This is a genomic window from Duganella sp. AC237, assembly GCF_979254035.1.
The window spans coordinates 6,839,643-6,896,556 of the sequence record NZ_CEEDEW010000003.1; the positions used below are offsets into that span (position 1 = coordinate 6,839,643).

Below are 56,914 nucleotides of genomic sequence, written 5' to 3' on the forward strand. Positions count from 1 at the left end.
GAGGAACAGCGACGTGGAAAGTCCAACGAGGGACCCACCGACAACGAGAATGGGAGTATGCATAAGAAACGTCCTTTTTGCCAAATGGCTCATCAAAGGACGTGTGTCGATCGCGCGGGAACGCTGGCGCGGCTGGGGGAGCAGCGGTGCCAAGTCAAAAAAGTCCACGAGAAATCGGCGCACGTCCGCTCTCGTCGTGGTCCCCGGCCTCGGTGGCCGGGAAAATTTTGCTCCATGGTTGGAGTTGGCCGGGGCTCACCACGCCGGCCCACCTTTTTCGACCCCGGAAGTGTAGCACGCTCGCGCACGCCGTTCATCCTTTAGGCGGCCATCCCGGCGTTGTGAGCTTATGAGGGATAATGTGCGCCGCCAGATCTATCTTCTATCGAAAATTATGACTTTCCTCCAGAAAATTGAAGTTTTTTCGAAAAACTCCAACTCAATATGGCGAGAGGGAAAATTGTTAGCCTATTTCCCGCCATCGAATCCTACACCGGCCCTACCCAGACTATAAAAGGTTTGGCCAGCAGGAACCCGCGCTGTTTGAGCGCAACTCTATGATATTGTTGATTTTTTTGGTGCGGCTGGCGGGGATCGAACCCACGACCCTTGGCTTCGGAGGCCAATACTCTATCCACTGAGCTACAGCCGCGTAGGGGGATTTCTTGAAGTGAGCCGTAGGATACCGTTTTTATCGCTTCCCGTCCACGGAAAGTGTCGTTTTGAGCACCTTTGCGTTTCCATACCGGGATTTTTGAGTCTATAATCGCCCGTTTGGTGAAGGTTTTGCAAGGCAGCTGCTTGATCAGTTTTTCGCACGCCACCCCGGCTCGACATTAGTCTGTTAAGGAAATCATGAGCGACGCACATAACGAACACGAATCCGCAATCAGAACACCCAAACAGCTTGCTGCTGCTGTGATCGGCTTTTTCTTAGTCACCGTCTTAGGCATTGTCCTGCTGGTCAAGTACGTCACGGAAGATAAATTGACCGGCGCCGGCTCCAACAGCCAGGCCCCGGAGCAAATCGCCGCCCGCCTCTCCCCCGTCGCCGACGCGGGCTTCACCTTCAAGGACGTGAACGCGCCGAAGGTGCTGCAATCGGGCGAAGCCATCTACACCTCCACCTGCGCGGCCTGCCACGGCGCGGGCGTCGCCGGTGCACCGAAAGTCGGCGACGCCGGCGGTTGGGCGGCCCGCATCGCGCAAGGCTACGACACCATCGTCAAACACGCGATCGAAGGTTTGCGCGCAATGCCCGCTAAAGGCGGCAACCCGGACCTGGACGACGTGGAAGTGGCACGCGCAGTGGTCTTCATGGCCAACCAGGCGGGCGCCAAGTTCAAGGAGCCTGAAGTGCCGGCCGCTCCGGCTGCGGCGCCAGGACCGGAAAAAACCGTCGATCCCGCCAATCCTAAGTAATCGGCAAGCGGCAATGAACAAAACCGGTCTGCATGACCGGTTTTTTTTCGTCCAAACATTCGCGAACTTATTTGCGGCCGGTGCCGATCTGGTACTTCTTGAGCTTGTCGTACAGCGTCTTGCGCGGCACCAGCAGGTTGTCGGCCGCCAAGCCGACGTTGCCGTCGACGGCCGCCAGCGCCTGGACGATCAATTCGCGCTCGTGATGGTCAACCTGCTGCGGCAGCGACATGGCGTCGCCGACCACGACCGACGGCGCATTTCCCGGCGCGGTGACGATACCCAGCACCAGCCGCTCGGCGAAATTGCGCAGTTCGCGGACGTTGCCCGGCCAGTCCCCGGCCTGCCATTGCGCCATCTGCTGCGCGGTCCAGGCCGGCACAGGACGACGGTAGCGCGCGGCGGCATCGGCGGCGAAGTGGGCCAGCAGCAGTGGAATGTCCTCGCGCCGGTCGCGCAGGCGCGGCAGCTCGATGCTGACAACGCCAATGCGGTAGTACAAGTCTTCGCGGAAGTGGCCCTGCGCGCTCAGCTGCAGCAGATCGACCTTGGTGGCGGCGACGATCGAGCATTCGAGCGCGACCGAGTCATTGCCGCCCAGGCGTTCGAGCTTGCGCTCCTGCAGCACACGCAGCAGCTTGACCTGCAACGCCATCGGCATGCTTTCGATTTCGTCGAGAAAGACGGTGCCGCCTTGCGCAAACTCGAGCTTGCCGACGCGGCGCTTTTGCGCGCCCGTGAAGGCGCCCGCCTCGTGGCCGAAAATTTCGCTTTCAAACACCGACTCGGGCAACGCGCCGCAGTTGATGGCGACGAAGTTACCCTTGCGTCCGCTGGCGGCGTGCAGCAGGCGGGCGACCACTTCCTTACCGGTGCCGGTCTGGCCGTTGATCAGCACATCCACGCCGGCCGGGGCGACGTTGCGCACCAGGATCTTCAATTGTTCGATGGCGGCCGAGCGCCCGATCAGGTCGGGCAAGTCCGGATGCTGGGCGCGGTCGGTGCGCAGCTGGCGGTTTTCCAGCACCAGCCGGCGCCGCTCCTGCGCGCGCCGCACGGCGTCCAGCAGGCGGCCGCTGGCGAAGGGCTTTTCGATGAAGTCGTAGGCGCCGCCGCGCATCGCGGCCACCGCCATCTCGACGTCGCCGTGGCCGGTGACAACGATCACCGGCAGTTCGGCGTCGAGCGCGGCGATCTGCGCCAGCAAGTCCAGGCCGGAGCGGCCCGGCAGGCGTACGTCGGTGACGATGACGCCGGCATAGTCGGCGCGCAGCAGCGCTTGCGCCTCCTCCGCGCTGGCGCACGCTTGCACGCTGAAGCCGCCCAGTTCCAAGGTCTGGCTGGTGGCCAGCCGCAGCGCGGCTTCGTCTTCGATCAGGATGGCCTGCACGTCATGCTCCTTGTTGTTGTAGCGGGAGGCGCAGCTCGAAGCGCGCGCCGCCGTCGGTCTGATTATGCGCCGTCAGCTGGCCGTTCATCGCCTGCACGATCGACGATGAGATCGCAAGCCCCAGACCAAGGCCCTTGCCGGAAGGCTTGGTGGTGAAGAACGGTTCGAACAGGTGGGCCACGACTTGCTCCGGGATGCCTTCGCCGCTGTCGCTGATGCTGACCAGCGCGCTGTCGCCGTCACGCGCCAGGCGAATGGCGACCAAGCGGCGCTCGGCGCTCTCGACCGCGTCCAGCGCGTTGCGCAGCAGGTTGATCAGCACTTGTTCGATGCGTACGCTGTCGCCGGTCACTTTCAGGTTCTCGACGCCGATGTCGATCTCGAGGGTGACGGCGTTGCGCCTGAATTCGCTGTCGAGCAGGAAGGCCGACGCCCGCACCGACGCGGCCAGCTCGACCGTGCCAAGGGTCTCGTCCTTGCGCGCGAAGCCCTTGAGCTGGCCGATGATGGCGCCCATGCGCGCGCTGGCCTCGCTGATATGAGCGAGGTTGCCAGCGACCTGCTCGCCCTGCCCGCGCTCGAGGAAGACGCGGGCGTTGTCGGCAAAGGCGCGAATTGCGGCAAGCGGCTGGTTCAGTTCATGGGTGATGCCTGTCGCCATCTGTCCCAGCATCGCCAGCTTGCCCGCCTGCACCAGTTCGTTTTGCGTCGAACGCAGCAGGTGTTCGGTTTCCTGCAGCTTGGCGTACTTGCTTTCCAGGTGCTGGTTGGTGGTGCGCAGCTGCCGCGTGCGTTCGACAATCTTGTCGTTCAGCTCCAGCTCGGCCTTTTGCAGCGCCGCGCGCGAGGCCAGCCGCTCCTCCAGCCGGCGCCGGCGCTGGTGCGAAGCCCAGCCCGCCAACGCGACGCACGCCAGCAGCAAGACCGCCGCCAGCGCCCATTGCAGGCCGGCGCGCAGCACCCGCGACTGTCCGGGAAACAGCATCAACTGCCAGCCCAGTTGGCCCACCGATTGCGTGACGAACAGGTCGGGCTGGCCGCTCAGCGGCGTCACGGTCTTGCCCATGTATTGCTGGGTATGCGCCAGTTGCCGCTCGGTGGCCGCGTCCAGCGGCGTCAGGCTGCGGTAGATCCAGTCGGGCCGGTTGCTGAGGAAAATGACGCCGCTGCGGTCGGCCAGCACGATGGCGTCGTCGCTGCTGCGCCAGGTGCGTTCGAAGTCCGCCAGGCTGATCTTGACGGCGACCACGCCGGTGACCGGCCCGCCGGCGCTGCCGTTGCCGTATACCGGCTGGGCGATGAAGTAGCCGGCCTCGGTGGTGCTGGTGCCGATGCCGTAGAAGCGCCCCGCCCTGCCCTTGAGCGCGGCGTCGAAATACGGACGGTAGGAAAAGTTTTTGCCGACAAAGCCCAGCGGCTGGTCCCAGTTGCTGGCGCCGATGGTCAGGCCGTCGCGGTCCATCACGTAGATGGCGCCGACGTTGGCCTGTTGCTGGATGGTTTTCAAGGTGCTGTTGAGGCGGCTGATCGCGTGCGTGTCGGACGGGTTCGCCAGCGCTTCGATCAGGTCCGGCTGGAAGCCGAGCACGAACGGCAGCGTCTCATATTTTTGCAGCAGCGATTGCAGATCGGGCGCCATCAGCTGCAATTGCCGCTGGCCTTGCAAGCGCAGGTCGGCACGGGCGCGCGAGGTGCCGGCCAGATACGAAGCGGCGATGACGCCCACCGCGCAGAGCAACGCGAACAGAAGGAGCAGGGGTTTTTTGGCGCGCATCGGCAGATTCTACTGTAACCCCGCAAACCAGGGTCGGACCCGGATGGGTCCGACCCTGCGGCGGCTAATCGACGGCGGCCATCCGCATCTCGTCGTTGTGGTGGCGTTGCTGCTCTTCCATCACCAGCTGTCCCAGTTCGCGCTTCAACGCGTTGAACTCGGCGGCTGCCGGGTCGCGCAAGCGCGGCAGGTCAACCAGCATGTCGCGCTTGACGGTGCCGGGACGGTAGGTCATCACCACGATGCGGTCGGCCAGGTAGATCGCCTCCTCGATGCTGTGGGTGACGAAAATGATCGTCTTCTTCAGCTCGGCCCATATGCGCAACAGTTCGTCTTGCAGATTGCGGCGCGTCAGTGCGTCCAAAGCACCGAACGGCTCGTCCATCAGCATGATCGGCGAATCCAGCGCCAGCACGCGGGCGATGGCGACGCGCTGGCGCATGCCGCCCGACAGGTCTTTCGGGAAACGGTGGCGGAAATCGCTCAGCGACAGCATCGCCAGCAACTCGTCGACCTTGGCCGTGATCGCGGACTGGTCCATGCCCTTGATCTCCAGGCCGAAGGCGATGTTCTTTTCCACCGTCATCCACGGGAACAGCGCGTATTCCTGGAACACCATGCCGCGCTCCGGTCCGGGACCCGTAACCAGCTTGCCGTCGGCGGTAATGGTGCCGGACGACGGCAACGAGAAGCCGGCGACCGCGTTCAGCAAGGTCGACTTGCCGCAGCCCGAAGGTCCCAGCAGGCAAACGAACTGGCCCTGTGGAATATCGAGGTTGATGTCCTTCAGCGCGACCACATCGCGGCTGTCGGTCTTGAAGACTTTGTTGACACCGCTGACTTGAATATGGGTAGGGTTCATCTCAATTCTCCAGACCACGGTGCCACCGCAGCAAATGATTGTTCAGTTTGTTCATGCCGACGTCGATGATCAGGCCCAGCAGGCCGATGCTGATCATGCCGGCGATAATCTTGTCCGACCAGAAGTACTCGCGCGCCTCGAGGATGCGGAAGCCGAGGCCGTTGTTCACGGCGATCATCTCCGAGACGATCACCACGATGAACGCGGTACCGATACCGATCCGCACGCCCGACAGGATGTACGGCACGGCCGCCGGCAGCATCACGCGGATAAACATCGTGCGCTGGTTGACGCCCAGGTTGCGGGCGGCACGGATATAGATGCCGTCGACCTGGCGCACGCCGGCGATGGTGTTGACCAGCACCGGGAAGAAGGCGCCGAGCGCGATCAGGAACACGGCCGGTGCGTTGCCCAGGCCGAACCACAGGATCGCCAGCGGGATGTACGCGATCGGCGGAATCGGCCGCAGCACCTGCATCAGCGGATTGAGCCAGGCATACATGCGCTGGCTCGCGCCCATCATCAGGCCCAGCGGCAAGGCCAGCCCGGCGCCGACGGCGAAGCCGACCACCACGCGATACAGGCTGCTCAAGGTGTCGCCCAGCAGCTCGCCGGAGAACGCCCAGCTGATCCACGAGCTGGCGGCCGGGTCGTAGACGGTCAGCGGCAACAGATACTCGATCCATTTGCTGACCACGGCCACCGGCGACGGCAGCACTTGCGGATTGACCCAGCCGAGCATGGCGCTGGCCTGCCACAGCACGACGATCAGAATCGGGACAACGGCCCCGGTGGCGCTCTGGCGCCAGTCTTGTTTGTTCATGGTGTCTCCTGCGTATTCTTGCTATTGGTGGGTTTATTTGATGCCCAGGCTTTTCTTCGAAGCGTCCAGCAGATCGGTCTTGACCCAATCCCTGGCCACCGGCGGCTTGCTCATGCGGCCAACGCCGGTCTTGAGCATGATGTCGGTGGTGATCTGGATGTGCTCGGCGGTGACGTCGTAGCTGTAAGGCGAATTGCTGATCGCGTCCTCGAAGTCGTCCTTGGTGATCTGGTTCTTGAACATCGACTCGCGCACGTATTTCTCGGCGACGGCCTGGTTGTCGATAAACGTCTTGGTGGCCTGGACGAAGCAGTTCATGAACTTCTGCGCCAGCGGTCGCTTCTCGTTGTAGAACTTCTCGCTCATCACCATCGTGCGCACCGGCTCGCCGATGGCGGTGTCGTACGGCTTCATCACCTCGACGCCGTAGCCCTTATTGATCGCTTGCGACGATTGCGGCTCGCTCTGCATGATGGCGTCGAGGTTCTTGCCCATCAGCGCCTGGTTCAGGTCGGCGAAGGCAAGGAACACCAGCTGCACATCCTTGCCCGGCTTGTCGGACGAGGTCAGGCCGGCTTGGGCAAGCTCGGCGATCAGCAACACCTCGTGGATGCCGCCGCGCGTGACGCCGACTTTCTTCCCCTTCAAATCCTTGATGGACTTGATGCCCTCGTTGGGACGGGCAACCAGGCGGGCGCCACCCTTGGCGAAGCCGGCCACCACGTAGATGGGCGCGCCGTTGGCGCGGCCGGAGATAGCCGCTTCTGAAGCGGTGGCGCCAACGTCGAGCTCGCCCGCCAAGATGGCTTGCATGACGTCCGGGCCTTTGGCGAAGATGTGCTCCTCGACCTTCAGGCCGCACTTGGGCGCGATTTCCTTGATGTACGAGACGGCGCCGTAGTGGGCGAATTTAAGGTTGCCGAGGCGGACGACTTCCTGCGCTTGCGCGGTTGAAGCGAAGGCGATGGCGGCGGTCAGGGCCAGCAGACGGAATTTGGGCAGGGATTTCGGCATTGCGTGTCTCCATTGTGTTTGTTGTGGTTGGAGACATTGCAGCTTCCGTGCCAAGCACCACGCTGAAGATAAGCCCTTGATTTTTAAGGCGTCAGCGAATTATCTGGTCCGCATCCAGCGCGGAAAACCGCACTTCCCCCCAAAAACAATGCGGATTACCGCACTCGCTAATTTGCGCAGGCAATACATCGGATATGGCACCTATAGGGACTAATATGACATACTTAATCCCATAATCAGCCCCTAAAGGCTGCCAGGAAACTGAAATGAATTGTCATTTCCAAATTTTTCGAGACGATGACTGGGTTGACTGCGCCGAAGTGACGCTCATCGAGCCGGCCGGCGGTAATCCGCGCAGGCCCGCGATCTTTGAATACGATCTCGACTACGCGTTCCAGACCGGGGTCGAACCGGTCTCGCTGTGCTTTCCTGTCAGCGCGGAAATGCACATGCTCAAGCAATGGCCCGCGTTCCTTTTCGATCTGATTCCCCAAGGCGGTGGCCGACAGTACTTGCTGGGCGAACTACAGCTTGCCGACAATGCCGCCGCCGACTTTCCATTGATGTGCGCGGGAGCGTTCAATCCCATCGGCCGGGTACGCGTGGCCGAGGCGGCGGCCTACTACAAGAACCACGTCATCAGACATGACACCGGAGCCCCACTCAAGGGGTTTTCAATGGAAGACATTATCGGCCGTGGCGAAGCGTTCAGCGAAGACATGCTGATCCACGCCATGCTCACGACCGGCAGCCTCGGGGTGCAGGGCGCGGCGCCAAAATATCTGCTCACCACCGACCAGCAAGGCTTGTGGCACGCCGATGCGGCCCTGCCGGACAGCCAGGCGGCCGAGCACTTCATTGTCAAACGCGCGCGCGGCAAAGCCGACGCGGACCACAAGGTGCTCAGGAACGAAGCGGCCTATATGAAGGTCGCCGCGGCCATGGGTCTGCGCACCATCGGTACGCCGCGCTACCTCGATGACACCCTGTTCATCCCGAGATTCGACCGGCTTGTCCGCCATGGCAAAGTGCAGCGCCTGCATCAGGAAAGCGCCGCCTCGCTGGCCGGCATCGTCGGCTTCGACAACACACCAAGCCAGTTCGAGCTTTTGTCGGCGATCCGGGCCGTCGTCACCGACCCGACCGGCGAAACCATCGAGTTTCTCAAACGCGACATTTTGAATCTGGCCATGCGCAACACCGACAATCACGCGCGCAACACCGCTGTGCAAGTGCTCGGCGACACGGTGCGCCTGACTCCGCTGTTCGACTTTGCGCCGATGTACCTGGACCCGGCCGGTATTGCCCGCGCCGCACGCTGGTACCAACCCGGGACCAGGCAGGAATTGCACGAGTGGCGCCCGATCCTGGACGCGCTCGAGATCGACGATGCGGAGCGCGACGTGATTGGATTGGCACTGCATGGCTTTAGCGTTCAATTAAGCGCGTTGGAGCGGCACATGAAAGCGGCCGGCGTCGACGACGATATCGTGGCGTTCCTCCAACCTCACATCGCGACGCAAATTCAGCAACTACAAACCTTGAAAGCATCATGACGCCAACCAGAAGAAAGGCCGGCAAAGAGCAACTCCGACAGCGGCGCGCTCAACTGTACGAGGCCATCGCACGCGGCGAGATCAACCTGCAGGACTCGGTCAAGGAGATGCGTGCCGTTTCCCGCTTGACCCAGGCCGGATTCGCAGCGCATCGCGGGGTCAGCACGAAGGTGATCAAGGCGATTGAAGGCGGGACCGGCAATCCGACCGTTGGCACCCTGAACCGCATTGGCGCCTTTTTCGGCCTGGAGGTGGCCTTCGTGCGTACCGAAACCCTGCGCACCGACGACGAGCCCAAGCCGCAGGGCGCGGACGCACGCGATGCCCGCCAGGTGATGGAAGAAATCAAAAAATTGTTGGCGTCGTACGATGCGACCGAGGGGTAAGCCGGCCTAGCTGCACAGGCCAAACGCTTTGCGCTCCGGGAAGTAGCGGTACGTGAACGTGCGCACGGGATATTCCTTCAACCCGATCTCGAACGCCGGCGAGACAATGTCGAAACGCTCCGGCAGCTTCTCCTTGACCCTTACCCGCACGCGCCACAACGTCTCTTCGCCGGACGCGCTGGCGACGAACATGTCCGGCACCTTGGGGATGGAGTCGACGATCTCCGGCCGCGAGTTGGTGGTGCGCTGGTACAACGTGACCAGCTCGGCCTTGTGCAGCACCGGCCCCTTCGGCGCGGTGACGTTGTAATCGCGCGTTAGAAAACGCGCGCGCTCGCCGCGCGGCAGGATGTACACGAACGTGAACTCGGCGCCGCCCTCCGGCAATGTCACAGGCGGCGTGGTGGCCACGCTCATGCCGCGCGGCAGTTCGAAGCGCGAGCCCTCCTGCCACGTCTTGCACTCGGGCGTGGTCGCCATGTAAAGATTGCCGGGCGTGTAGGAATCGCCGCAGCCGCTGAGCAACAGCGTAAAAAATATCGGTGCCAGATAACGCAGACGCATGAAGACGGCTTTCCTGTGGAATAGAGCGCCCAGTTTACCAGCACGCGGCCCTCCCGGGCGGCTCGCATGTGGCTGGCGATGCGTTGCAAAACCGGCCTTGTCACGCGACACACAAAGGATTAATGTGAACTACCAGTTTTTGTTGGGCAATTATTTGATTTCTGAACGCCGGCGGGCCGGCATACTATGGAAGCAATAATATGAAAAACAAATTGTTTACCGCTGCGCTGGGATTGCTGTTGTCATCGCTGGTGTCGACCGCCTCGGCCGAGACCGGCGTCACCGCCACCGAAATCAAGATCGGCATGGCCAACGCCCAATCGGGCCCGACCGCGGGCCTGGGATTGGGCATCAAGGCCGGCAGCGAAGCCTACTTCAAGAAGGTCAACGCCGCCGGCGGCGTCAACGGCCGCAAGATCACACTGATCAGCGAGGACGACGGCTACGATCCGCCGCGCACCGCCGCCGCCACCGACAAACTGATCAAGAAGGACGGCGTGTTCGCACTGTTCGGTTATGTCGGCACGCCCACCAGCAAGGCGGCGATGTCGCTGGTCAACGAGGCCAATATCCCGTTCTTCGCGCCGTTCACCGGCGCCGAATTCCTGCGCACGCCGTTGAACAAACATGTGTTCAACATCCGCTCCTCGTACTTCAATGAAATCGAATTGCAGGTCGAGCGCCTGGTTACCGATGCCGGCGTCACCAGGATCGGCCTGTTCTATCAGGAAGACACCTACGGCAAGGTCGGCAAGGAAGGCCTGCAGGTCTCGCTGCAAAAACGCAAAATGACCATGGCCGGCGAAGGCTTTTACCAGCGCAACACCGAGGACGTCGACGCCGGCCTGGCCGCGCTGATCGCCGCCAAGCCGGAGGCGGTGCTGATGGTCGGCACCTACAAGGCCTGCGCGGCGTTTGTGCAGAAGGCGGCGGCGGCCGGCTTCAAGCCGAAGTTCTTCAACCTGTCGTTCGTCGGCACCGCCAACTTCATCAAGGCTGCCGGCGACGCGGCCGAAGGCGTCTACATCACGCAGGTGGTGCCGTCGCCGTTCGACGAATCGATTCCCATCGTCAAGCAATACCGCGCCGACATGAAGGCGGCCGGCGTCAGCGATGGCGACTACACGTCGCTGGAGGGCTACATCAACGCCGTGGCGCTGGTCGAGGCGCTCAAGAAAACCGGCCCGGACCTGACGCGCGCCAGCTTCATGGCGGCGCTGGAAAAACTCAACGTCAACCTGGGCGGACTCGACATCGCCTTCAGCCCCACCGACCACCAGGGCTTGAGCACGGTGTACCTGACCAAGGTGCAAAAAGGCAAACCGGTCTCGGTCGGCAAGCTGTAATCCGAACGCGCCGACCCAAAAAAAACCCTCGCCGTGGCGAGGGTTTTTTCAGCTGCTTTTTACCACATGATGACGCGGTCTTTAGGCGGCAGGTACATCTTGTCGCCCGGTTTGACGCCGAACGCATCATAGAAGCCCGGCTGGTTGCGCATCGTGCCGTTGGCGCGGAACTGGCCCGGCGAGTGCGGATCGGTCTTGATCTGCTGGATCTGCGCCGCTTCGCGCATCTTCATGCGCCACACCTGCGCAAAGCCCATGTAGAAGCGCTGGTCGCCGGTCAGGCCGTCGATCACCGGCGCCGGCTTGCCGTTCAACGACAACTTGTAGGCCTTGTAGGCGATCGCCACGCCGCTGTTGTCGGCGATGTTCTCGCCCAGGGTCAGCTCGCCGTTGACGTTGTAGCCCGGCAGCGGGCTGAACTCGCTGTACTGCTTGACCAGCATCTTGGTCTTGGCCGCGAAGTTCTTGTGGTCGGCCTTGGTCCACCAGTCGCGCAGGTTGCCGTCGCCGTCGTACTGGGCGCCCTGGTCGTCGAAGCCGTGGCTGATTTCGTGGCCGATCACGCCGCCGATGGCGCCGTAGTTGACCGCGTCGTCGGCGTCGGCGTTAAAGAACGGCGCCTGCAGGATGGCCGCCGGGAACACGATCTCGTTCATCTCCGGGTTGTAGTAGGCGTTGACGGTTTGCGGCGTCATGCCCCACTCGTCGCGGTCGATCGGCTTGCCCAGCTTGTTCAATTCCTTGTTGTACTCGAACTGGGTCGAGCGGATCACGTTGCCCACCAGGTCGTCCTTGGCCACTTCCAGCTTGGAATAGTCGCGCCACTTGTTCGGGTAGCCGATCTTGGTGGTGAACTTGGCCAGCTTGATTTGCGCCTGCTTCTTGGTGACCGGGCTCATCCAGTCGAGCTTGTCGATGCTGGTCTTGTAGGACGCCAGCAGGTTCTTGACCAGCGCTTCCATGCGCGCCTTGCGGTCGGCCGGGAAGTGTTCTTCGACGTACAGCTTGCCGACCGCCTCGCCCAGCGCGCCCTCGGCCACCGAGACGCCACGCTTCCAGCGCGGACGCTGCTCGGTCACGCCGCTCAGCACGGTGCCGTAGAAGGAGAAGTTCTCGTCCACATAGGCCTTGCTCAGGTACGGCGCGAAGGCGCGCACCGTCTGCCAGTGGAAGTAGGCTTTCAAGGTGTCCAGCGGGGTCTTCTCCAGCAGGGCCGTCATGCCTTTCAGATAGCTCGGCTGGCTGACGATCACGTAGCTGGCCTTGCCGGCGATGCCGGCGCCGCTGAGGTAGGCGTTCCAGTCGTAGCCCGGCGCGGTCGCGCCCAGCTTGGCGACGTCGACCTTGTTGTAGGCCTTGATCGGATCGCGCAGCTCGACCTTGGTCCATTGCAGCTTGGCCAGTTCTTTTTCGAACTCGACGATGCCGTGGGCGGTGACGGCGCCGTGCGGGTCGCCCGCCAGGGTCAGCATCTTGCCGACGTGCAGCTCGTACTTGGCCAGCACGTCCGCCAGCTTGGCGTCGTCGGCTTTCAGGTAGTAGTCGCGGTCCGGCAGGCCCAGGCCGCTCTGGTACAGGTCGGCCACGTACTTGGTCGAATCCTTGTTGTCCTGATGGATGCCGAAGGTGTAGGGCGCGCTCACGCCGATCTGGTTCAGATGCGCGATCAGTGCCGGCAACTGCTTTTTGTCGCTGACGGCGGCGATGCCGTCGAGCTCGGTCTTGAGCGGTTTCACGCCCAGTTGCTCGAGCTTGGCCTCGTCCATGAAGCTGGCGTAGAAGTCGCCGATGCGCTGGGCGTCGGAACCGGCGGCCTTGTTCGGCTGGTTGGCGGCGCCTTCGATGATGGCGCGCAGCTGCGGCTGGATATCGTCGCGCAGTTTCGCGAAGCTGCCCCAGCTGGCCTTGTCGGCCGGAATTTCGGTCGTGGCCAGCCATTTGCCGTTCATATGGGTGAACAGGTCGTCCTGCACGCGCACGGCCGGGTCGATGTATTCGGTGGCGATGCCGGAACTCATGGTTCCAGGGGCGACCTTGGCGTTGGCCGGCGCGGCACTTTTGGTGTCGGCGGCGGCGCCGGCAAAGCCCGCGATCAGGCTCAGGGTCAATGCACTTAATAAATGACGTTTCACGAGATTTTCCTTATTGAGTAAAACCATAAAAGGCCCGTGCTCAACGGGCCGTGCAGCGATTTATATCACATCACCACATGATGACGCGGTCTTTGGGGGCCAGGTACAGCTTGTCGCCCGGCTTGACGCCGAAGGCGTCGTAAAAACCCGGCTGGTTGCGCACCGTGCCGTTGGCGCGGAACTGGTCGGGCGAATGCGGATCGGTCTTCAGATAAACAACTTGCTGGGCGTCGCGCGTTTTGGAGCGCCACACCTGGCCGAAGCCCATGTAGAAGCGCTGCTCGCCGGTCAGGCCGTCGATCACCGGCGCCGGCTTGCCGCCCAGCGAGATCAGGTAAGCCTTGTAGGCGATGGCCGCGCCGCTGTTGTCGGCGATGTTCTCGCCCAGGGTCAGCTCGCCGTTGACGCGGTAGCCGGGCAGCGGGCTGAATTCTCCGTACCGCTTGATCAGCATCTTGGTCTTGGCCGCGAAGTTCTTGTGGTCGGCCTTGGTCCACCAGTCGCGCAGGTTGCCGTCGCCGTCGTACTGGGCGCCCTGGTCGTCGAAGCCGTGGCTGATCTCGTGGCCGATGACGGCGCCGATGGCGCCGTAGTTGACCGCGTCGTCGGCGTCGGCGTCGAAGAACGGCGGCTGCAGGATGGCGGCCGGGAACACGATCTCGTTCATCTCCGGGTTGTAATAGGCGTTGACGGTTTGCGGCGTCATGCCCCACTCGTCGCGGTCGATCGGTTTGCCCAGCTTGTTCAATTCCTTGTCGTAGTCGAAGGCGCGCGAGCGGCGCACGTTGCCGACCAGGTCGTCCTTGGCCACTTCAAGCTTCGAATAGTCGCGCCACTTGTTCGGGTAGCCGATCTTGGTGGTGAACTTGGCCAGCTTGGCTTGCGCCTGCAGCTTGGTTTCCGGGCTCATCCAGTCGAGCGTATCGATGCTTTGGCGGAAGGCCGCCAGCAGGTTCTTGACCAGCGCCTCCATGCGCGCCTTGCGCTCGGCCGGGAAATGCTGCTCGACATACAGCTTGCCCAGGCTCTCGCCCAGCGCGCCGTCGGCGGCGTTGACCGCCCGCTTCCAGCGCGGCTCCTGCTCCTTGATATCGCTCAGCACCGTGCCGTAGAAGGCGAAGTTTTCCTGCGCGAAGTCCTTGGCCAGGTAGGGCGCGTAGGCGTGGATCACCTGCCACTGGAAGTAGGCCTTCCAGGTCGCCAGCGGCGTCTTGGCCAGCAAGCCGTTGAAGCCCTTGATGTAGCTCGGCTGGCCGACGATCACGTAGTCGGCCTTGCCGGCGATGCCGGTGTCGCGCAGCCAGGTCGACCAGTCGACACCCGGCGCCAGCGCCGGCAGTTTGTCCAGCGGCACCTTGTTGTAGGCCTTGACCGGATCGCGCAGCGCCACCTTGGTCCACTGCAGTTTGGCGATCTCGGTTTCCAGCGCGACGATGGCGCGGGCGTCGGCCGCCGCGTTGGCGTTGCCGGCCAAGGTCAGCATGGCGGCGACGTGGCGCTGGTATTTGGCCAACGTGTCGGCCATCTTGCGGTCGCTTTTTTTCAGGTAGTAGTCGCGGTCCGGCAGGCCCAGGCCGTCCTGCCCGAGGTCGGCGACGTATTTGGTCGAATCCTTGTTGTCCTGGTGGATGCCGAAGCCGTACGGCGCGGTCACGCCGTGGCGGTTGAAGTCGGCGATCAGCGCCGCGATCCCGCGCTTGTCGCGCAGCGCGGCAACGCGGTCGAGCTCGGCCTGTAGCGGTTTCAGCCGCAGCGCCTCCAGCCTGGCCTCGTCCATGTAGCTGGCGTAGAAGTCGCCGATTTGCCGGGCGTCGCCGCCCACCTGCCCGCCGGCGGCGGCCGCCTCGATGATGGCGCGCAGTTGCGGCCGGGTGTCGTCGGCCAGCTTGTCGAACGAGCCCCAGCTCGACTTGTCCGACGGGATCTCGGTCTTGGCCAGCCACTTGCCGTTGAGGTTGAGGAAAAAATCGTCCTGCGGACGCACCGACGCGTCGATACTGGCCAGATCCACGCCCGAGCTCTTTTGCTGGGCCAGGACGCCGGCCGGGGCCAGCAGCGCCAAAGTCAGCGCGCTTAACAACAGATGTGCTTTCAAATCGGCTCTCCGGTAAGGGGATGACGGCGAAGAGGCCACACGATGTGGCCTCTTCAACAACTCATTGTAATCGCTTACCAGATAATGACACGCTGATCCGGCGCCACATACATCTTGTCGCCGGGCTTGACGCCAAAGGCGTCGTAGAAGCCCGGCTGGTTGACCATGGTGCCGTTGGCGCGGAACTGGCCCGGCGAGTGCGGATCGGTTTTCACCTGCAAAATCTGCTGCTCGTCGCGCATGCGCACGCGCCACACCTGGCCGAAGCCCATGAAGAAGCGCTGGTCGCCGCTCAAACCGTCGATCACCGGCGCCGGCTTGTCGCCCAGCGACAGCTTGTAGGCCTTGTAGGCGATCGCCACGCCGCTGTTGTCGGCGATGTTTTCGCCAAGGGTCAGCTCGCCGTTGACGTTGTAGCCCTTGATCGGGCTGTAGGAACCGTACTGCTTGACCAGCGCGTCGGTCTTGGCCTTGAAGTTGGCGCGGTCTTCCTTGGTCCACCAGTCGCGCAGGTTGCCGTCGCCGTCGGCCTGGCTGCCGCCGTCGTCGAAGCCGTGGCTGATCTCATGGCCGATGACCGCGCCGATGGCGCCGTAGTTGACCGCGTCGTCGGCTTTGACGTCGAAGAACGGCGGCTGCAGGATGGCGGCCGGGAACACGATCTCGTTCATCGTCGAGCTGTAGTAGGCGTTGACGGTCTGCGGCGTCATGCCCCATTCCTCGCGGTCGATCGGCTTGCCCAGCTTGTTGATCATGCGCTGGTTGGCGAAGTTGGCCGCGCGCAGCACGTTGCCGATCAGGTCGGACTTGACGATCGCCAGCGACGAGTAGTCGCGCCACTTGCTTGGATAGCCGATCTTGGGCGTGAACTTGGCCAGCTTGGCTTGCGCCTCCTTCTTGGTCTCCGGGCCCATCCAGTCGAGCGCGTCGATGCTGGTCTGGTACGAGGCCAGCAGGTTCTTCACCAGCTGGTCCATGCGCGCCTTGCGCTCCGGCGGAAAATACTCGGCCACGTACAGCTGGCCCAGTCCCTCGCCGATCGAGCGCTCGACCAGCGCCACGCCGCGTTTCCAGCGCGGCTCCTGCACGGCCACGCCGGTCAGCACGGTGCTGTAGAAGTCGAAGCTGGCGTCGGCGAAGTCCTTCGACAGGTAGGGCGAGGCGCTGCGCAGCAGTTGCCATTCGAAGTAGGCCTTCCACGTCGCCAGGTCGGTCTTCTCCAGCGCCGCGTTGAAGCCGGCCAGGTAGCTCGGCTGGCTGACGATCACGTAGTCGACCTTGTTGGCGACCCCGGCCGACGCCAGCGCGTGGCCCCAGTCGTAGGCGGGCGCCAGTTCCGGCAGCTTGCTGATCGGCGTCTTGTTGTAGCGTTTGACGGGGTCGCGGTTTTGCACCTTGGTCCACTGCGCCTCGGCCAGCGCGGTTTCCAGCGCGACGATGGCCTTGGCGTTGGCTTCCGGATTCTTGTCGCCGCCCAGCTTCAGGGTCTTGGCGATGTGCGCCTCGTACTTGACCAGGATGGCGGCCAGTTTGGCGTCGTCCTTTTTCAGGTAATAGTCGCGGTCCGGCAGGCCCAGGCCGCTTTGCGAGATGCTCACCGCGTATTTGGTCGATTCGCGCGCGTCCTGGCGCACGCCCAGGCCGTACGGCGTGGCGACGCCAAGCTTGTCCAGATGCGCGATCAGCATCGGGAAGGCTTTCTTGTCCTTGATCGCGCGAATGCGGTTGAGTTCACCCGTGAGCGGACGGATGCCCAGCGCGTCGAGCTTTTTCTCGTCCATGAAGCTGGCGTAGAGGTCGCCGATTTTCTGCGCCTCGCTGCCGGCCTTCTTGCCTTTTTGCGCCTCGGTCTTCTCGACGATGCCGCGCAGTTCGGTCAACGTGTCGTCGCGCAGCTTGGCGAAGGTGCCCCAGCTCGATTTGTCGGCGGGGATCTCGGTGGTCTTCAGCCACTGGCCGTTGAGGTGGGTGTAGAAGTCGTCCTGCACGCGGACGCTGTTATCGATGTTTTTGACTTCGATACCGGAAGTCAGCGGCGCGTTGGCGGCGGCGGGGGTGTCGGCGGCCGTGGCGAAGGCGGCGGCAAGGCTCAGGGTCAGGGTACTCAGCAGAAAGCGGTTCACGGCGGTCCTTTAATTAGAACTTCAAGTCATCATTGTCGGCCGCTTGTGACGGCCGCGCAAATATTCTACCGCTTGAGCTCGTATCTAAATGCCACCATTCCGCTTTTTTACTTTACGATACACGCACGCGGATACAGGCCTTAACCGCCGCCCGGCAGGTTGATGCTGGCACCGCCCGCGCCGACGCCCACGCCCACGCCGCCCGCGCCGCCGCCCCTGCGGCCGCCACGACGCTCGCCGCCGCCCTCCTCCTTACGCTCGCCGCCGGCGCGCGGGCCGCCGCCATTGTCCTGCACCCGCAGCAAATGCTCGCTCACCTGCTGCGCGACGATCCTGCGCTGGCTTTCATTTAACGCATCGTTGACGGTCAGCCACCATTCGCGCAGCAACTTCTCCTCGGCGGCGGCGGCGTTGGTTTCCTCGTCGATCGCCTTGGTCAGATCGCGCAGTTCGACATTGGCGCCCTGCGTGCCGGCCTGCGTCGCCAGTTGCAAGCGGTCGCGACGGGCTTTGCGCTCGCGCAACAGGTTGCGCGTTTTAGTCTCGGTTTGTTGCCAAAGTATCTGCTGGTTTGGATTGAGATTCAGCGCCTTCCTCAAATCGTCCGCCATCGGCAGGAAATCCTCGGCATGCATGTCGAGGACGGGGACCGCAAGCGCCGACGTCGGCAAAGACGCGGCAAGCAACAGCGCGCCAGCCAAAGCCACGGCGCGCGCGGCGGTGAAGGGGAAGAACGATGAACGCATGGGAACTCCGTAGGTAAAAAAAGCCTGCGCTTGGGGCGCAGGCGAAAACCACTTCAGGGTAGAGAGAAATACGAGTTCAGTGTAGGCCGCGCCCCCGGCCGTGGCGGCACTTCTTACAAATGCTTACCGACGTGAACGTAGGGGAAACACTGCGTAAATTTATGCAAACTTGATCCAACGCCAAGCGGGTGCTGGTGTAGTTTCAATGTCAACGCCAACCGTTGTAAAATTCCGTAAAGGTATAAATCATTTCGTGAGAGCTACTACGATTGCCCGAAATCAGGTTTATACTCAGCTCATGCACACCGCGCACACAATCGCTCGCTGGTGATGGCTCTCTGTACATTGTTCCAACAGGTGAAACATGGGCAAGAAACTCAAGAATTCCGGTTTGGTCGGCCTCGGCGTCGTCGCCGGCATCGCCGTCTCCCTTCAATTTTCCGCCATGGCCCAAAAGCCGGTCGAGCCGACGCTGCCGCTTGAAGAGTTGCGCCAGCTGGCCGACGTGTTCGGACTGATCAAGTCCGATTACGTCGAACCGGTCGAGGACAAGAAGCTGCTGACCGAGGCCATCTCCGGCATGGTCGCCTCGCTCGATCCCCATTCCGCCTACCTGGACAAGAAAGCCTACGCCGAGCTGCGCGAAGGTTCGCAGGGCAAATTCGTCGGCCTCGGCATCGAGATCGGCCAAAGCGAGGACGGCTACATCAAGATCGTCGCGCCGATCGAGGATTCGCCGGCCTGGCGCGCCGGCATCAAGCCGGGCGACCTGATCAGCCGCCTCGACAGCACCGCCGTCAAGGGCCTGAGCCTGGACGAGTCGGTCAAGAAGATGCGCGGCGAGCCGCACTCCAAGGTCAGCCTGACCATCCTGCGCAAGGGCGAGAGCGACCCGCTGGTGTTCAACATCACGCGCGAAGAGATCCATCAAAAGAGCGTCAAGGGCAAGATCGTCGAACCGGGCTACGCGTGGCTGCGCATTTCGCAGTTCCAAGAGCCGACCATCGACGACATGGCCGCCAAGATTGTCGAACTGTACAAGCAAGACCCGAACATCAAAGGCCTGGTGCTGGACCTGCGCAACGACCCCGGTGGCGTGCTGCAAGGCGCCATTGGCGTGGCCGCCGCCTTCCTGCCCAAGGACGCGGCGATCGTCTCGACCAACGGTCAGTTGCCGGACCAAAAGCAGATCTTCTATGGCCGTCCCGAGTACTACGCATTGCGCAGTGAAAGCGACGCGCTGGCCAAGCTGCCGGCCGCCATCAAGCAAGTGAAGATGGTGGTGCTGGTCAACACCGGCTCGGCATCGGCGTCGGAAATCGTCGCCGGCGCGCTGCAGGATTACAAGCGGGCCGAGATCATCGGCACGCAAACCTTCGGCAAGGGTTCGGTGCAAACGATACGCCAGCTCACCGCCGACACCGCCGTCAAACTGACCACGGCGCGCTACTACACGCCGCACGGCCGCTCGATCCAGGCCAAGGGCATCACGCCCGACCTGGCGGTGGACGAGAACGCCGACGGCGACGGCCTGAACGCGCTGCGCACGCGCGAGGCCGATCTGGACAAGCACCTGAGCAACGACAAAGAGAAGGAAGTCGCCAAGACCAAGCGCGACGAGCTGGAAGAGCAGCTGCGCATCGTCGCGATGGAAAAGACCCGCAAGCCGCTCGAATACGGCAGCGGCGACGACTTCCAGCTGGCGCAGGCGCTCAACCACCTCAAGGGCCTGCCGGTGCAGCTGGCCAGGCAGGAAACCAAGGTCGTGCAGGCCGACGTCAAAAAGTAACCGGGGTCAGATCGTATCCCTCTGCCGCCGGCGGAACTCCGCCGGCGCGCAGCCCACTTCCCGCTTGAAGAACTTGCTGAAATTGGTGGCCTCGTCGAAGCCCAGCTTCTCCGCGATGCCGGCGACCGCCAGGTCGGTATGCACCAACAGCCGCTTTGCCTCCAGGTTGATGCGCGCCGCAATGAAGGCTTTGGCGGTCGTGCCCCGCACCGCCGTCACCGCCCGCGCCAGACTCTTTTCCGTGTAGCCGAGTTGATCGGCATAGTCGGCCACCTGGTGCCACTGCGCGAAGCGCTCGTCCACCAACTGCTGGAACCGCCTGAAGCGTTGCGACGCGGGCGACACCGGCGACTCCGGCGCCGGCCGCGGGCCTTGCAGCATGCTCAACCGCGTCAGCAGCGCATGCAGCTGATGGCGTAGCAACGCATGCACGTCCTCCGGCGGCGCGTCCAGCCGCGAGTCCTCGCGCATCTGCTGGATCGCGTCCGCGACCTGGCGCAGCGCCTCGACGCCAAGCTGCAGGTGCTCCCCCAACCGCATCAGATCGAGGGCCAGCTTGAGGTCGCGCGGCGTGCTCGACACCGGCAAAACGAATTCCGGACGAAACAGCACGTTCCAACCCTCCCAATCCTCGTCCGGTCCGAAGCTGTGCGCCTGCCCCGGCCGCAACACCAGCACGGAACCCGGCGCGCAGGCGATCGCCTTGAAATCAACCACTTGCGTACAAACGCCGCGCGTTACACAGACCAGGGTGTGGAACTCGTACCGGTGCGTCGCCCGCACGTTTTCCTTGCTGCCCCGGCGCCGCAGGTCGGCCATGGCGAAGATCTCCAGGTCGAGCAGATAAGGCGCCTTCGGCTGATAACGCAGCGGCCGGATCTCGTCGCCGAATGTCTTGAATGTATCAGTCATTGTCCCGTTTAGACCGTTTCATTTGGCTGGAGGTGTCCAATAATAACCCTATCGACCAACCTAACGGAACCACCATGACCAACATTGACATCGCAAAAACCTACATCAAGGCGATACAAGCTGGCGACCAGGCCATCCTGGGCGCCATCATCTCGCCCGACGTGATTTGGCACCAGCCAGGCAACAACCAGTTCTCCGGCACGCACCAGGGCATGGCCGCGGTCGGCCCGATGCTGGGCAAGATGATGGAAGTATCCAACGGAACTTTCGCGATCACCCGCGCCGACGACTACATGGCAAACGGCGAGCTGGTCGCCATCACGATCGAATTTGCCGGCGAGGCCAACGGCATCAAGCTCCGGCAACGCGGCGTGGACCTGGTCCGCATTGAGGCGGGAAAAATCGTCGCAGTGCGGCTGTTCTCCAGCGACCAGGCGCAGGAAGACCTATTCTGGGGCAATTAACATTCAGGATCACATCCGGATCACACCCGGGGTCAGGTCCGCCATTGCTACACGAACCGGGCGGTAACCGGCGGCGTCATCGGGGCGCCATTTTTATTTCGTCCCTTTATTACGCGGATCATGCGGTCATTGTGTAGAATTTGGCTCATTATTGGCGCAAGCCATTGCCAAATTCGAAAGTTTAATCATGAAACAAGCCGTCATCAGCGGTACCGGCCTTTTTACGCCAGCGCAATCGATCTCCAATGAAGAGTTGGTCGAGTGCTTTAACGCCTACGCCGGGCAATTCAACGCCGACAACGCCGGCGCCATCGCGGAAGGCACCGTCACGCCGCTGGAGCTGTCGAGCGTGGCCTTCATCGAAAAAGCCTCCGGCATCAAGTCGCGCTATGTGATGGAAAAATCCGGCATCCTGGACCCGAAGCGCATGGTCTCGCGCATTCCCGAGCGCGCCGACGAGGAACTGTCGCTGCAAGCCGAAATCTGCGTGGCCGCCGCCCACCAGGCGCTGGACCGCGCCGGCCGCGTGCCGGCCGACATCGACATGGTGCTGGTCGCCTGCTCGAACATGCAGCGCGGCTACCCGGCGATGGCGGTCGAGGTGCAGGGCGCGCTCGGCATCGACGGCTACGGCTTCGACATGAACGTGGCTTGCTCGTCGGCCACCTTCGGCATCCAGCAGGCGGTGGCGGCAGTGCAAAGCGGCCAGGCGCGCGCGGTGCTGGTGCTCAATCCGGAAATCACCAGCGGCCACCTGAACTGGCGCGACCGCGACAGCCACTTCATCTTCGGCGACGCCTGCACGGCGATGGTCATCGAGGCGGCCGACACGGCCAAGGGTTCGCAGCGCTGGGAAATCCTCGACACCAAGCTCAAGACGAGCTTCTCGAACAACATCCGCAACAACTTCGGCTTCCTCAACCGCTTCGACGAGGCTGGCATCGGCCAGCCGGACAAGCTGTTCCGCCAGCAGGGCAGGAAAGTCTTTAAAGATGTGTGCCCGATGGCCGCCGAGATGATCAAGGCCACGATCGCCGGCGCCGGCCTGGAAGTGCCCCAGGTGAGCCGCTACTGGCTGCACCAGGCCAACCTGAACATGAACCTGCTGATCAGCCGCCTGGTGCTGGGCCGCGACGCCGAGCCGGGCGAGGCGCCGGTGATCCTCGACGAATACGCCAACACCTCGTCGGCCGGCTCGATCATCGCCTTCCACAAGCACTCCGACGACATGGCCCCGGGCCAGCTGGGCGTGATCTGCTCGTTCGGCGCGGGCTACTCGATCGGCTGCGTGGTGGTGCGCAAAGTCTAACGGCGCGCAGGCGGTAGCGCGCGATGACAGCCGCCCCGGACTTCCTCATGCTCGACCACGGTGCGGCCGAACCGCTGTACCGCCAGATCTACACCCGCTTCCGCTCCGCCATCGCTGACGGCATGCTGCAGCCGGGGGCGCGCGTGCCGTCGGCTCGCGCGCTGGCGCTGGACCTGGGCCTTGCGCGCGGCACGGTGGAAGCGGCCTACTCGCTGCTTGGCGCCGAGGGCTACCTGGAGACCCGCGGCCAGGCCGGCACCGTCGTCTCGCCGGCGTTGACGCGGCACGCGCCGGTGGCGCCATCGGCCCGGGCGCAAGATCGTTCCACCGACCTGGCCGGCTCGCCGGCGCCGCTTGGCAGGCCGTTTCAAATGGGCCTGCCCGCGCTGGACGCGTTTCCGCGCAAGGTGTGGGCCGCGCTGGCGGCGCGCGCGATCCGCGCCACGCAGGCCGCCGACATGGTTTACCCGCCGTATTGCGGCACGCCAGCGCTGCGCACCGCCATCGCCACCTACCTGCAACTCTCGCGCGGCATCGACTGCGCCCCGGCGCAGGTGTTCGTCACCTCGGGCTACCGCAACTCGCTGGAGCTGGCCGCGCGCGCGCTGCTGCATCCCGGCGATCGCGTATGGATCGAAGATCCCGGCTACCCGCCCACCGGCGAACTGCTGACGCAAGCGGGCATGCGCCCGGTGCCGGTACGGGTCGACGACGAAGGACTGCAGGTGGCGCATGGCGTCGCCAGCGCGCCCGATGCGCGGGCGGCCGTGGTCACACCCGCCCATCAAAGCCCGCTGTGCGTGTCGCTGTCGCTGCCGCGCCGCCTGGCGCTGCTGGACTGGGCCGCGCACAGCGACGCCTGGATCATCGAGGACGACTACGATGGCGAATACCGTTATGTGAGCCGCCCGCTGCCGGCACTGAAAAGCCTGGACCGCGTGGGGCGCGTGCTGTACGCCGGCACCTTCAGCAAGGTGCTGTTCCCGGCGATCCGGCTGGCGTATCTGGTGGTGCCGCCGGCGCAGGTGAGGCGCTTCGAGGCGGTGTGCGAGACCTTTGCCGCCGGTGGTCCGGCGCTGACCCAGGACATCGTCGCCAGCTTCATGAACGATGGCCACTTCGCCCGCCACATCCAGCGCATGCGGCGGCTGTACGGCGAACGTCGCGAGATGGTGGCCGCCGAGCTGACCAAAGTGCTGGGCAAGCACCTGCGCATCGATCCGCAACCCGGCGGCATGCACCTGGTGCTGCGCCTGCCGGGCAGGCACGCCGACCGCGCGCTGGCGGCGCGCCTGCGGCAGGAAGGCATGTTCGCGCTGCCACTGTCCGAATGCAGCGCGCTGCCGCAGGCGTCGTCGGCACTGCTGCTGAGCTTTACCAATATCGAGACCCCACGGCGGGCGCGCGAGCTGGCATTGGGCATCATGGCCCAGTTAAGTTGACCAATCTTGGCACTTCCGGGCTAAGCCATGAAATCGCACAATACGGCTATCCGCAATCAACCAAGGAAACGCCATGACCGCCCGACTCGACATCTTCAAGCTTTCCCCGCAAGCCTACAAGGGCTTCGGCGCCGTAAAAACCGCCTTGCAGGAATCGAGCCTGCCGCGCGAGTTGCTGGAGCTGGTCGATCTGCGCGTCTCGCAGATCAACGGCTGCGCCTATTGCATCGATATGCACACGCGCGACCTGCTGGCACACGGCGTCGGCATCGACAAGGTCGTGCTGGTGCCGGTATGGCGGGAAGCCGAGGCCCTGTTCTCCGAGCAGGAACGCGCCGCGCTGGCCTGGGCCGAGACGCTTACCCGCGTGGCCGAGACCAACGCCCCGGACGCCGACTTCCAGAAGGCAGCCGCCGTGCTGGGTGAAAAGGAACTCGCCGATCTGACCATGTCGATTGCGCTGATGAGCGCATTCAACCGCATCGGCGTCGGCATGCGCCTGGTGCCGGCCGCGCTGAGCAAATAGGCGCGCCACCATCGCGTGCAGGCGTGTTGTCGGCCTGCCGGCGTGTGCTACCCTTTGGGCTGTCCCCAACCCCAGAGGAGCCCCACGCGCATGCCCCACAATATCAGTCTGATCACCACAATCGCAGCGGCGCTGGGCTTCGGCCTGGTGTTCGGCTACCTTGCAACGCGCCTCAAGCTACCGGCGCTGGTGGGTTATCTGGCTGCGGGTATCATGTTGGGACCTGCGACGCCGGGCTTCGTCGCCGACGCCGCGCTGGCCTCGCAGCTGGCCGAAATCGGCGTGATGCTGATGATGTTCGGCGTCGGCCTGCACTTCTCGCTCGACGACCTGTGGGCGGTGCGCAAGGTCGCGCTGCCCGGCGCGGTGCTGCAAATCGCCGTCGCCACGGCGCTCGGCATGGCGCTGGCCCACTTCTGGGGCTGGAGCGTCGGCGGCGGCCTGGTATTCGGCCTGGCGCTGTCGGTGGCCAGCACCGTGGTGCTGCTGCGCGCCTTGGAGGAACGCGGCATCCTCGATACCTTCAACGGCCGCATCGCGGTCGGCTGGCTCGTCGTGGAAGACCTGGTCACCGTCATGGTGCTGGTGCTGCTGCCGGCGCTGGCCGGCTCGCTCGGCGGCGTCTCGCTCGATGAACACGGCGTCGCCATCCCCGCCGGCGAAGTCGATCTGTGGGGCACACTGGCCCTCACGCTCGGCAAGGTCGGCGCCTTCATCGCGCTGATGCTGGTGGTCGGCCGCAAGCTGTTCCCGTGGATCCTGTGGCAGGTGGCGCGCACCGGTTCGCGCGAGCTGTTCACCTTGTGCGTGATCGCCGCCGCCGTCGGCATCGCCTACGGCTCGACGCACTACTTCGGCGTCTCGTTCGCGCTGGGAGCCTTCTTCGCCGGTATGGTGCTGCGCGAGTCCGAGCTGGCGCACCGCGCGGCGCAGGAGTCGCTGCCGCTGCGCGACGCGTTCGCGGTGCTGTTCTTCGTATCGGTGGGCATGCTGTTCGAGCCGACCATCGTGACCGGGCAGCCGCTCAAACTGCTGGCGGTGGTGGCCATCATCGTGTTCGGAAAATCGCTGGCCGCCTTCGTGCTGGTGGTGCTGCTGCGCTATCCGGCCAAGACGGCGCTGATGGTGTCGGCCAGCCTGGCGCAGATCGGCGAATTCTCCTTCATCCTGGCGGCGCTGGGATTATCGCTCAAGCTGATGCCGATCGAGGGCCAGAGCCTGATCCTGGCAGGCGCCATCATCTCGATCGCGTTGAACCCGGTGGTGTTCCGCCTCTCCAAACCGCTGGAGCGGTGGATGGGCAAGGATGGTTCGATCATGTCGAAGTTCGAGCGCACGGCCGATCCGCTGGCGGAGCTGCCGATGTCGGTGCCGCACGAGCATCTGGACGGACAGGTCGTGCTGGTCGGGTATGGCCGCGTGGGCCGGCGCATCGCCGAGGTGCTGCTCAAGCACAGCATACCGTTCGTGGTGGCGGAGCAGAACCGCGAGATCGTCGACCAGCTGCGCAAGGACGGCATCCATGCGGTGGCCGGCAACGCGGGCGAACCTGCGGTGCTGATCCAGGCGCACATCGCGCGCGCGGGCATGCTGGTGATCGCCACGCCGGACACCTTCCATGTGCGGGCGATGGTGGAAACGGCGCGTTTGCTCAACCCGAATATCAAGACCGTGGTGCGCACGCACAACGAAGAGGAAGCGGAGCTGCTGCGCAGCGAATTGGCCGGCAAAATCTTCATCGGCGAGGAGGAACTGGCCAACGGCATGACCGATTTCGTCGTCACCAATTTCGAGCGCAAGTCTGGTGGACACTAGGCTTTTAACCCGCCAACGTGAGAGGGGTCGTACCCATCGGGTACGACCCCGCGACTGATCGCCTTGCGGGTTTAGCGCGGACGTTACAGGCCTGCCGCCAGCTCCGCGCCTTCCTTGATCGCGCGCTTGGCGTCCAGCTCCGCCGCCAGCGCGGCGCCGCCGATCTTGCGGAAGCGCGGCCACGACGGATTCGCTTTCACTTCCTCCTCCGACGGCATCAACTCGGTCAGGCTGTCCTGACCCGCGCACACCACCACGTTATCGACCGGCAGCAAGCGCTGCTCGCCGCCGACCGTGATGTGCAGGCCCTGATCGTCGATCCGGTCGTACTGCACGCCGGCGATCATCACCACGCCATTGCGCGCCAGGACGGCGCGATGCACCCAGCCCGAGGTCTTGCCCAGCCCCGCCCCCAGCTTGGACGTCTTGCGCTGCAGCAGATACAACTGCCGCACCGGCGCCGGCGTTTCCGGCGCCACCAAGCCACCGGGCGTATCGCCCTTCAAACCAACGCCCCATTCCCTGGCCCAGACATCCAGCGCCAGCGGCAGCGGATGCTTCGGATCGTGCAGCAGATATTCGCCGACATCGAAGCCGATGCCGCCCGCGCCGATGATGGCCACCCGCCTGCCGACCGGCGCCTTGTTCTGCAACACGTCGATATACGACAGCACCTTCGGATGATCGATGCCCTCGATCGGCGGACGGCGCACCTTGATGCCGGTTGCCACCACCACCTCGTCGTAACCCTCGGCGATGAGCTGCTCGCGCGTGACGCGCATGCCCAGCCTGAGCTTCACGCCCGTCAAATCGATCTGGCGGCGGAAGTAGCGGATGGTCTCGGCGAATTCCTCCTTGCCCGGAATCTGCATGGCGATCTTGAACTGGCCGCCGACGCTGTCGCTGGAATCGAACAGCGAAACATCGTGGCCGCATTCGGCCGCCACCGTCGCAGCCGACAATCCGGCCGGCCCGGCGCCGACCACCGCCACGCGGCGCGGCCTGGCCGTCTTCGCGTACACCAGTTCCGTCTCGTGGCAGGCGCGCGGGTTGACCAGGCAGCTGGCGCGCTTGTTGGAGAATGTGTGATCGAGGCAAGCCTGGTTGCAGCCGATGCAGGTGTTGATCTCGTCGGCCTTGCCCTGCGCCGCCTTGGCGACAAAGTGCGAATCGGCCAGGAAGGGACGCGCCATCGAAATCATGTCGGCGTCGCCGCGCTGCAGGATACCTTCCGCCTCGGCCGGCATGTTGATGCGGTTCGACGCCACCACCGGTATCGTCACCTCCAGCCGCAAGCGGCCGGCAATGCCGGCGAAGGCCGCGCGCGGCACCGACGTGACGATGGTCGGCACCCGCGCCTCGTGCCAGCCGTAGCCGCTGTTGAGGATCGTGACGCCGGCGTGCTGCAACGCCTTGGCCACCGCCACCACGTCCTCCCAGGTATTGCCGCCGTCGACCAGGTCGAGCAGCGAGTGGCGGTACATGATGATGAAATCATGACCAACTGCTGCGCGGATGCGCTTGACGATTTCCACCGGCAGCCGCATGCGGTTCTCGATGCTGCCGCCCCAGCGGTCCGTGCGCAGATTGGTGCGCGCGCACAGGAACTGGTTGAGCAGATAGCCTTCGCTGCCCATCACCTCGATGCCGTCGTAGCCCGCCGCGCGCGCCAGCTTGGCGCAGCGGGCGTAGTCGCGTATCGTCTGCTCGATGCCGGCCTCCGTCAGCGCGCGCGGTTTGAACGGCGAGATCGGCGATTTCTTGTCCGACGCCGACACCACGAACGGCTGATATCCATAGCGCCCCGCGTGCAGGATCTGCATCAGGATCTTGCCGCCCTCCTCGTGCACCGCGCTGGTGACGCGGCGGTGATTGTGGACGTCGCCCTTGAAGTTGAGCGTTCCGCCGAAGGGCAGCAGCCATCCGGAGCGGTTGGGGGAAATACCGCCGGTGACGATCAACCCCACGCCGCCGCGCGCGCGCTCGCGGTAAAAGGCCGCGAGCTTGCCGTAGTTGTAGAAGCGGTCTTCAAGGCCGGTGTGCATCGATCCCATGACGACGCGGTTGCGCAGCGTCGTGAAACCCAGGTCGAGGGGCGCCAGCAGATGGGGGTATGGTGTGTTTGTCATTATAGTTATATGGTCCAGATGTATGCGTCAGGCCGGAGGCCGAATTAAAACCCAATTCTCTAGACCCGGGCTTCTAAAGGCCCCGCGCCGCGTGTATTTTGTAACGTGACGGCGCTTCGCTTGTATTCTGCCACCCTTTCCCTTACGCTGGAACGATGAAGCGATTCCTTGTGTATTTGTTGTTAGGTGTGGCTGCCCCGGTGGCGATGGCACAAGCACCTAAGCTTGAACTACCCAAGCTGGAGGTCTCGGTCAATCGCGTGGACGCCGAAGCGCGGCACATGTATGAAGTGGACGCCACCGCGACGGTGGCGGCGCCACTGCCGAAGGTATGGCGCGTACTGACGGGCTACGAGCGCATGTCGGAGTTCGTGCCGGACCTGGAATCGTGCAAGGTCCTGTCACGCAACGGTAACGAAGTGATCATCGAACAATTCGGCGTGGCGCGCTTTTTGTTCATGTCCAAGGCCATCCATCTGATCGTGCGGGCGACCGAGCAGCCGATGTCGTCGATCGAGATCTCGCTGATCTCCGGCGACATGAAGCACTACGAATCGAAATGGGAATTGGTGCCGGTGCCCGAAACCGGCGGCACCAGGATTGTCTACAGCGGCAGGCTGCTGCCGAATTTTTACGTACCGGGCATCCTGGGGTCGAACATGATCCGCAGCGACATCGAACATATGATGAGCGCCGTGGTGGCGCGCATCGAGCGCCGCGACGACGCGCCCAAACGCGGCGGCGTGCAGGCCACGCCGGCAGTCCCCGTCACGCCGCCGGCGCAGCAAGCACCGGCGCCGCCACAGCCCAATCAGGCCAGGTAGCTCAGGCCAGGTAAGTATCGCGCGAGCGCAGCTCGGCGAAGTTTTCCAGGCTGCCGATCTTCACCAGCACCGGATTCAAACTCAAGTTGCTCTGCATCGAGCGCCAGGCGAACTGCCACTCCTGCTCCTGCGCTTCGGCCGCCGTCTTGGTGAAGGCGGCGCCGAGCGCGGCGCGCGTGCCATATTCGACGGCGCCGTCGATGCCCGCCCAGCTGGGGAGCGTGCGTTGCACCGCGCGGTGCAGGCGCTCGCCGAATTCCTCGGTGTTGTGGATGATCAGGCAGGCGTCGGCCGAGAACAGCTCGAACAGCTTGCGGTCCCACGCCTGCGAAAAGCTCAGGGTCAGGCAGTTCGAGGCCGGGACGAGGATGAACTGGCCCTGGGTCAGCGCCAGTTCCAGGTCTTCGCGCACGCCGTAGCGGTGCAGGGTTGGAGGGCGTTGGTAGTCGTGCATGTTGGTACTCTATTCTTTACAGGTTATTTGACCGGGGCGCGGCGCACGTGGCGGTGCGAGCGCATCGCCGCCGAGGCGATGAAGATTTCGCGCAGCAGGTAGCAGAAGCTGCCGATCAGCGCTCCCATCGCCACCACGAACATGCCGGCGATGTATTTGTCCAGCGGGGTATTGGTGATGTCGCCCAAAAACAGCATCGCGATGACCAGGCAAATCAGCAGGCCGCAGGCGGTCGACAGGGTGATCGAGGCGTTGATCAGGTGCGATCGTCGGTAGAGCACATCGAGTTCGTTGAGATAGACGTCGCTGTAACCGATGTCGAGCCGGTCCTCCAGCACCCGCGAACGGTCGATGATGCGTGCCAGCCGGTTGGTCAGCACCATCAAGTTGGTGCACACGCCCGTCAGCAGGAACACCGGCGCGATGGCCAGTTGGATAATGTGGCCGATGTCGCCGATCTGAAGATTCATGATTGCCATAAGTGCTGGGTTTTTATGCTTGCCTCTCTGGGCCGTCGATATTGCTAGTCAAGCCATAGTGTAGCAGCCCGGGGCGTGCGCGGGCCGATTCCCGGCGCCGCGTACGCGAATGTGCGGGGTTTATGCAAATGCGCGGTTGCGCTTGAACTGTTCGGTCGCGCCGACCAGCGCGCGCGCGATCCCCTTTTCCATCGCGCCGTGGCCGGCGTCGGGAATCATGTGCAACACCGCGCCGGGCCAGGCCTCGCGCAGGCGCCAGGCCGACGACGGCGGGCAGATCACGTCGTAGCGGCCCTGCACGATCACCGCCGGCAGATGGGCGATGCGGCCAATGTCGCGGATCAGTTGATCGTCGCCGAAGAAGCCCAGGTTGGCCATGTAGTGCGATTCCAGCCGGCCGACGCCCAGATCGAGGCTGTCCGACGGCGGGTCCTCCGGCTGCGGCAGCAGGAACACGCGGCGGCCCTCGAAACGGCTCCACGCGCGCACCGCCGGCCAGTGGACCTCCGGATCGTCGCTCATGATGCGGTCCACATAGGCTTTGAGCAGGTTGCCGCGCTCCGCCTCCGGAATCGGCGCGATGAACTCTGCGTACACCTCGGGGTGGAACCACTGCGCGCCGTACAGGAACCAGTCGATTTCCGCCTGCGTGCACAGGAAGATCCCGCGCAGCACGAAGCCCAGGCAGCGCTCGGGATGCGCCTGGCCGTAGGCCAGCGCCAGGGTCGAGCCCCACGAGCCGCCGAACACCAGCCACTGCTCGATGCCGAACAGCGCGCGCAGGCGTTCGATGTCCGCGATCAGCAATTGAGTGGTGTTGTTGCGGCACTCGCCCAGCGGCAGCGATTTGCCGGCGCCGCGCTGGTCGAACAGGATCACGCGGTACTGTTCCGGGTCGAAGAAGCGGCGGTGCTGCGGCGACAGGCCGGCGCCCGGGCCACCGTGCAGGAAGATCACCGGAATGCCGTTCGGATTGCCGACCTCCTCCCAGTAGATGGTGTGCAGGTCGTCGACCGCCAGCATGCCGTGCCGGGTCGGCAGGATGGGCGGGAACAGGGGCGAGGTCGGTTCGAACATGGCTATCCTTTGGCATCGATAGCTGATTGTACGAAAAAAAAGCCAGGATCGCGAACGAACCTGGCTTCGATTGCCGTAACGGCAAGCTTAGGACATGTGCTGGCCGCCGTTGATGGCGATGTTGGCGCCGGTGACGAAGGCCGCCTCGTCCGACGACAGATACGCGACCAGGCCGGCCACTTCCTCAGGCTTGCCCAGGCGCGCCATCGGAATTTGCGGGATGATCTTGGTATCGAGCACTTCCTGCGGGATCTCCATGACCATCTTGGTGCCGATGTAGCCCGGCGAGATGGTGTTGACGGTCACGCCCTTGCGCGCCACTTCCAGCGCCAGCGCCTTGGTGAAGCCGTGCATGCCGGCCTTGGCCGCCGAATAGTTGGTCTGGCCGAAGGCGCCCTTCTGGCCGTTGACCGACGAAATGTTGATGATGCGACCCCAGCCGCGCTCGACCATGCCGTCGCAGACCGGTTTGGTCATGTTGAACACGGAATCCAGGTTGGTGGCCATGACGGCGTCCCAGTTCGGCTTGTCCATCTTCTTGAACGTCATGTCGCGAGTGATGCCGGCGTTGTTGACCAGCACATCGATCGGGCCGATGTCCTTTTCGATGGCGGCCACGCAGGCTTGCGCCGAGTCGTAGTCCGCCACGTCGCAAGGATAGGCGCGGAAGTTGAACCCCTGGTCGCGCGTCGTGGCGAGCCACTGCTCGACCTTGGGATTGCCAGGGGAATACGTCGTGACCACGTTATAGCCGAGCGCCGACAGTTTGAAACACACCGCTTCGCCCAGACCGCCCATACCGCCAGTTACCAATGCAACTCTTGCCATTTTATTGTCCCCTCATCGTAGTTGATACCAAACTTCGCTGACACCAAAGTTCGCGCGCCGCCCCGCGACCGCGGAGGCGGCAGGTTTTATCGTTATCTTATGGACGCTCGATCGCCAGCGCCACGCCCATGCCGCCGCCGATGCACAGCGAAGCCAGGCCCTTCTTGGCGTCGCGGCGGATCATCTCGTGGATCAGGGTGACCAGGATGCGGGCGCCGGACGCGCCGATCGGGTGGCCGATGGCGATGGCGCCGCCGTTGACGTTGATCTTGCTGGTGTCCCAGCCCATTTCCTTGTTGACGGCGACGGCCTGCGCGGCGAAGGCTTCGTTGATTTCCATCAGGTCCAGATCGTCAGGCGTCCAGCCGGCCTTTTTCAGGCACAGGCGGCTGGCCGAGACCGGGCCCATGCCCATCAGCGCCGGGTCCAGGCCGGACGAGGCGTAGGCCTTGACCTTGGCCAGCACCGGCAGGCCCAGTTCCTTGGCCTTGGTGGCGGACATCATGATGACGGCGGCGGCGCCGTCGTTCAGGCCGGACGCGTTGCCGGCGGTGACGCTGCCTTCCTTGTTGAACGCCGGACGCAGGCCGGCCAACCCTTCGATGGTCGAGCCGGGCTTGATGTATTCGTCGCTGTCGAAGACGATGGTGCCTTTTTTATTGGCGATTTCCAGCGGCAGAATCTCGTCCTTGAATTTGCCTTCTTTTTGAGCGGCTTCGGCCTTCAGCTGCGATTGCAGCGCGAACTCATCCTGCTCGGTGCGCGAGATGTCGTGTTTTTTCGCGACGTTCTCGGCGGTGATGCCCATGTGGTAATTGTTGAACGCGTCCCACAGGCCGTCGACGATCATGGTGTCGACCATCTTGATCTCGCCCATGCGGAAGCCGTCGCGCGAACCCGGCATCGCGTGCGGCGAGGCGCTCATGTTTTCCTGGCCGCCGGCGATGACGATTTGTGCATCGCCACATTTAATCGCCTGGGCCGCCAGGTGCGTGGCTTTCAAACCGCTGCCGCACACGTGGTTGATGGTGAAACCGGGAATGGAATCTGGCAGGCCGGACTTGATGACCGCCTGACGGGCAGGATTCTGGCCGACGCCGGCGGTGAGCACCTGGCCCAGGATCGCTTCGCTGATCTGGCTTGGATCGATGCCGGTCTTGGCCAGCAGGCCCTTGATCACGTGCGCGCCCAGGTCCGAGGCCGCGATCTTGGCGAGGCTGCCGCCGAATTTGCCGACACCGGTACGGCCAGCGGCCACGATAACTACATCATCCATATGACTCTCCAATACGCCGGCCGGGGCCGGCTTAGTTTAGCAACAACATTGAGCAACTACGTGAACGTCGATAATACGCCTACGACGGCGAGGCCGTGGGGGGTTTCGATTGTGCGTCGCCGCGAGGAATGCCAGTTATTTCTCTAGCAGCATCCATGCCAACGATTGTCCCAAGTCGCGGAGCCATCGTAAGCGCCCGGATTTGGCGACACATTGATTTTTGTCAATCTTTCCCTCGACGTGCCTCAAGACATTTTGAAGAAACAATGTAAATTTGTCACGACAATAATCTGATACCGTCGAGCGTGGCGGCGCACTGCTCGCGTATCACTTTGACGAAATCGAGGACGTAGGCTTTTTGCTTTTGCGACTCCGGCACCGACACGAACAGGTCGCTCCACAGGCCGTGGTCGCCCACCGGCTTGGCGATGACGTAGTCGTAGTCGACATAGTTCTTGATGGCCCAGTTGGGCAAGGCGGCGATGCCGCGGCGGCTGGCGACCAATTGCAGCACGGCCACCGTCAGCTCGGCGGTGCGGCGCTGGACCTGAATGCCGGCCGGCTGCAGCACTTCACGGATCAGGTCGATGCGGGTTTCCGGCACCGGATAGGTGATCAGGGTCTCGCCCTCGAAGTCGGCCGCGTGCAGGCGGCGTTGCATCGCCAGCCGGTGTTTTTGCGCCATCACGACCAAAATTTCATAACGGAACAGCGGGAACGTGACGAAATCCGGGCCGTACGGCGAACCGATGACAAGGTCGGCGGCGCCGCTGCGCAGCAGCTCGGCCGGCTCGCTGTGGAAACCGGACACCAGGTCGATTTCCACGTCCGGCCAGCGTTTGCGAAACTCGTCCATGACCGGCATCAGCCAATCGAAGCAGGTGTGGCATTCCAGCGCGACACGCAGCTGGCCGGTGTCGCCCTGGGTCAGCCGGGCCACTTCGCGCTCGGCCGCCTCAATTTCCGGCAGCAGCATATCGGCCAGTTTGAGAAGTCGCGCGCCGGTGGCGGTAAAGCCGATCGGCACGGATTTTCGCTCAAAAAGCGGTCCGCCGTAGCGATCTTCCAGCAACTTGATCTGATGGGACAACGCCGACTGGGTCAGGTTGAGCAGTTGGGCGGCGCGCACCAGGCTGCCGGCCGAACGAAGCGCGCTCAGGGTGCGAAGGTGGCGTATCTCTAGCATGGTCTATTAAAAATTTTCATGTGAAACTACAAAATCTTTCGTTTTGATTATAGACCGGAATGCCGCAAACTTTATCGCATCAATATTAAATGCGGATGACACCGATCATGACACCATCAAATAAAGCGGCCTCAAGCCACATCCACACCCACGTTCCCGGTTTTCCACGCATCGGCGCGGCACGGGAACTGAAATTCGCGCTGGAATCGCACTGGCGTGGCGAACTGGACGAGGCCGGACTGGAAGCGGTCGGCCGCATTCTGCGCGCCCGCCACTGGGCGCTGCAAGAGCGAGCCGGGCTGGACTTCGTCACTGTCGGCGATTTCGCCTTCTACGACCAGGTCGCCAATCATGTTCAGCTATTGGGCTGCGAACCGGCGCGCTACGGCTTCGATCCCCGCCAATCGCAGCTGAGCCGCTATTTCGCCATGGCGCGCGGCGATGGCGGCAAAGAGCCCCCGGAATGCGGTCCCGGCTGCGGCCACGACCATTCCCACGATGGCGATGTGCACGCGTCGGCAGCGCTGGAAATGACCAAGTGGTTCGACACCAACTACCACTACCTCGTCCCTGAATTCACACCGGAAACCGCGTTCTCGCTGGCCTGCGAACGGCTGTTCGACGAAGTCGCGGAAGCGCAATCGCTCGGCCACGCGGTCAAGGCCGTGCTGCTCGGGCCGTTGAGCTTCCTGTGGCTGGGCAAGGAGAAAAGCGGCGCGGCCGGATTCAACCGCCTGGACTTGCTCGACAAGCTGCTGCCGGTCTACGGCGCGGCGCTGGACCGTCTGAAGGCGCAAGGCGTGCAATGGGTGCAGATCGACGAACCCATCCTCGGCCTCGACCTGCCGCCTGCCTGGCGCAGCGCGTTCGAATACACCTACTGGCAACTGAATCAGGTCGGCGTGCCGCTGCTGCTGGCGACCTATTTCTCGCCGCTGGAGGAAAACCTGAGCCTGGCCTGCCGCTTGCCGGTGGCCGGTTTGCATGTGGACGGCGTGCGCGCCGCCCATGAGCTGACCAGCATCGCCGACTGGCTGCCGGTGCACAAGGTGCTGTCGGTCGGCATCGTCGACGGCCGCAACATCTGGCGCACCGACCTGGACGCGGCGCTGGCCACCCTGGCGCCCATCGTCGACAAGCGCGGCGGCAAGCTGTGGCTGTCATCGTCGTGCTCGCTGCTGCACGTGCCGTTCACGCTGGCCGCCGAACACGCGCTCGACGCCGACATCAAATCGTGGCTGGCCTTCGCCACCGAAAAGCTCGACGAGCTGTACGTGCTGAAGCAAGCGCTGCAAGGCATCCACGAAGCTTCGGTCACCGATGCGCTGGAGGTCTCGCGCGCGGCGCTGGCCGGTCGCCGCGCCAGCGAACGCGTGCATCAACCAGCCGTGCGCGAGCGCCTGGCCGCGCTGGGCGACGACGCCGACCGCAGGCAATCGAGTTTCGCGCAGCGCCAGGCCGTGCAACGCGCGCGCCTGCAACTGCCGGACTTTCCGACCACCACCATCGGCTCGTTCCCGCAAACGCCGGCCATCCGCGCCGCCCGCGCCGGCTTCAAGCGCGGCGAACTGAACGCCGCCGACTACGAATCCAGGATGCGCGACGAGATCGCCTACGCGGTGCGCCGCCAGGAGGCGCTGGGACTCGACGTGCTGGTGCACGGCGAAGCCGAGCGCAACGACATGGTCGAATATTTCGGCGAGCAGCTGGACGGCTTCGTCTTCACGCAACTGGGCTGGGTGCAGTCGTACGGCTCGCGCTGCGTCAAGCCGCCCATCATCTACGGCGACGTCAGCCGCCCGAAGGCGATGACGGTGGACTGGACCGTGCATGCGCAAAGCCTGACCGGCAAGCCGATGAAAGGCATGCTGACCGGACCGATCACGATTTTGCAATGGTCGTTCGTGCGCGACGACCAGCCGCGCTCGCGCACCGCGCTGCATATCGCGCTGGCGATCCGCGACGAGGTGGACGATTTGCAGCGGGCCGGCATCGGCATCATCCAGATCGACGAGCCCGCCGTGCGCGAAGGCTTGCCGCTGCGCCGGGGCCGCTGGGACGAGTATCTGGACTGGGCCACGCGCGCGTTCCGCGTCTCGGCCGGCGCGGCGGCGGACGGCACGCAGATCCATACCCACATGTGCTATGCCGAGTTCAACGACATCCTGCCGCAGATCGCCGCGATGGATGCGGATGTGATCACGATCGAGACCAGCCGCTCGGACATGGAATTGCTCAACGGGTTTGGACAATTCCGCTATCCGAACGAGATCGGACCGGGCGTGTACGACATCCACTCGCCACGCGTGCCGGGGCAGGCGGAAATGGTGAGGCTGCTGCGCAAAGCCAGCGCGGTGATTCCTGCTGGCAATCTCTGGGTGAATCCGGATTGCGGCCTGAAGACGCGCGGGTGGGCGGAGACGGAGACGGCGCTGCGCAATATGGTGGCGGCGGCACATCAACTGCGCGCGGAGCATGCGATTTATTAAGGGTCCACGGACATCGGCACAAACGGCGCATGCATTGGCGAATTACGCTGCGCTAATCCGCCCCACGTAATTCAGAATGGGCCTCCGCCCGCATATTTGCTGGCGCGCACGCGTATCGGGCCTCCCCATCTCCCGCTTTCCACAGTAGAATGCTCGTGCCTGCGCATGCGCGCGAGGTTGTTTACCTCATATACCTCTAATACTGTCGCCCATGTCCAAGAGCCTGTTTCAAAAGCCTATCGAAATCAAGATTTCCACCGTTGTCGCCGTTTCCGCGATCCTGGCGACCGCCGACAGCATCGCTCTCGACGCCGCGCTGGCCGAAATGACGGGCGGCACCACCGACTTTTTTGAAGACGACCTGGCCGTGATCGACGTCGCCGCGCTGCCGGCCGGCTGCGATCCGATCGACTGGGCCGGCATCATCGCCCTGCTGAAAAAATACCGCTTGAATCCGGTCGCCGTGCGCAACGCGCCGCCATCCATGGCCGCCGAGATCGCCGCCCACGGACTGAGCCTGGAAACCGCGACCAAGCCGCGCGCCGACGAGGCCGACGCCCCCGCAGCCAAAGCCGCCGCCAAGGCAGCAACGGCGGCACCGGCCCCGGCCCCGGCCCCGGCCGCCAGCAAAGCGCCGGTCGCGGCGGCCACCGCCGCCGCTGCCACCGACAGCCTGCCCGGCAACGCCGGCGTCATGATCATCGACACCCCGGTGCGCGCCGGCCAGCGCATTTACGCGCGCGGCTGCGACCTGATCATCACGGCGGTCGTCAACAACGGCGCCGAAGTCATCGCCGACGGCAGCATTCACGTCTACAACACGCTGCACGGCCGCGCGCTGGCGGGCGCCTCGGGCAACCCCGACGCGCGCATCTTCGCGATGACCATGTCGCCGGAATTGGTGTCAATTGCCGGCGTTTACCGTACTTTTGAAGACGGTTTCCCCGCCGAGTTCGCGCGTTCCCCTGCGCAAATTCGCTTGGTCGGCGACCGAATCGATATACTATCTGTCAATTCCGCGAACCGCGCCTGAGTGGCCTGCTGTTCATCTCTCTGAAAAGGATTATTTGTGGCGAGAATCATTGTAGTGACGTCCGGCAAGGGCGGTGTCGGTAAGACGACTTCCAGCGCGAGCTTCTCCACCGGCCTGGCCATGCGCGGCCATAAGACCGCCGTCATCGACTTCGACGTCGGCCTGCGCAACCTGGACCTGATCATGGGCTGCGAACGCCGCGTGGTGTACGACCTGATCAACGTGATCAACAAGGAAGCGTCGCTGACCCAGGCGCTGATCAAGGACAAGCATTGCGACAACCTGTTCATCCTGCCGGCCTCGCAGACGCGCGACAAGGATGCGCTGTCGGAAGACGGCGTGGAAGTCGTGCTGCACGAGCTGATCAACATGGGCTTCGAGTTCATCATCTGCGATTCGCCGGCCGGCATCGAGCACGGCGCCTTGATGGCGCTGACGTTCGCCGACGAAGCGATCATCGTCACCAATCCGGAAGTGTCGTCGGTGCGCGATTCGGACCGCATCCTCGGCATCATCCAGGCCAAGTCGCGCCGCGCCCAGACCGGCGGCGAGCCGGTCAAGGAACATCTGCTGATCACCCGCTACTCGCCGAAACGCGTGGAAGCGGACGAAATGCTGTCGTACCAAGACGTGCAGGAAATTCTGCGCATTCCTTTGATCGGCATCATCCCGGAATCGGAATCGGTGCTGCACGCTTCAAACCAGGGTAACCCGGCCATTCACTTCAAGGGCACCGATGTCGCGGAAGCTTACGAAGACGTGGTGTCGCGCTTCCTCGGCCAGGAATTGCCGTTGCGCTTCGTCACTTATGAAAAGCCAGGCCTTCTGCAGCGTATTTTTGGGAGCAAGTGACCATGGCCCTGCTTTCTTTCCTGTTCCCGCAAAAACAGAAGACCGCGACGGCGGCCAAGGAGCGGTTGCAGATCATCATCGCGCGCGAGCGCAATGGCCGCAGCGGTCCGGATTTTCTGCCGGCGCTGCACAAGGAATTGATTGAGGTGATTTCGAAGTACACCAAGGTCAACGCCGACGACATCAAGATTTCGCTCGATCGCCAGGGCAACCTGGAAGTACTCGACGTCAACGTGGTGCTGCCGGACGCGTAAAAAAATGGCGGGCCCGACGGCCCGCCAACGTGTCGTCCGCGACACAATTAAGCCGGATGGGCCACCGCGCCGTCGTGCCCGACACCTGCCGTCACCAGCTTCGCCGCCACCTTGGCGCACGCTTCCACGTGCTGGTAGCCGATCTGCCGGAACGCGAAAAACCCTATCCCGGCCGCCGCCAGCTGGCCGGCCAGCGGCACCATCTTGCCGGCCTGGCGCGCGACCACTTTCATGCCGCTCCGGCGCAACAACTGCGTGACCACCTCGCGCGTGACCACCTTACCGATCAGCATGCCGCCGACGCCGATCGCCGCTTCATAGGCGATCAGCCTGAACCTGGGCTGCAGCTTCTCGATCTGCTCGTCGGACAAACCGAACTCGTGGTTGATGTCGTCGATCAGCTGCGCGAACAGGCGCATGTCCGACACCACGTCGAGGCCCGGAATCGGCACCGCCGCCACGCCGGCCGACACCATCGCGCGGCGCCGCACCAGTTTCCGGCAGCGTTCCCGCACCGCATCAATATCGCGCGCGGTGCCCGGAACCAGGGTCCAGTTTGTGTTTGTTTTGAGTCCCATAGCGGCTCCCGGATGAACTGAGGATTCTTTCCAAATTTCAACTTCTTCATTGAATTCGGGCTTTTTCCAGTGTACCGTGTAATAACCGAACGGGCGCGCACGATGAAAATATGCAACAAAATGCGTTGTCAAACGACAAACGTTAATGTCCCAAAAAAAATATTTAATCATTCTGCCAATTAATTTGTGAATCTCTGTTATATTTGACGTGACATCTCTTTAACATATATTTCCTACAGGCAGCAGTATGAGAATCGCCGTACTCGACAACGACCGCAGCCAGGCAGACTTGATCTGCCAGGTATTGACCTCCGCCGGCCACATTTGCCACAGCTTTCAGACCGCGAAAGACGTGCTGGCACAGCTGCGTAAAGACAGTTACGACATGCTCATACTCGACTGGCAGGTGGTCGATCTGACCGGTGCCGAAGTGATGCGCCGCGCTCGTGAAAAGCTGCCCGACAGCGCCCCCGTGCTGTTCCTCACGACCAGCTCCGGCGAGGACGATATCGTCGCCGGCCTGGCCGCCGGCGCCGACGATTACATGATCAAGCCGCTGCGCCGCAGCGAGATGGTCGCGCGCGTGCAAGCGCTGCTGCGCCGCGCCTATCCGGCCCAGAACGGCGCTGAACAATTGCAATTCGGTCAATACGTTTTCGAGACCCGGCCCGGCCGTTTGCTGATGGATGGCGTGGTGTTGGACGTCACCCACAAAGAGTTCTACCTCGCACTGTTATTTTTCCGCAACATCGGGCGGCCGCTGTCGCGCGCCTATATTCATGAAGCCGTGTGGATCCGCGAGACCGCCGTGCCGTCCCGCACCATGGACACCCACGTTTCGCGCGTGCGCAACAAATTACAGCTGAAGCCGGAAAACGGCTTCCGCCTGGTGCCGGTCTACAGCTACGGTTACCGTCTGGAAAAACTCGGCGCGGCCTGATCCTCCCGGCCGGACTGCTCCGAAGGCAAGGGCGGCTGCTATGGCTTTAGGCAGCTTCGGGGCAAGCTTCGGGGCAAGATACAGGTACATCACGGTATAATGTCCGCTAATCCATCGTCCGGACCCGAAATGCAGCTGCTTGCCGTCGGCCTCAACCACAACACCGCACCGGTCTCGCTTCGCGAGCAGCTGGCGTTCGCCCCTGACCAGCTCGGCCAGGCGGTGGTGGCGGCGCGTTCGTGGTTCGAGCGCATCGACCATCGCGGCAGCGACGAGGCGGCGATCCTGTCGACCTGCAACCGCACCGAGCTCTACGCGGCCAGCCAGGTGCCCGAGCCGCTCGACGCCGGCGCCCATTTTCTTGCCGATTTCCACAAGCTGAACTACGCCGAACTGCGTCCGCACCTGTATTTGTTGCCGCAGCACGACGCCGTGCGCCACACCTTCCGCGTCGCCTCCGGGCTCGATTCGATGGTGCTGGGCGAGACGCAGATCCTCGGCCAGATCAAGGACGCCATCCGCACCGCCGACGAAGCGGGCGGCCTGGGCACCTACCTGCACCAGCTGTTCCAGCGCAGCTTCTCGGTCGCCAAGGAGGTGCGCAGCACCACCGAGATCGGCGCGCACAGCGTGTCGATGGCCGCCGCCGCCGTGCGCCTGTCGCAGCGCATCTTCGACAAGATCTCCGAGCAGAACGTGTTGTTCATCGGCGCCGGCGAGATGATCGAATTGTGCGCCACCCACTTCGCGGCGCAGAATCCGAAAACCATCACCATCGCCAACCGCACCCTGGAACGCGGCGAGCTGCTGGCGCACCGCTACGGCGGCCGCGCGATCCGGCTGGCCGATTTGCAGGACAAGCTGCACCAGTACGACATCGTCATCTCCTGCACCGCCTCGTCGCTGCCGCTGATCGGCCTTGGCATGGTGGAGCGCGCGATAAAGGCGCGCCGCCACAAGCCGATGTTCATGGTCGATCTGGCGGTGCCGCGCGATATCGAGCCGGAGGTGTCGCGCCTGAACGACGCCTTCCTGTACACCGTCGACGATCTTGGTAAAGTCGTGCAGACCGGGATGGAAAACCGCCTGGCCGCCGTCGCGCAGGCCGAGGCGATCATCGAAACGCGGGTGCAGTCGTTCATGCACTGGATCGACGACCGCGCCGTGGTGCCGGTCATCCAAAGTTTGCAGGAAAACGGCGAGGCGCTGCGCCAGGTCGAACTGGAACGCGCCCGCAAGATGCTGGCCAAGGGCGAGGACATCGACGCCGTCCTCGAAGCCCTGTCCAAGGGCCTGACCGCGAAGTTCATGCACGGTCCGCAGCAGGCGCTGCACCGTGCCCAGGGCGACGAGCGCGCCCACCTGGCCGAGCTGCTGCCGCAGCTGTTCCGCGGCCGCCGTTAGCGCCCCCGCCACGCACCACAACGCCGATCGCGCCCGTCGCCGGTCGCACCTCGCGCCGCGTCCTCGCGGCATCCGCTTCACCCCTCACGGAATACCGAATACGCTATGAAACCATCCATGCTGTCCAAGCTCGATCAATTGGCCAACCGCCTGGTCGAACTCGATGAACTGCTGATGTCCGAGGGCGCCACCAGCAATATGGACGCCTACCGAAAAATGACCCGCGAGCACGCCGAACTCGGTCCGCTGGTCGCGCTCTACAACTCGTATCAGGAGGCGATCGGCGACGGCGCCGCCGCGCAGGAGATGCTGTCCGATCCGGAGATGAAGGAATTCGCGCAGGACGAAATCGAAGCGTCCAAGGCCCGCATGGCGGAACTGGAAATCGAGCTGCAGAAAATGCTGCTGCCGAAGGACGCCAACGACGAGCGCAACATCTTCCTCGAAATCCGCGCCGGCACCGGCGGCGACGAATCGGCCTTGTTCGCCGGCGACCTGCTGCGCATGTACACCCGCTTCGCCGAGCGCAATCGCTGGCAGGTGGAAGTGGTGTCGGAATCGGCGTCGGACCTGGGCGGCTACCGCGAGGTGATCGTGCGCCTGGTCGGCAACGGCGTCTACGCCAAGCTGAAGTTCGAATCCGGCGGCCACCGCGTGCAGCGCGTGCCGGCCACCGAAACGCAGGGCCGCATCCACACCTCCGCCTGCACCGTGGCGGTGATGCCGGAGGCGGACGAAGTCGAAGACGTCAACATCAACCCGGCCGACCTGCGCATCGACACCTTCCGCGCGTCCGGCGCCGGCGGTCAGCACATCAACAAGACCGATTCCGCCGTGCGCCTGACCCACTTGCCGACCGGGATCGTGGTCGAATGCCAGGACGACCGCTCGCAGCACAAGAACAAGGCGCAGGCGATGAAGGTGCTGGCGGCGCGCATCAAGGACGTGCAGCTGCGCGAGCAGCAATCGAAGGAAGCGGCCACCCGTAAGAGCCTGATCGGCTCGGGCGACCGCAGCGAGCGGATTCGCACTTACAACTTCCCGCAGGGCCGCATGACGGACCACCGCATCAACCTGACCTTGTACAAGCTCGATTTCATCATGGACGGCGACCTGACGGAGCTGACCAACGCGCTGGCGGCCGAACACCAGGCCGAGTTGCTGGCGGCGCTGGGCGATTAAGAGCCGCCTAAGCTCCGCTGTCGCCAATGTGCGAAAATCACGCGACCTACAAAACGGATAACAACATGAACCAGTCCCGCTCCCTGCTGCTGTTTATCGCCTTCGCCAGCTTCGGCGTGGTCGCCGTCGCCCTGTACCTGCAGCATGGCCTCGACATGCTTCCGTGTCCGCTGTGCGTGATCCAGCGCTACCTGTTCCTGGCGATCGGCATCGCGTCGCTGGTCGGCGCGTATATCAGCAAGCCGAAAATCGGCGCCGGCGTCGGCCTGCTGGCCGCGCTGGGCGGGCTGTATTACGCCGGCGACCACCTGTACGTGCTGGCCAACCCCGGCCTGTCGTGCGGCATCGACCCGATGGAGACCTTCCTCAACAAGATCCCCACCGCCACCTACCTGCCCTTCCTGTTCAGGGCCGACGGCCTGTGCGAAGACGCGCTGGCGCCGTGGTTCGGCCTGTCGATTCCGCAGTGGTCCTTCATCTGGTTCGCCTTCTTCGCCCTGGCGCTGGCGTGGGCACTGTTGCGACGTCCGCGCGCATGATCGACCGACTCGGCGCCATCGAGGCCGGCCTCACCGTCGGCGCGCTGCAAATCCAGTCGCTGCTCGACGCGCTGGACAACCGCATCCTGCTGTGCCACGCGCTGGGACTGAGCCGCGTCGGCCTGATCACCCAGTCCGAACGGGCGCTGGACGCCGACGAGGCGCAGCGCTTCGCCGCGCTGGTGCAGCGCCGCCTGGACGGCGAACCGATCGCCTACATCGTCGGCCAGCGGGAGTTTTTCGGCCTGCCGTTTGAAGTCGGCGGCGCCGTGCTGATACCGCGTCCCGACACCGAACTGCTGGTCGAGCTGACCCTGGAGCGGCTGCCGCCATCGGGCCGTGTGCTCGACATGGGCACCGGCAGCGGCGCCATCGCCGTCGCCCTGGCCCATACGCGGCGCGACGCCGACGTCACCGCCCTCGATGTCAGCGGCGAGGCGCTGGCCGTGGCGCGCCGCAACGCCGCCGCCAACGGCGCCCGCGTCGCCTTCCTGCAAAGCGACTGGTACGCGGCGCTGGAAGCAAGGCCGCCGTTCGACGTCATCGCCTCCAACCCGCCGTACATCGCCAGCGGCGACCGCCATCTGTCCGAGGGCGATCTACGCTACGAACCGGTGGGCGCGCTGACCGACCACGCCGACGGCCTGTCGGCGCTGCGCATCATCGTCGCCGGGGCCAGGGCACATTTGAAGCCACAAGGGTGGCTGCTGATGGAGCACGGCTACGACCAGTCGGCGGCGGTGCGACAGTTATTATCCGAACAAGGTTACACCGACGTGCAAAGCTGGACCGACCTGGCCGGCATCGAGCGCGTGACCGGTGCGCGGGCGCACTGACAGACGCCCCTCCCCCGGGATATGCTGGCTTTGCGCCACCTCCCCCACTATTTGATAAACTAGCAAGCGATCTTTGGTGATGGCCAACTTTTGGCCTTGCCGACGCGTTTGCCCGTTTTCGGTTAATCTCGCACCTCACAGTTTGTTTGATGCAACACGAAAGGAAGATCCAATTGTCCAATCTACTGACTCGCCGCCTGGCACTGCTGGCCAAGCCAGAGCACCGCGCGGTGCTCGGCGGCTTGCGTGGCATCGAGCGCGAAACCTTGCGGGTTGACCGGAGCGGCCATCTGGCCGCCACGCCGCATCCAGTGGCCGTGGGCTCGGCCCTGACGCATCCGCAAATCACCACCGATTATGCCGAGGCGCTGCTGGAGTTCATCACGCCGGCCGAAAAGGACATCGCCACCACCATCGAAAAACTCGACGGCATCCACCGCTACGCCTACAGCAAATTGGGCGACGAGCTGTTGTGGAGCCAGTCGATGCCATGCCAGCTGCCGGGCGAGGAAGACATCGAGATCGCCTGGTACGGCAGCTCCAATCTGGGCACGCTCAAACATGTGTACCGCCGCGGCCTGGCGCTACGCTACGGGAAAGCGATGCAGTGCATCGCCGGCATCCACTATAACTACTCGCTGGACGAACGCCTGTGGCGCGTGCTGGCGGAGAACGAACCGGCTGAAAAGCGCCTGTCGAAAAAGGGCTATCAGTCGGAAGCCTACCTGGCCACCATCCGCAACTTCCGCCGCTACAGCTGGCTGCTGATGTATTTGTTCGGCGCCTCGCCGGTGCTGTCGACCGGCTTCCTGCGCGGGCGTCCGCACAAGCTCGAAACGCTGTCCGAGGACACGCTGTACCTGCCCTACGCCACCAGCCTGCGCATGAGCGACCTCGGTTACCAGAACGACGCGCAGTCGGGTCTGAGCCCGCACGAGAACTGTTTGGACAGTTACGTCGCCGCGCTGACCAAGGCCGTCAACCAGCCGTACGCGCCTTACGCGGAACTGGGCACCAAGCGCGGTGACGAATGGATACAGCTCAGCACCAACGTGCTGCAGATCGAAAACGAGTACTACTCCACCATCCGCCCCAAGCGCGTGATCCAGACCGGCGAACGGCCGATCCAGGCGCTGTGCGCGCGCGGCGTGCAGTACATCGAAGTGCGCTGCATGGACGTCGACCCGTTCGAGCCGGTCGGCATCAGCGTCGAAGCGGGCCGCTTCCTCGACGCTTTCCTGCTGTTCTGCGCACTGGAGGAAAGCCCGAAGATCACGCCGGAGGAAAGCCTGCGCCACACGCGCAACTTCGCCCGCACCGTCAAGGAAGGCCGCCGTCCGGGCCTGACCCTGACCAACGACGACGGCGACATCGGCCTGCAAAGCTGGGGCGCCGACCTGCTCGAACGTATCCGTCCGGCGGCCGAGCTGCTCGACTCGCTGCGCGGCGACAGCGCGCATGCCAACGCGATCGCAGCGCAAGCGGCCAAGCTGGCCGACGCCAGCCTGACGCCGTCGGCCAAGGTGCTGGCGACCCTGCAAGCCAACGGCAAGTCGTTCGCCGCCTTCGGGCTGGCGCAGAGCGAAAAGCACGCCGCGTACTTCCGCAGCCATCCGCCGGGCGCCGACGAAGCGGCGTATTTCGACGGCCTGGCCGCCGCCTCGCTGGCCGAGCAGGCCGAGATGGAAGCCGCCCCGCAGAACAATTTCGACGATTACGTGGCCGCCTACCGGGCCAGCAATTTGTGCCACTCCACCGTCGACTGCGACTAACCAAACACCTTCGGGGCGCCCGTGCTCACCTTCTACAACGAGCTGCATGCCCAGCACCGGGGACGCTACGAGATGTTTCGCGGCGAGATGGTGCCGTGCTTCGAAAAGCCGGAGCGGGCCGACTCGGTGCTGGCGGAGCTGGGCCGGCGCGGCCTTGGCCGCATCGTCACGCCGCACGGCGTGCCGTTGATGTCGCTCGAGCGCATCCACACGCCGCGCTACCTGCACTTCCTGCGCACCGCGTGGAGCGAATGGCTGGCGCTCGACCCGGCCAACGCGCAGAAGGACGCCTTCCCCGCCGTCTGGCCGGTGCGCACGCTGCGCGCCGACATCGAGCCGGATAACTTCTGCGCCAAACTCGGTTTGTACTCGATGGACAGCGGCACGCCGCTGACGGCCGGCACCTGGACCGCCGCCAAGACCGGCGCGGACTGCGCGGTCAACGCGGCCCATGCGCTGCGGCTGGGCGAGCGCGGCGCCTTTGTGCTGAGCCGCCCGCCGGGCCACCACGCCGGCGCCGATTTCTTCGGCGGCTACTGCTTCCTGAACAACGCCGCGCTGGCCGCGCAGCACATGCTCGACGACGGCGCGAAGAAGGTCGCCATCATCGACATCGACTACCACCACGGCAACGGCACGCAGAGCATTTTCTATGGGCGCGACGACGTGCTGTTCGTGTCCATCCACGCCGATCCGCGCAGCGAGTATCCGTTTTATCTGGGGCATGCGGATGAACGGGGAGAAGGCGCGGGCCAGGGCTTCAATATGAATCTGCCGCTGGCGGCGGGCAGCTCGGTCAAGGCCTGGTTCACGGCGCTGGAGACGGCCTGCATCCGCATCGGCGGCTACGCGCCGGACGCGCTGGTGGTGTCGCTGGGCGTGGACACGTTCGCCGGCGATCCGCTGTCGCGCTTCGCGCTGCAAAGCGCGGATTATCTGAAAGTGGGCGAGCGCCTGGCCTATTTGGGCCTGCCGACCGCCTTCATCTTCGAAGGCGGCTATGCGGTCAAGGAGCTGGGCACCAACGTCGTCAACGTCCTCGAAGGCTACGAGACCGCACTCTAATCAATAGACATCGCGGCGATAGCGGCCTGTCTCGATCAGATCGTCGAGCGCGGCGCGGCCGATGATTTCCTCCAGCGCGGCTTCGACGCCGCCGGCCATGCCCTGCAAACTGCCGCAGACATACAGCACGGCGCCCTCGGCGATCCAGGCGCGCAAGGTGTCGGCTTTGGTGCGCATGCGGTCCTGCACATATTCGCCGCCGGAGACGTCGCGCGAGAACACCAGGTCCAGCTCCGGCAGGAAACCGCGCTCGCGGTAATCGCGCACCTCGTCGGCGCAGATGCTGTCGAACTCGCGCTGGCGCTCGCCGAAAATCAGCCAGTTGCGGCGCAAGCCGCCGCGCACGCGCGCGCGCAAATGCGAACGCAAACCGGCCATGCCGGAACCGTTGCCGATGTAAATGCTCGGCAGCGGCTGTGGATGCGCGTCGAACGACGGATTGGCCACCAGGCGCACGCGCACCGTGGCGCCAGGCGACGCTTGCGCCGTCAGCCAGCCGGAGGCCAGGCCCATGCCTTGCTCGTGGCGCACCTGGCGCACCAGCAACTGCATGCCGCCGTCGGACGGCAGCGACGCCAGCGAGTAGCGGCGCGGCGCGATGGCCTGGCGTTGCGCGTCGGTGGCCCCGGCCGGCGTGTAATGGCCCGGCCAAATGTCGACCAGCGCGCCCGGTTGCCAGTTGGCGGCCGCTTCGGCATCGCCGCCGCACAGCGTGATTTCGTACAGCCCATCGCCGACGCTGCCGGGGTTGAGCAGTTGGCGTTCCATCAGCGTCCAGTGGGTATAGTCCGATTCCGCCACCGCCGCCGACAGCGACACCTCGGCCGAATCGCCGCCGATCAATTCACGCAAGGTGTGCGACCAGCGCGCCAGGGCACCGGCGTCGCCGTTGTCGACTTCAATTATCGGATGCAGCGGCCGCGCGCCCATCACGCGCAGGCGTTGGTCCAAGGTCTGTCCGAAGCCGCAGAACTGCACGTAGTTGCGGTCGCCCAGCGCCAGCACCGCGTACTGCATGTGCGCCAGCTCCTCGGCCGCCGTTTGCAGCAGTCGGCTGAAGCGGCGCGCGCCGTCCGGCGGTTCGCCTTCGCCGAAGCTGCTGGCGACGAACAGCGCGCGCCGGTACTTGACCAGTTGCGGCGGCGTCAGTTTTTCCAGCGAGTGCACGTGGACCGGAACGCCGGCCTTCTGCAAGGCGGCCGCGCTTTGCAGCGCCAGGCGTTCGGCCTGGCCGGTCTGGCTGGCGTAGGCCATCAGGACCGGCTCCAGCGACGTATCGGCGACATTGGCGCCGGCCGTGGCCGCGAACTGCGCGCGCTCGGCCTGCGCGATGCGCTTCTGGCGGCGGCGGTTCAGGTACAGCATCCAGCCGGTGATCGCGAAGCCCGGCAGCGCCAGACTGGTAAGGAACATGAACAGACGACCGGGCAAGCCGAAATACGTCCCCAAATGCAGCGGATAAATCGTCGACTGCGCGCGCGTGCCGATCGCCATGTCGCGATACGGCTCGTTCTTGATCATGGCGCCGGTCTGCTGGTTGACCGACATGCGGCCGCGCGCGCGCACGTGCGGCGCGTCATTGGCCACCCATAGGATCTGGATCGGCTGCGTGGCGCGCTCCGGCGGCCGCAGGAAGGCCATCTTCCAGTCCGGCGCGGCCTGCTGGAAGGTCGCCCAGCTGGCGGTCAGGTCGGCCTGCGCGGCGGCGGCCTTCGGCGGCTTGACGCCTTTCGGCTTCGGCGCGGTCGCCACGCGCGGCGGACGGGTGGTGCCCAGCCAGCCGTCGACGGTATCGCGCACCACGTCGAAACTCCAGTACAGACCTGTCAGCGTGAAGACCACGTACGCCGCCAGTGCCCAGGTGCCAACCACCGAATGCAGGCCCCACAGGAAGGAGCGGCCTTTCAGGCGCGTGTCGAAGGTCAGCCAGGTGCGCCAGTCGAGCGCGCGGCGCGGCCAGCGCAGATACAGTCCGCTCAGCGATAGTCCCAGCAGGCAGATCGCCAGGATGCCCAGCACGATGCGGCCGACGTCGCGCGGCAGCAGCAGGTGGCGATGCAGCGACTCCACCCATTCGAAAGCCTCGTCGTAATGCAGCGGCGGCAGCAGCGCGCCGGTGTACGGATTGAGATAAATCGTTTCGCCATGCTCGGCGCCGGGCGCCGGCGCCATGGTCACGCGCGCGGTGGTACCCGGTTCGGTGTAGACGATGATGCCGGTGATGCGCGCGTCCGGATGCAGCAGCCTGGCCGCCTGCGCGATGTGCGGCGGCGCCAGCACCGGCGCCACCGGATCCACGGCAACGTGCATCACGCCCGGATTCAACAGGTCCAGTATCTCGTCGCGGAAGGCGAGGATGGCGCCGGTCAGCCCGATCAGTATCAGGATCGTGCCGGCCGTGATGCCGACAAACCAGTGCAGCTGGAACCAGAGCTTTTTCACAAGTCGACCTTCACGCCCAGTTTAATCAGGCGCGGCGCGCCGGAACTCAGGCGCGTGCCGGCGCCGGCCCAGTACTCCTTACCGCCCGCGTTTTCCACATTGAGCTGCACGCTGGTGCGCTTGCCCATGACCGTCGTCACATAACGGCCGCCGACGCTGAACAAGGTGGCGCCGCCGAGGAAAGCCTGATTCAGATCGTTGACCGGACGGCTGCCGGTATAGTACGCGCCGCCGTTGAACGACAGGCCGGGCACGGCGTCGAGTTCATACGACAGGAAGGCGCTGGCGGTGCGCTTGGCGGCGTTCTCCGGCAGCTTGCCGTTGTAGGCGGCGCCGATGTCGCGGAATTCCGGATCGATGAACTGGGCCGAGGTTTGCCACGACAGACGCGGCGTCAGCTTGCCCTGGGTCGACAGCTCCAGGCCACGGAAATGCTGCTCGCCGTCGGCGCTGTAGATGTTGGCGGTGTTGGTGTAGTAGCCCGGACGGTTGATCTCGAACAGCGACGCCTGCACCAGGGTGCCGCCGGCGCCGGGCATGCGCCAGCGCGCGCCCAGCTCCTTCTGGCGGCTCACGCCGGGCGCCAGGCGCTGGTTGGCGTTGGCGGTGCCGGTCGGCGCGGTCTCGCCCTCCTCCAGGCCCTGTGAGGCGGAGACATAGAACGATAGGTCGTCGGTATATTTGTAGATCAGCGCCGCCATCGGCGTGGTTTTGCTCACGTCGTAGTGGTTGGTGCCCTGGTCGCTCTTGTACTTCACGCTGCGCACGCCGGCGACGGCCTGCCAGTGAGGTGAAAAGGTCATGCGGTCGATCGCGTAGGCGCCCGAGTCGCGCGTCTCCAGGCCTGCGGTGGTCGGCGTGGTCGAATAGGCGCTGACGGTGTAGCTGGTGACCGGCGTCGGATTGTACAAATTCTGCGACGGGATCGTGAAGGTGGCTTGATAGATCGGGTCCTGTCCCTTGTCGGTGCGGTTCACGCCCAAGGTGACGTCATGCTTGACCGGGCCGGTGGCGACGGTGCCCGCCAGTTCGGCGCGCAGCATGGTCGAATCGAGCACGCTGTGTTGCAGGTTGCCGGTGATGCGGCCGGCACCCGTGGCGATGGCGGCGTTGTTCGTGAAGCGGAAGATCGGCAGCGCGCGGTCGCGCGCCGTTTCCGAGTGGCCGCCTTCGACGGTCAGCGCCCAGTTGTCGCTCAGCGCATAGTCGGCGCGCAGCAGCGCGTTCTTGGTCTCGGTCTCGAACTTGGCCCAGTCGGGACCGACCAGGCGCTTCGGATCGACGGTGCGCGGCAGGGTGATGACGCCATTGACGGCGGTCGGCAGGGTGATGCCCACCTGTTCGGTGACGCGGCGCTTGTCGTATTCCAGGTCGGCCGCCAGGCGCAGGCGGGCGTTGACGCGCCAGTCCAGCGCCGCCGAAATGAAACGGCGGTTGCCGTTGCCGACATCGTCCAGATAACTGGCCAGGGTGCCGCCGGCGGCGTTGATGCGCACGCCGACCTGCTGCTGCTCGCCGAAGCGGCGCGCGACGTCGGCGGTGGCCACCGCCGTGCCGTTATGGTCGACCGTCATGCCCACCGCGGTCACCGGCGTGGCGCCGGCGCGCTTGGTGACGAAGTTGACCACCCCGGCCGGCGACGTGAAGCCGTAGTACAAGGCGGTGGCGCCCTTCAATACTTCGACACGCTCCTTGTCCTCCATCGGCACCTGGCCGAAATTCATGATCGGCAGCGAACCGTTGAGGCGATAGTTGGTGCGGTTTTCCACCGCGATGCCGCGTATGACCAATTGATCCCAAGTCTCGCCGCCGTTTTGCTGGCGCGTGACGCCGGCCGTGTTGCGCAGCGCGTCGTACAAGCCGCCGGCCGCCTGCAGCTCCAGCACTTCGCGCGTGACGACGTTGACGGTCGACGGCACTTCCATGATGTCTGCGCCCCGGAAGCTGCCCGCTTCCACCGTCGTCGGCACGAAGCCGTCGGCCCGCGCGGCCGTCACTTTGACGGTCTGCAGGATTTTTTCATCGGTCTCCTGCGACAGCGCGGCCGATGGAAAAGCGGCGCACAGCGCGAGGTAGACCGGAACGTGACGAAGCTGGGACATGAGTGGACAAGAAGGCATCAAATTGAAAGGATGCCGTCATTTTACTAGATAATGAGAATGATTATCAATTCCCGTTATCCGCTGCCCTATTTCCCCGCAGCCTCCGCCGCCAGCGTTTTATTTAGCCGCTCGGTGCCCGCCTGCGCATAATCGCGGCATGCCTGGCGGTCGATAAAGGCCGCGTTGCCCAGTGTGGCCTGTTTGGCCTGACGCTCGAACAGGCCGGATACCCCCGGATGCGCCGACACCAGGATGTCGCAGTCCAGCCCCGCGACCGTGGCGATCGATCTTTTGATATCGGCCAGCGCGGTCGGATACGTCTTGGAATCGCTGTAGCGGAACGGCTTGGCGGCGAACGCGTTCAGGCTGTCCGCATAGACCATGGCCGCGCTCTTGCCGTTTTCGGTCGAGCGCCAGGTCCAGCTGACGCCACCCTGCGTGTGGCCAGGCGTGTAGCGCGCCGTCACCGCCAACGGTCCGAGCTTGACCACTTCGCCATCGGCCACGGCGCGCGTGTTGGCGACCGGCGTCATCGCCGACAGGTCGCCGTATTGCGGATCGCCCTTGCTCGGCTGGCCGCTGCGCAGCACCTGTTCTCCCTGCACGCTGGCCAGCACGGTCGCGCCGGACAATTTTTGCAATGCGCTGATGCCGCCTGCGTGGTCGAAGTGATCGTGCGAGTTGAGGATGAACTTGATGTCCTCCATTTTGAATCCCAACTGGCGGATATGCTGGGCGATCATCGGCGCCGATTCGGGGCTGCCGCCGTCGATCAGGATGTGTCCCTGCGGCGACGTGATCAACACGGCGCTCAGGCCGCGCGTGCCGACGTAATAAGTGTCGCCGAACACGGCGAAAGGCTCCTGCGGATCGTTCCAGTCCTCGGCCATGGCCGGCGCTGCGAACAAACCCGCGGCCAAGGCGGCGGGCAACCCCGCCGACAGCATCAAACGTTTCATACCTTGCATTGTCATTCCTTGGTTGGATAAAGCTTGTCCAGGCGCGCGGGAAGCTCGCGCAGCACGGCGGCGCGGGCGCGGGGACCGCCGCCGGCGCCGTCCTGCGTGTGGTCCAGCACCAGATGCGCGAACACCACGGTGCGGTCGCCCTTGCTGGCCCAGCCGACATACCAGCCGTACTGCTGCTCGATGGGGCCGCCATCGTCGACCCGCACCGGCCCGGCAGTCCCGGTCTTGCCCTGGACGGTCCAGCCGTTCGACAGCGTCACCGGCGCCATGATCCGCGACGTCATCTCATAGGCCCGCGGCGACAGCGGCAGCTCGCGCCGCACCATCTTGCGCAGGAAGGCCACCTGCTCGACCGGCGAGATTTTCAGGCTCGAGCCGACCCAGGACAGCGACAGGCCGTTGTCCTTGCCGGCGTCGCCGGAGACATCGCGGTTGCCGTAATCGAAGCCGTCGATGTAGCGCCGGAAGCGCTCCATTCCCAGCGCCGCCGTCACCTGCTGGGCGAACCACAGCACCGAATTCTTGAACCAGAGCGTGGGGTCGGTGTCCTGCCGCCACGATTCGTTGTAGTCGGTGTAACCGGCCTTGAACGGCATCATCGGCGTGTGGGTGTCGGTCAGGATGCCGCTGTCGTAGCCCATCAGGCTGACCACGATATTGAACGTCGACGCCGGCGTCACGCGTTCGTCGCAATGGCCTTCCTTCGCCAGCGTGGCGCCGCTGGCCGCATCGGCCATCGTCAGGCAGCTGAACGGCTGGCGCGAGGCGGCCGACGCAGCCGATAATGGCTCGATGCGCCACGCCAGCGCCGGCTGGAACGCCAGGGTGCCGGCGAAGATGCCGGCCAGCCCGGCCAGCGCCCCAAGCCGCAACCACAGCGAGCGCCCGGCGCCGGACGGCGCGCGTATCAAACCGATGCGGGCCGCCAGCAGCCGCGCGCCGGCGCCGCCGAACGCCAGCGCCGTCTCGACGCCGGCCCCTTGCATCTTCAACTGCGCCAGCAGCGCCGCCGCGTAAGCCTTGCGCTGGGCCGGCGGACGGCCGCGCAGCACCTCGCGGTCGCAGCCCAGCTCCTGCGCCCACGACAGCCGCGCGCGCAGCAAGCGCATGAAGGGATTGAACCAGAACAGCGTTTGCAGCAGCAGGCCCGCGCCCATCCATTGCAGGTCGCGCCGGCGCAAATGCGTCACCTCGTGCTCGATCATCATCTGCCGCTGCAAGGGGTCGAAGCCGCGCAGATGCCGGGGCAGCAGCAGGCGGGCGCGGAAAAATCCGTACAACATCGGCGAGATCGGCGCATCCACCTCGATCACTTCGGCGCCACCCGCCAAGGTGCCGGGCACCTGGCTGCCCGACACCGACAGCCCGCGCAGGAACCGTCCGGCGTTCAGTAGCCGCCACGCCGCATGGACCAGTCCCGACAAATACACCGCCAGCCAGGCGATGGCGCCGAGGGCCAGCCAGGAGCGTCCCGCCGGCCGCGTATCCGCGCTCCACTCGGCCCCCGCCGCGGCCAGTGGCGACGCGGCTTTGTCCGGCGCGGGCGCGGCGGCGACGGCCGGATTCGGCAATTCGATCTGCGGCACCACGCTCAGCCGTTCGCTGTGCGGCAGCAGCACCACCAGGAACGCGGCGGCGATGGTGACCTGGCCCAGCAGCCAGACCGACCGTTGCGACGCCAGCGCCGGCAGGCGCCGGCTCAACCCCGACAGCAGCGCCCACACGCCCAGCCCGGCGGCCAGGCAGCCGGCGCACGCCAGCAGGAAGCGGTAAATCAGCAGATCGTCGAAGCTCATGGCGCCGCGTCCGGCTCGTCGGGCCAGTCCTTCAACAGTTGTTCGAGCTGCGCCAATTCGTCATCGTCGACCAGCTTGCTGCCGGTGAACATATTCACCGGCAAGGGACCGTCCATCTCCATCACCCGCTGGCCGAAATCGCGGGCGAACGCGGCCAACGTGCCGACTTTCTCCAGCACCGCCGTATAGACTTGCACCCCGTGCACGGTGTGCTGGCCCACCGAACCCTTGTCGAGCATGCGCTCGAGCGTCTTGCGGGTCGACGAGAAGGACCAGCCGAGCTCGCCTTCTATGTGCTGGTGGATTTCGCGCGCGCTCAGCGGCTGCTGCTTCCACAGCGCTTTGAGCACGGTCAGTTCGGTGATGGATGGAATGGTCATGGCGGCCCTTTGTGACGATTGCCCTCATTGTGCGACATTCGTCACATACCGGTCAATACGCAGAAATATAAAATTTTTCATTAAAATCGCTTGCTATTAGATTGCGTACTATGTATAGTTCTCACATCGGCGCTGCAAACAGCAGCGAAGCGTAGTAGATTAGCAAGCTGTCGCGATGGGTGATAGATAGCTAGCGATTAGATAGTTTGTTATATTTGTAGTCCACTATTTGCACTTCAACTTAACTGAAAAGGAATTCATCATGTCGATCGAAAAAGTACTGTACCGCGCCACCGCAAAAGCCACCGGCGGCCGTGAAGGCAAAGCCGTCTCCTCCGACGGCGTGCTGGACGTCAAGCTGACCACCCCGAAAGAACTGGGCGGCGCCGGCGCCGTCGGCACCAACCCTGAACAACTGTTCGCGGCCGGCTACTCGGCATGCTTCCTGGGCGCGCTCAAATTCGTCAGCGGCCGCGACAAGATCGCCCTGCCGGCGGACGTCTCGATCGAAGGCACGGTCGGCATCGGCGCCATCCCGACCGGTTTCGGCATCGAAGCGGAACTGAAAATCTCGCTGCCGGGCCTGGACCGTGAAAGCGCGCAAAAGCTGGTCGACGCCGCCCACATCGTGTGCCCTTACTCGAACGCCACCCGTGGCAACATCGACGTCACCCTGACCATCCTGTAATCGCCGCGTTCAGCGATTGACGGTCCCGAGGCCGGCGCCCACCAGCGCCGGCCTTCTGCATTACAATCGTCGTTCATCCCCTACAGAGATACGCAATGATTGAATGGCATTGGCTGGGCTTTGACGACATACCCCGCAACGACTGGTACGAGGTGCTGCGCCAGCGCCAGGACGTGTTCATCCTCGAGCAAACCTGTTTGTATCCCGATATCGACGGCTACGATTTGGACAGCCACCACCTGATGGCGTGGCGCGAGATCGATGGCAAGCGCACCCTGGTCGCCTATCTGCGCTGCCTGCCGCCCGGCTTGAAGTACGACGAGATGTCGCTGGGCCGCGTGCTGACCACGCGCGCCGCGCGCGGCAGCGGCATCGGCCGCGAGCTGCTGGCCAAGGCCATTCCGCTTGCGGAGGCGCTGCATCCCGGCCACCGGTTCCGCATCGGCGCGCAGGCGCACCTGGAAAAATTCTACGCCGGCTTTGGCTTCCAGACCGTCACCGAACCGTATGACGAAGACGGCATCATGCACATCGATATGGTGCGCTAAGGTTTGTTAACCTGCGGCGTCAAAATGTCAGCATGAAGCGCGCGCCCTCGCCCACCGGGCGCGCGTAACGCACCGTGCCGCCGTTGGCGTGCACCAGATGGCGCACCATCGCCAGCCCGATTCCCCTGCCCTGTTTTTTCGTCGAGAAGAACGGCGTGAAGATGTGCGCGGCCAGCGCTTCCGGCACGCCGGGGCCGTTGTCGGCCACCTCGATGCGCAAGCGGCTGCCCCGGCTCAGGCGCGCGCTCACCAGCGCGCGCGGCGGCCGCGCGCCACCGGCCATCGCTTCGGCGGCGTTCTTGA

At 64.3% G+C, this 56,914-nt stretch carries 50 protein-coding genes and 1 tRNA gene (2 of these 51 only partly in view); 24 read left to right on the forward strand and 27 right to left on the reverse strand.

All coding sequences use genetic code 11. From position 1 onward, the window contains the following. Together AC0IYS_RS30200 and AC0IYS_RS30205 are read right to left on the reverse strand one after the other, a co-directional pair. Nucleotides 1–63, reverse strand: partial view of an FAD-dependent monooxygenase gene (locus AC0IYS_RS30200; RefSeq protein ID WP_471708641.1) — the 5' portion only. It extends 1,467 nt beyond the left edge of the window; the window shows 63 of its 1,530 coding nt (coding positions 1–63); its start codon is at nt 61–63; its stop codon lies off the left edge, out of view. A 513-nt stretch (nt 64–576) separates the two neighbouring features. After that, nucleotides 577–652 (reverse strand) — tRNA-Arg (locus AC0IYS_RS30205). A 203-nt stretch (nt 653–855) separates the two neighbouring features. Between AC0IYS_RS30205 and AC0IYS_RS30210 the strand changes: the two genes are divergently transcribed. Further along, on the forward strand, nt 856–1,422 hold the full coding sequence (locus AC0IYS_RS30210; RefSeq protein WP_471708642.1) for a c-type cytochrome: 567 nt from the start codon (nt 856–858) through the stop codon (nt 1,420–1,422). Nucleotides 1,423–1,489: 67 nt separating this feature from the next. Here AC0IYS_RS30210 and AC0IYS_RS30215 read toward each other — a convergent pair whose 3' ends face one another. The 5 genes from AC0IYS_RS30215 to AC0IYS_RS30235 form a co-directional block, all read right to left on the reverse strand. Further along, nucleotides 1,490–2,812 (reverse strand): sigma-54-dependent transcriptional regulator, encoded by a 1,323-nt coding sequence (locus tag AC0IYS_RS30215; protein WP_471708643.1) that lies wholly within the window; start codon nt 2,810–2,812, stop codon nt 1,490–1,492. A gap of 1 nt (nt 2,813) precedes the next feature. Next, nucleotides 2,814–4,586, reverse strand: coding sequence for a sensor histidine kinase (locus tag AC0IYS_RS30220; RefSeq protein ID WP_471708645.1), 1,773 nt, complete (start codon nt 4,584–4,586; stop codon nt 2,814–2,816). A gap of 64 nt (nt 4,587–4,650) precedes the next feature. After that, nucleotides 4,651–5,448 carry an ABC transporter ATP-binding protein gene (locus AC0IYS_RS30225; protein ID WP_471708646.1) on the reverse strand — a complete coding sequence of 266 codons (798 nt, stop codon included), beginning with the start codon at nt 5,446–5,448 and terminating at the stop codon, nt 4,651–4,653. A 1-nt stretch (nt 5,449) separates the two neighbouring features. Continuing rightward, nucleotides 5,450–6,271 (reverse strand): ABC transporter permease, encoded by an 822-nt coding sequence (locus AC0IYS_RS30230; protein ID WP_471708647.1) that lies wholly within the window; start codon nt 6,269–6,271, stop codon nt 5,450–5,452. 33 nt (nt 6,272–6,304) lie between these two features. After that, entirely contained in the window at nt 6,305–7,285 is a 981-nt protein-coding gene (locus AC0IYS_RS30235; RefSeq protein ID WP_471708648.1) for an ABC transporter substrate-binding protein, read from the reverse strand. A 266-nt stretch (nt 7,286–7,551) separates the two neighbouring features. Here AC0IYS_RS30235 and AC0IYS_RS30240 point away from each other — a divergent pair, with 266 nt between their 5' ends. Further along, nucleotides 7,552–8,841 (forward strand): type II toxin-antitoxin system HipA family toxin, encoded by a 1,290-nt coding sequence (locus AC0IYS_RS30240; protein WP_471708649.1) that lies wholly within the window; start codon nt 7,552–7,554, stop codon nt 8,839–8,841. Beyond that, nucleotides 8,838–9,227 carry a helix-turn-helix domain-containing protein gene (locus AC0IYS_RS30245; RefSeq protein WP_471708650.1) on the forward strand — a complete coding sequence of 130 codons (390 nt, stop codon included), beginning with the start codon at nt 8,838–8,840 and terminating at the stop codon, nt 9,225–9,227. Before AC0IYS_RS30240 ends, AC0IYS_RS30245 begins: the two co-directional genes overlap by 4 nt. A 6-nt stretch (nt 9,228–9,233) precedes the next feature. Here AC0IYS_RS30245 and AC0IYS_RS30250 read toward each other — a convergent pair whose 3' ends face one another. After that, nucleotides 9,234–9,791: a hypothetical protein gene (locus AC0IYS_RS30250; RefSeq protein ID WP_471708651.1), complete on the reverse strand. Its 558-nt coding sequence runs from the start codon at nt 9,789–9,791 to the stop codon at nt 9,234–9,236. Between the two features lie 200 nt (nt 9,792–9,991). On the opposite strand from AC0IYS_RS30250, the gene AC0IYS_RS30255 reads away from it, so the two are divergent. After that, nucleotides 9,992–11,137 carry an ABC transporter substrate-binding protein gene (locus AC0IYS_RS30255; RefSeq protein ID WP_471708652.1) on the forward strand — a complete coding sequence of 382 codons (1,146 nt, stop codon included), beginning with the start codon at nt 9,992–9,994 and terminating at the stop codon, nt 11,135–11,137. A 59-nt stretch (nt 11,138–11,196) separates the two neighbouring features. On the opposite strand, the gene AC0IYS_RS30260 is transcribed toward AC0IYS_RS30255, so the two are convergent. From AC0IYS_RS30260 to AC0IYS_RS30275, 4 genes are all read right to left on the reverse strand, one after another. Then, a complete protein-coding gene (locus AC0IYS_RS30260; RefSeq protein WP_471708653.1) occupies nt 11,197–13,296 on the reverse strand; it encodes a M13 family metallopeptidase in 2,100 nt (699 codons plus the stop codon). A gap of 43 nt (nt 13,297–13,339) precedes the next feature. After that, nucleotides 13,340–15,364: a M13 family metallopeptidase gene (locus tag AC0IYS_RS30265; RefSeq protein WP_471708654.1), complete on the reverse strand. Its 2,025-nt coding sequence runs from the start codon at nt 15,362–15,364 to the stop codon at nt 13,340–13,342. 74 nt (nt 15,365–15,438) lie between these two features. Further along, nucleotides 15,439–17,487, reverse strand: coding sequence for a M13 family metallopeptidase (locus tag AC0IYS_RS30270; RefSeq protein ID WP_471708655.1), 2,049 nt, complete (start codon nt 17,485–17,487; stop codon nt 15,439–15,441). A gap of 140 nt (nt 17,488–17,627) precedes the next feature. Further along, nucleotides 17,628–18,233, reverse strand: coding sequence for a hypothetical protein (locus AC0IYS_RS30275; RefSeq protein ID WP_471708656.1), 606 nt, complete (start codon nt 18,231–18,233; stop codon nt 17,628–17,630). Nucleotides 18,234–18,597: 364 nt separating this feature from the next. Here AC0IYS_RS30275 and AC0IYS_RS30280 point away from each other — a divergent pair, with 364 nt between their 5' ends. Continuing rightward, nucleotides 18,598–20,022, forward strand: coding sequence for a S41 family peptidase (locus tag AC0IYS_RS30280; protein WP_471708657.1), 1,425 nt, complete (start codon nt 18,598–18,600; stop codon nt 20,020–20,022). A gap of 6 nt (nt 20,023–20,028) precedes the next feature. Here AC0IYS_RS30280 and AC0IYS_RS30285 read toward each other — a convergent pair whose 3' ends face one another. Further along, nucleotides 20,029–20,934, reverse strand: a complete 906-nt coding sequence (locus AC0IYS_RS30285) for an AraC family transcriptional regulator (RefSeq protein ID WP_471708658.1) — start codon at nt 20,932–20,934, stop codon at nt 20,029–20,031. A 74-nt stretch (nt 20,935–21,008) separates the two neighbouring features. Between AC0IYS_RS30285 and AC0IYS_RS30290 the strand changes: the two genes are divergently transcribed. From AC0IYS_RS30290 to AC0IYS_RS30310, 5 genes are all read left to right on the forward strand, one after another. Then, nucleotides 21,009–21,398 (forward strand): nuclear transport factor 2 family protein, encoded by a 390-nt coding sequence (locus AC0IYS_RS30290; protein ID WP_471708659.1) that lies wholly within the window; start codon nt 21,009–21,011, stop codon nt 21,396–21,398. Nucleotides 21,399–21,585: 187 nt separating this feature from the next. Further along, nucleotides 21,586–22,707 carry a beta-ketoacyl-ACP synthase III gene (locus AC0IYS_RS30295; protein ID WP_471708660.1) on the forward strand — a complete coding sequence of 374 codons (1,122 nt, stop codon included), beginning with the start codon at nt 21,586–21,588 and terminating at the stop codon, nt 22,705–22,707. Nucleotides 22,708–22,730: 23 nt separating this feature from the next. Then, the gene (pdxR, locus tag AC0IYS_RS30300; RefSeq protein WP_471708661.1) at nt 22,731–24,149 is read left to right on the forward strand and encodes a MocR-like pyridoxine biosynthesis transcription factor PdxR; all 1,419 of its coding nucleotides are present in this window, start codon (nt 22,731–22,733) and stop codon (nt 24,147–24,149) included. A gap of 73 nt (nt 24,150–24,222) precedes the next feature. Next, nucleotides 24,223–24,675, forward strand: coding sequence for a carboxymuconolactone decarboxylase family protein (locus AC0IYS_RS30305; protein ID WP_471708662.1), 453 nt, complete (start codon nt 24,223–24,225; stop codon nt 24,673–24,675). A gap of 90 nt (nt 24,676–24,765) precedes the next feature. Then, nucleotides 24,766–26,490, forward strand: coding sequence for a cation:proton antiporter domain-containing protein (locus tag AC0IYS_RS30310; protein WP_471708663.1), 1,725 nt, complete (start codon nt 24,766–24,768; stop codon nt 26,488–26,490). 83 nt (nt 26,491–26,573) lie between these two features. Here AC0IYS_RS30310 and AC0IYS_RS30315 read toward each other — a convergent pair whose 3' ends face one another. Beyond that, nucleotides 26,574–28,619 (reverse strand): 2,4-dienoyl-CoA reductase FMN-binding domain-containing protein, encoded by a 2,046-nt coding sequence (locus AC0IYS_RS30315; RefSeq protein ID WP_471708664.1) that lies wholly within the window; start codon nt 28,617–28,619, stop codon nt 26,574–26,576. Nucleotides 28,620–28,825: 206 nt separating this feature from the next. Between AC0IYS_RS30315 and AC0IYS_RS30320 the strand changes: the two genes are divergently transcribed. Continuing rightward, nucleotides 28,826–29,443, forward strand: a complete 618-nt coding sequence (locus AC0IYS_RS30320) for an SRPBCC family protein (protein WP_471708666.1) — start codon at nt 28,826–28,828, stop codon at nt 29,441–29,443. Between the two features lies 1 nt (nt 29,444). On the opposite strand, the gene AC0IYS_RS30325 is transcribed toward AC0IYS_RS30320, so the two are convergent. From AC0IYS_RS30325 to AC0IYS_RS30350, 6 genes are all read right to left on the reverse strand, one after another. Continuing rightward, complete coding sequence (locus tag AC0IYS_RS30325; RefSeq protein ID WP_471708667.1) at nt 29,445–29,897, reverse strand: hypothetical protein; 453 nt, start codon at nt 29,895–29,897, stop codon at nt 29,445–29,447. A 23-nt stretch (nt 29,898–29,920) separates the two neighbouring features. Further along, nucleotides 29,921–30,367 (reverse strand): DUF2721 domain-containing protein, encoded by a 447-nt coding sequence (locus tag AC0IYS_RS30330; protein WP_471708668.1) that lies wholly within the window; start codon nt 30,365–30,367, stop codon nt 29,921–29,923. 129 nt (nt 30,368–30,496) lie between these two features. Next, entirely contained in the window at nt 30,497–31,453 is a 957-nt protein-coding gene (gene pip, locus AC0IYS_RS30335) for a prolyl aminopeptidase (protein WP_471708670.1), read from the reverse strand. An 87-nt stretch (nt 31,454–31,540) separates the two neighbouring features. Further along, the gene (phbB, locus tag AC0IYS_RS30340; protein WP_471708671.1) at nt 31,541–32,281 is read right to left on the reverse strand and encodes an acetoacetyl-CoA reductase; all 741 of its coding nucleotides are present in this window, start codon (nt 32,279–32,281) and stop codon (nt 31,541–31,543) included. A gap of 97 nt (nt 32,282–32,378) precedes the next feature. Continuing rightward, nucleotides 32,379–33,557: an acetyl-CoA C-acetyltransferase gene (locus AC0IYS_RS30345; RefSeq protein ID WP_471708672.1), complete on the reverse strand. Its 1,179-nt coding sequence runs from the start codon at nt 33,555–33,557 to the stop codon at nt 32,379–32,381. 277 nt (nt 33,558–33,834) lie between these two features. Continuing rightward, the gene (locus AC0IYS_RS30350) at nt 33,835–34,743 is read right to left on the reverse strand and encodes a LysR family transcriptional regulator (RefSeq protein WP_471708673.1); all 909 of its coding nucleotides are present in this window, start codon (nt 34,741–34,743) and stop codon (nt 33,835–33,837) included. A 107-nt stretch (nt 34,744–34,850) separates the two neighbouring features. On the opposite strand from AC0IYS_RS30350, the gene metE reads away from it, so the two are divergent. From metE to minE, 4 genes are all read left to right on the forward strand, one after another. Beyond that, nucleotides 34,851–37,232 carry a 5-methyltetrahydropteroyltriglutamate--homocysteine S-methyltransferase gene (gene metE, locus AC0IYS_RS30355; RefSeq protein ID WP_471708674.1) on the forward strand — a complete coding sequence of 794 codons (2,382 nt, stop codon included), beginning with the start codon at nt 34,851–34,853 and terminating at the stop codon, nt 37,230–37,232. 211 nt (nt 37,233–37,443) lie between these two features. After that, nucleotides 37,444–38,265 (forward strand): septum site-determining protein MinC, encoded by an 822-nt coding sequence (gene minC / locus AC0IYS_RS30360; RefSeq protein ID WP_471708675.1) that lies wholly within the window; start codon nt 37,444–37,446, stop codon nt 38,263–38,265. A 36-nt stretch (nt 38,266–38,301) separates the two neighbouring features. Next, nucleotides 38,302–39,117, forward strand: coding sequence for a septum site-determining protein MinD (gene minD, locus AC0IYS_RS30365; protein ID WP_471708676.1), 816 nt, complete (start codon nt 38,302–38,304; stop codon nt 39,115–39,117). Between the two features lie 2 nt (nt 39,118–39,119). Then, complete coding sequence (gene minE, locus AC0IYS_RS30370; RefSeq protein ID WP_090323978.1) at nt 39,120–39,371, forward strand: cell division topological specificity factor MinE; 252 nt, start codon at nt 39,120–39,122, stop codon at nt 39,369–39,371. Between the two features lie 47 nt (nt 39,372–39,418). On the opposite strand, the gene AC0IYS_RS30375 is transcribed toward minE, so the two are convergent. Next, complete coding sequence (locus AC0IYS_RS30375; RefSeq protein WP_471708677.1) at nt 39,419–39,949, reverse strand: hypothetical protein; 531 nt, start codon at nt 39,947–39,949, stop codon at nt 39,419–39,421. 247 nt (nt 39,950–40,196) lie between these two features. Here AC0IYS_RS30375 and AC0IYS_RS30380 point away from each other — a divergent pair, with 247 nt between their 5' ends. The 7 genes from AC0IYS_RS30380 (at nt 40,197) to AC0IYS_RS30410 (ending at nt 47,687) form a co-directional block, all read left to right on the forward strand. After that, a complete protein-coding gene (locus AC0IYS_RS30380) occupies nt 40,197–40,889 on the forward strand; it encodes a response regulator transcription factor (protein ID WP_090323982.1) in 693 nt (230 codons plus the stop codon). A gap of 129 nt (nt 40,890–41,018) precedes the next feature. Then, nucleotides 41,019–42,293, forward strand: a complete 1,275-nt coding sequence (gene hemA, locus AC0IYS_RS30385; protein WP_471708678.1) for a glutamyl-tRNA reductase — start codon at nt 41,019–41,021, stop codon at nt 42,291–42,293. 105 nt (nt 42,294–42,398) lie between these two features. Beyond that, entirely contained in the window at nt 42,399–43,475 is a 1,077-nt protein-coding gene (gene prfA, locus AC0IYS_RS30390) for a peptide chain release factor 1 (protein ID WP_471708679.1), read from the forward strand. 65 nt (nt 43,476–43,540) lie between these two features. Further along, nucleotides 43,541–44,014, forward strand: coding sequence for a disulfide bond formation protein B (locus AC0IYS_RS30395; protein WP_471708680.1), 474 nt, complete (start codon nt 43,541–43,543; stop codon nt 44,012–44,014). Then, nucleotides 44,011–44,850, forward strand: coding sequence for a peptide chain release factor N(5)-glutamine methyltransferase (gene prmC, locus AC0IYS_RS30400; RefSeq protein WP_471708681.1), 840 nt, complete (start codon nt 44,011–44,013; stop codon nt 44,848–44,850). The genes AC0IYS_RS30395 and prmC overlap by 4 nt, the downstream gene beginning before the upstream one ends. A gap of 173 nt (nt 44,851–45,023) precedes the next feature. Beyond that, nucleotides 45,024–46,622, forward strand: a complete 1,599-nt coding sequence (gshA, locus tag AC0IYS_RS30405; protein WP_471708682.1) for a glutamate--cysteine ligase — start codon at nt 45,024–45,026, stop codon at nt 46,620–46,622. 21 nt (nt 46,623–46,643) lie between these two features. Then, nucleotides 46,644–47,687, forward strand: coding sequence for a histone deacetylase family protein (locus AC0IYS_RS30410; RefSeq protein WP_471708683.1), 1,044 nt, complete (start codon nt 46,644–46,646; stop codon nt 47,685–47,687). Here the strand turns inward: AC0IYS_RS30410 and AC0IYS_RS30415 are convergent, their stop codons facing one another. The 5 genes from AC0IYS_RS30415 to AC0IYS_RS30435 all read right to left on the reverse strand — a co-directional run bounded on the left by AC0IYS_RS30415 (nt 47,688) and on the right by AC0IYS_RS30435 (nt 55,375). After that, nucleotides 47,688–50,129 (reverse strand): PepSY domain-containing protein, encoded by a 2,442-nt coding sequence (locus AC0IYS_RS30415; protein ID WP_471708684.1) that lies wholly within the window; start codon nt 50,127–50,129, stop codon nt 47,688–47,690. Further along, the gene (locus AC0IYS_RS30420) at nt 50,126–52,231 is read right to left on the reverse strand and encodes a TonB-dependent siderophore receptor (protein ID WP_471708685.1); all 2,106 of its coding nucleotides are present in this window, start codon (nt 52,229–52,231) and stop codon (nt 50,126–50,128) included. The genes AC0IYS_RS30415 and AC0IYS_RS30420 overlap by 4 nt, the downstream gene beginning before the upstream one ends. A gap of 86 nt (nt 52,232–52,317) precedes the next feature. Next, complete coding sequence (bla, locus tag AC0IYS_RS30425) at nt 52,318–53,199, reverse strand: subclass B3 metallo-beta-lactamase (protein WP_471708686.1); 882 nt, start codon at nt 53,197–53,199, stop codon at nt 52,318–52,320. A gap of 2 nt (nt 53,200–53,201) precedes the next feature. Continuing rightward, complete coding sequence (gene blaOXA / locus AC0IYS_RS30430; protein ID WP_471708687.1) at nt 53,202–54,995, reverse strand: class D beta-lactamase; 1,794 nt, start codon at nt 54,993–54,995, stop codon at nt 53,202–53,204. Beyond that, on the reverse strand, nt 54,992–55,375 hold the full coding sequence (locus AC0IYS_RS30435; protein ID WP_471708688.1) for a BlaI/MecI/CopY family transcriptional regulator: 384 nt from the start codon (nt 55,373–55,375) through the stop codon (nt 54,992–54,994). Before AC0IYS_RS30435 ends, blaOXA begins: the two co-directional genes overlap by 4 nt. A 262-nt stretch (nt 55,376–55,637) precedes the next feature. Between AC0IYS_RS30435 and AC0IYS_RS30440 the strand changes: the two genes are divergently transcribed. Further along, complete coding sequence (locus AC0IYS_RS30440; protein ID WP_471708689.1) at nt 55,638–56,063, forward strand: organic hydroperoxide resistance protein; 426 nt, start codon at nt 55,638–55,640, stop codon at nt 56,061–56,063. A 95-nt stretch (nt 56,064–56,158) separates the two neighbouring features. Then, complete coding sequence (locus tag AC0IYS_RS30445) at nt 56,159–56,611, forward strand: GNAT family N-acetyltransferase (RefSeq protein ID WP_471708690.1); 453 nt, start codon at nt 56,159–56,161, stop codon at nt 56,609–56,611. Nucleotides 56,612–56,630: 19 nt separating this feature from the next. Here AC0IYS_RS30445 and AC0IYS_RS30450 read toward each other — a convergent pair whose 3' ends face one another. Further along, nucleotides 56,631–56,914: the 3' end of a sensor histidine kinase gene (locus tag AC0IYS_RS30450; protein ID WP_471708691.1), read on the reverse strand. It continues 970 nt past the right edge of the window; only the last 284 of its 1,254 coding nucleotides appear in the window; its start codon lies off the right edge, out of view — the gene reads right to left on this strand; its stop codon occupies nt 56,631–56,633.

What these genes read in the sequence shown, in the direction of transcription:
- AC0IYS_RS30210 (WP_471708642.1), top strand. Translation starts at nt 856, where the DNA reads ATGAGCGACGCACATAACGAACACGAATCCGCAATCAGAACACCCAAA.
- AC0IYS_RS30220 (WP_471708645.1), bottom strand. Translation starts at nt 4,586, where the DNA reads ATGCGCGCCAAAAAACCCCTGCTCCTTCTGTTCGCGTTGCTCTGCGCG.
- AC0IYS_RS30225 (WP_471708646.1), bottom strand. Translation starts at nt 5,448, where the DNA reads ATGAACCCTACCCATATTCAAGTCAGCGGTGTCAACAAAGTCTTCAAG.
- AC0IYS_RS30230 (WP_471708647.1), bottom strand. Translation starts at nt 6,271, where the DNA reads ATGAACAAACAAGACTGGCGCCAGAGCGCCACCGGGGCCGTTGTCCCG.
- AC0IYS_RS30235 (WP_471708648.1), bottom strand. Translation starts at nt 7,285, where the DNA reads ATGCCGAAATCCCTGCCCAAATTCCGTCTGCTGGCCCTGACCGCCGCC.
- AC0IYS_RS30240 (WP_471708649.1), top strand. Translation starts at nt 7,552, where the DNA reads ATGAATTGTCATTTCCAAATTTTTCGAGACGATGACTGGGTTGACTGC.
- AC0IYS_RS30245 (WP_471708650.1), top strand. Translation starts at nt 8,838, where the DNA reads ATGACGCCAACCAGAAGAAAGGCCGGCAAAGAGCAACTCCGACAGCGG.
- AC0IYS_RS30250 (WP_471708651.1), bottom strand. Translation starts at nt 9,791, where the DNA reads ATGCGTCTGCGTTATCTGGCACCGATATTTTTTACGCTGTTGCTCAGC.
- AC0IYS_RS30255 (WP_471708652.1), top strand. Translation starts at nt 9,992, where the DNA reads ATGAAAAACAAATTGTTTACCGCTGCGCTGGGATTGCTGTTGTCATCG.
- AC0IYS_RS30260 (WP_471708653.1), bottom strand. Translation starts at nt 13,296, where the DNA reads ATGGTTTTACTCAATAAGGAAAATCTCGTGAAACGTCATTTATTAAGT.
- AC0IYS_RS30275 (WP_471708656.1), bottom strand. Translation starts at nt 18,233, where the DNA reads ATGCGTTCATCGTTCTTCCCCTTCACCGCCGCGCGCGCCGTGGCTTTG.
- AC0IYS_RS30280 (WP_471708657.1), top strand. Translation starts at nt 18,598, where the DNA reads ATGGGCAAGAAACTCAAGAATTCCGGTTTGGTCGGCCTCGGCGTCGTC.
- AC0IYS_RS30285 (WP_471708658.1), bottom strand. Translation starts at nt 20,934, where the DNA reads ATGACTGATACATTCAAGACATTCGGCGACGAGATCCGGCCGCTGCGT.
- AC0IYS_RS30290 (WP_471708659.1), top strand. Translation starts at nt 21,009, where the DNA reads ATGACCAACATTGACATCGCAAAAACCTACATCAAGGCGATACAAGCT.
- AC0IYS_RS30295 (WP_471708660.1), top strand. Translation starts at nt 21,586, where the DNA reads ATGAAACAAGCCGTCATCAGCGGTACCGGCCTTTTTACGCCAGCGCAA.
- pdxR (WP_471708661.1), top strand. Translation starts at nt 22,731, where the DNA reads ATGACAGCCGCCCCGGACTTCCTCATGCTCGACCACGGTGCGGCCGAA.
- AC0IYS_RS30305 (WP_471708662.1), top strand. Translation starts at nt 24,223, where the DNA reads ATGACCGCCCGACTCGACATCTTCAAGCTTTCCCCGCAAGCCTACAAG.
- AC0IYS_RS30310 (WP_471708663.1), top strand. Translation starts at nt 24,766, where the DNA reads ATGCCCCACAATATCAGTCTGATCACCACAATCGCAGCGGCGCTGGGC.
- AC0IYS_RS30315 (WP_471708664.1), bottom strand. Translation starts at nt 28,619, where the DNA reads ATGACAAACACACCATACCCCCATCTGCTGGCGCCCCTCGACCTGGGT.
- AC0IYS_RS30320 (WP_471708666.1), top strand. Translation starts at nt 28,826, where the DNA reads ATGGCACAAGCACCTAAGCTTGAACTACCCAAGCTGGAGGTCTCGGTC.
- AC0IYS_RS30325 (WP_471708667.1), bottom strand. Translation starts at nt 29,897, where the DNA reads ATGCACGACTACCAACGCCCTCCAACCCTGCACCGCTACGGCGTGCGC.
- AC0IYS_RS30330 (WP_471708668.1), bottom strand. Translation starts at nt 30,367, where the DNA reads ATGAATCTTCAGATCGGCGACATCGGCCACATTATCCAACTGGCCATC.
- pip (WP_471708670.1), bottom strand. Translation starts at nt 31,453, where the DNA reads ATGTTCGAACCGACCTCGCCCCTGTTCCCGCCCATCCTGCCGACCCGG.
- phbB (WP_471708671.1), bottom strand. Translation starts at nt 32,281, where the DNA reads ATGGCAAGAGTTGCATTGGTAACTGGCGGTATGGGCGGTCTGGGCGAA.
- AC0IYS_RS30345 (WP_471708672.1), bottom strand. Translation starts at nt 33,557, where the DNA reads ATGGATGATGTAGTTATCGTGGCCGCTGGCCGTACCGGTGTCGGCAAA.
- AC0IYS_RS30350 (WP_471708673.1), bottom strand. Translation starts at nt 34,743, where the DNA reads ATGCTAGAGATACGCCACCTTCGCACCCTGAGCGCGCTTCGTTCGGCC.
- metE (WP_471708674.1), top strand. Translation starts at nt 34,851, where the DNA reads ATGACACCATCAAATAAAGCGGCCTCAAGCCACATCCACACCCACGTT.
- minC (WP_471708675.1), top strand. Translation starts at nt 37,444, where the DNA reads ATGTCCAAGAGCCTGTTTCAAAAGCCTATCGAAATCAAGATTTCCACC.
- minE (WP_090323978.1), top strand. Translation starts at nt 39,120, where the DNA reads ATGGCCCTGCTTTCTTTCCTGTTCCCGCAAAAACAGAAGACCGCGACG.
- AC0IYS_RS30375 (WP_471708677.1), bottom strand. Translation starts at nt 39,949, where the DNA reads ATGGGACTCAAAACAAACACAAACTGGACCCTGGTTCCGGGCACCGCG.
- AC0IYS_RS30380 (WP_090323982.1), top strand. Translation starts at nt 40,197, where the DNA reads ATGAGAATCGCCGTACTCGACAACGACCGCAGCCAGGCAGACTTGATC.
- hemA (WP_471708678.1), top strand. Translation starts at nt 41,019, where the DNA reads ATGCAGCTGCTTGCCGTCGGCCTCAACCACAACACCGCACCGGTCTCG.
- prfA (WP_471708679.1), top strand. Translation starts at nt 42,399, where the DNA reads ATGAAACCATCCATGCTGTCCAAGCTCGATCAATTGGCCAACCGCCTG.
- AC0IYS_RS30395 (WP_471708680.1), top strand. Translation starts at nt 43,541, where the DNA reads ATGAACCAGTCCCGCTCCCTGCTGCTGTTTATCGCCTTCGCCAGCTTC.
- prmC (WP_471708681.1), top strand. Translation starts at nt 44,011, where the DNA reads ATGATCGACCGACTCGGCGCCATCGAGGCCGGCCTCACCGTCGGCGCG.
- AC0IYS_RS30420 (WP_471708685.1), bottom strand. Translation starts at nt 52,231, where the DNA reads ATGTCCCAGCTTCGTCACGTTCCGGTCTACCTCGCGCTGTGCGCCGCT.
- bla (WP_471708686.1), bottom strand. Translation starts at nt 53,199, where the DNA reads ATGCAAGGTATGAAACGTTTGATGCTGTCGGCGGGGTTGCCCGCCGCC.
- blaOXA (WP_471708687.1), bottom strand. Translation starts at nt 54,995, where the DNA reads ATGAGCTTCGACGATCTGCTGATTTACCGCTTCCTGCTGGCGTGCGCC.
- AC0IYS_RS30435 (WP_471708688.1), bottom strand. Translation starts at nt 55,375, where the DNA reads ATGACCATTCCATCCATCACCGAACTGACCGTGCTCAAAGCGCTGTGG.
- AC0IYS_RS30440 (WP_471708689.1), top strand. Translation starts at nt 55,638, where the DNA reads ATGTCGATCGAAAAAGTACTGTACCGCGCCACCGCAAAAGCCACCGGC.
- AC0IYS_RS30445 (WP_471708690.1), top strand. Translation starts at nt 56,159, where the DNA reads ATGATTGAATGGCATTGGCTGGGCTTTGACGACATACCCCGCAACGAC.